General features: G+C 45.6%; 55 protein-coding genes and 1 pseudogene (1 of these 56 cut by a window edge). 43 read left to right on the top strand and 13 right to left on the bottom strand.

All coding sequences use genetic code 11. The features are described from left to right. The first annotated feature begins 357 nt into the window (after positions 1-357). The 4 genes from J2Z18_RS24795 (at position 358) to J2Z18_RS24780 (ending at position 4,500) form a co-directional block, all read left to right on the top strand. On the top strand, positions 358-1,284 hold the full coding sequence (locus J2Z18_RS24795; RefSeq protein WP_007131447.1) for a phosphotransferase family protein: 927 nt from the start codon (positions 358-360) through the stop codon (positions 1,282-1,284). A gap of 447 nt (positions 1,285-1,731) precedes the next feature. After that, a complete protein-coding gene (locus J2Z18_RS24790) occupies positions 1,732-2,601 on the top strand; it encodes a hypothetical protein (protein WP_007131446.1) in 870 nt (289 codons plus the stop codon). Positions 2,602-3,079: 478 nt separating this feature from the next. Beyond that, complete coding sequence (locus J2Z18_RS24785) at positions 3,080-4,009, top strand: hypothetical protein (RefSeq protein WP_007131445.1); 930 nt, start codon at positions 3,080-3,082, stop codon at positions 4,007-4,009. 170 nt (positions 4,010-4,179) lie between these two features. Beyond that, positions 4,180-4,500: a hypothetical protein gene (locus J2Z18_RS24780; protein ID WP_007131444.1), complete on the top strand. Its 321-nt coding sequence runs from the start codon at positions 4,180-4,182 to the stop codon at positions 4,498-4,500. On the opposite strand, the gene J2Z18_RS24775 is transcribed toward J2Z18_RS24780, so the two are convergent. Beyond that, positions 4,490-4,864, bottom strand: coding sequence for a winged helix-turn-helix transcriptional regulator (locus J2Z18_RS24775; protein WP_007131443.1), 375 nt, complete (start codon positions 4,862-4,864; stop codon positions 4,490-4,492). The genes J2Z18_RS24780 and J2Z18_RS24775 overlap by 11 nt on opposite strands. A gap of 141 nt (positions 4,865-5,005) precedes the next feature. On the opposite strand from J2Z18_RS24775, the gene J2Z18_RS30650 reads away from it, so the two are divergent. Then, the gene (locus J2Z18_RS30650; protein ID WP_244152755.1) at positions 5,006-5,332 is read left to right on the top strand and encodes a GNAT family N-acetyltransferase; all 327 of its coding nucleotides are present in this window, start codon (positions 5,006-5,008) and stop codon (positions 5,330-5,332) included. A gap of 474 nt (positions 5,333-5,806) precedes the next feature. Here J2Z18_RS30650 and J2Z18_RS24765 read toward each other — a convergent pair whose 3' ends face one another. Then, the gene (locus tag J2Z18_RS24765; protein WP_007131441.1) at positions 5,807-6,349 is read right to left on the bottom strand and encodes a GNAT family N-acetyltransferase; all 543 of its coding nucleotides are present in this window, start codon (positions 6,347-6,349) and stop codon (positions 5,807-5,809) included. A 269-nt stretch (positions 6,350-6,618) separates the two neighbouring features. On the opposite strand from J2Z18_RS24765, the gene J2Z18_RS24760 reads away from it, so the two are divergent. From J2Z18_RS24760 to J2Z18_RS24685, 16 genes are all read left to right on the top strand, one after another. Beyond that, on the top strand, positions 6,619-7,497 hold the full coding sequence (locus J2Z18_RS24760) for a LysR family transcriptional regulator (RefSeq protein ID WP_210095524.1): 879 nt from the start codon (positions 6,619-6,621) through the stop codon (positions 7,495-7,497). 139 nt (positions 7,498-7,636) lie between these two features. Then, entirely contained in the window at positions 7,637-8,473 is an 837-nt protein-coding gene (locus J2Z18_RS24755; protein WP_090911061.1) for a transporter substrate-binding domain-containing protein, read from the top strand. Between the two features lie 33 nt (positions 8,474-8,506). Continuing rightward, positions 8,507-9,292 (top strand): amino acid ABC transporter permease, encoded by a 786-nt coding sequence (locus J2Z18_RS24750; RefSeq protein WP_210095523.1) that lies wholly within the window; start codon positions 8,507-8,509, stop codon positions 9,290-9,292. Then, positions 9,289-9,999 (top strand): amino acid ABC transporter permease, encoded by a 711-nt coding sequence (locus J2Z18_RS24745; RefSeq protein WP_210095522.1) that lies wholly within the window; start codon positions 9,289-9,291, stop codon positions 9,997-9,999. The genes J2Z18_RS24750 and J2Z18_RS24745 overlap by 4 nt, the downstream gene beginning before the upstream one ends. Next, on the top strand, positions 9,996-10,748 hold the full coding sequence (locus J2Z18_RS24740) for an amino acid ABC transporter ATP-binding protein (RefSeq protein WP_210095521.1): 753 nt from the start codon (positions 9,996-9,998) through the stop codon (positions 10,746-10,748). Before J2Z18_RS24745 ends, J2Z18_RS24740 begins: the two co-directional genes overlap by 4 nt. A gap of 13 nt (positions 10,749-10,761) precedes the next feature. After that, positions 10,762-11,778 carry an LLM class flavin-dependent oxidoreductase gene (locus tag J2Z18_RS24735; RefSeq protein ID WP_210095520.1) on the top strand — a complete coding sequence of 339 codons (1,017 nt, stop codon included), beginning with the start codon at positions 10,762-10,764 and terminating at the stop codon, positions 11,776-11,778. A 43-nt stretch (positions 11,779-11,821) separates the two neighbouring features. Then, positions 11,822-12,997, top strand: coding sequence for a M20 peptidase aminoacylase family protein (locus J2Z18_RS24730; protein WP_210095519.1), 1,176 nt, complete (start codon positions 11,822-11,824; stop codon positions 12,995-12,997). Between the two features lie 155 nt (positions 12,998-13,152). Beyond that, complete coding sequence (locus J2Z18_RS24725; RefSeq protein WP_210095518.1) at positions 13,153-13,620, top strand: DinB family protein; 468 nt, start codon at positions 13,153-13,155, stop codon at positions 13,618-13,620. 36 nt (positions 13,621-13,656) lie between these two features. Continuing rightward, positions 13,657-14,994: an LLM class flavin-dependent oxidoreductase gene (locus J2Z18_RS24720; protein ID WP_210095517.1), complete on the top strand. Its 1,338-nt coding sequence runs from the start codon at positions 13,657-13,659 to the stop codon at positions 14,992-14,994. A 12-nt stretch (positions 14,995-15,006) separates the two neighbouring features. Continuing rightward, positions 15,007-15,489 carry a M20/M25/M40 family metallo-hydrolase gene (locus tag J2Z18_RS24715; RefSeq protein ID WP_210095516.1) on the top strand — a complete coding sequence of 161 codons (483 nt, stop codon included), beginning with the start codon at positions 15,007-15,009 and terminating at the stop codon, positions 15,487-15,489. A gap of 11 nt (positions 15,490-15,500) precedes the next feature. Then, entirely contained in the window at positions 15,501-16,070 is a 570-nt protein-coding gene (ssuE, locus tag J2Z18_RS24710; RefSeq protein ID WP_210095515.1) for an NADPH-dependent FMN reductase, read from the top strand. Between the two features lie 347 nt (positions 16,071-16,417). Beyond that, entirely contained in the window at positions 16,418-17,299 is an 882-nt protein-coding gene (locus tag J2Z18_RS24705; RefSeq protein ID WP_210095514.1) for a nucleoside hydrolase, read from the top strand. Between the two features lie 824 nt (positions 17,300-18,123). Next, positions 18,124-18,555 (top strand): VOC family protein, encoded by a 432-nt coding sequence (locus tag J2Z18_RS24700; protein WP_210095513.1) that lies wholly within the window; start codon positions 18,124-18,126, stop codon positions 18,553-18,555. 381 nt (positions 18,556-18,936) lie between these two features. Next, on the top strand, positions 18,937-19,422 hold the full coding sequence (locus tag J2Z18_RS24695; RefSeq protein WP_210095512.1) for an anthrone oxygenase family protein: 486 nt from the start codon (positions 18,937-18,939) through the stop codon (positions 19,420-19,422). Positions 19,423-19,925: 503 nt separating this feature from the next. Continuing rightward, complete coding sequence (locus tag J2Z18_RS24690; RefSeq protein WP_210095511.1) at positions 19,926-20,420, top strand: hypothetical protein; 495 nt, start codon at positions 19,926-19,928, stop codon at positions 20,418-20,420. A gap of 171 nt (positions 20,421-20,591) precedes the next feature. Then, entirely contained in the window at positions 20,592-21,362 is a 771-nt protein-coding gene (locus J2Z18_RS24685) for a nucleotidyltransferase domain-containing protein (protein WP_210095510.1), read from the top strand. Between the two features lie 278 nt (positions 21,363-21,640). On the opposite strand, the gene J2Z18_RS30645 is transcribed toward J2Z18_RS24685, so the two are convergent. Further along, positions 21,641-22,060 carry a hypothetical protein gene (locus J2Z18_RS30645; protein ID WP_245256189.1) on the bottom strand — a complete coding sequence of 140 codons (420 nt, stop codon included), beginning with the start codon at positions 22,058-22,060 and terminating at the stop codon, positions 21,641-21,643. 827 nt (positions 22,061-22,887) lie between these two features. On the opposite strand from J2Z18_RS30645, the gene J2Z18_RS24675 reads away from it, so the two are divergent. From J2Z18_RS24675 to J2Z18_RS24665, 3 genes are all read left to right on the top strand, one after another. Continuing rightward, complete coding sequence (locus tag J2Z18_RS24675; RefSeq protein WP_210095508.1) at positions 22,888-23,595, top strand: response regulator transcription factor; 708 nt, start codon at positions 22,888-22,890, stop codon at positions 23,593-23,595. 71 nt (positions 23,596-23,666) lie between these two features. After that, entirely contained in the window at positions 23,667-25,019 is a 1,353-nt protein-coding gene (locus J2Z18_RS24670) for a sensor histidine kinase (protein ID WP_244869115.1), read from the top strand. A gap of 113 nt (positions 25,020-25,132) precedes the next feature. Further along, positions 25,133-25,852 carry a hypothetical protein gene (locus J2Z18_RS24665; RefSeq protein WP_245256188.1) on the top strand — a complete coding sequence of 240 codons (720 nt, stop codon included), beginning with the start codon at positions 25,133-25,135 and terminating at the stop codon, positions 25,850-25,852. 525 nt (positions 25,853-26,377) lie between these two features. Here the strand turns inward: J2Z18_RS24665 and J2Z18_RS24660 are convergent. Together J2Z18_RS24660 and J2Z18_RS24655 are read right to left on the bottom strand one after the other, a co-directional pair. Next, complete coding sequence (locus J2Z18_RS24660) at positions 26,378-26,524, bottom strand: helix-turn-helix domain-containing protein (protein WP_210095507.1); 147 nt, start codon at positions 26,522-26,524, stop codon at positions 26,378-26,380. Positions 26,525-26,770: 246 nt separating this feature from the next. Next, positions 26,771-27,364, bottom strand: coding sequence for a TetR/AcrR family transcriptional regulator (locus tag J2Z18_RS24655; protein WP_007131423.1), 594 nt, complete (start codon positions 27,362-27,364; stop codon positions 26,771-26,773). A gap of 90 nt (positions 27,365-27,454) precedes the next feature. Here J2Z18_RS24655 and J2Z18_RS24650 point away from each other — a divergent pair, with 90 nt between their 5' ends. From J2Z18_RS24650 to J2Z18_RS24635, 4 genes are all read left to right on the top strand, one after another. After that, on the top strand, positions 27,455-28,165 hold the full coding sequence (locus tag J2Z18_RS24650; RefSeq protein WP_007131422.1) for a GAP family protein: 711 nt from the start codon (positions 27,455-27,457) through the stop codon (positions 28,163-28,165). 31 nt (positions 28,166-28,196) lie between these two features. Beyond that, a complete protein-coding gene (locus J2Z18_RS24645) occupies positions 28,197-28,409 on the top strand; it encodes a hypothetical protein (protein WP_028407015.1) in 213 nt (70 codons plus the stop codon). A gap of 193 nt (positions 28,410-28,602) precedes the next feature. Continuing rightward, positions 28,603-28,947 (top strand): ArsR/SmtB family transcription factor, encoded by a 345-nt coding sequence (locus tag J2Z18_RS24640; RefSeq protein WP_007131421.1) that lies wholly within the window; start codon positions 28,603-28,605, stop codon positions 28,945-28,947. Between the two features lie 25 nt (positions 28,948-28,972). After that, positions 28,973-29,491, top strand: a complete 519-nt coding sequence (locus J2Z18_RS24635) for an SRPBCC domain-containing protein (protein ID WP_007131420.1) — start codon at positions 28,973-28,975, stop codon at positions 29,489-29,491. A 262-nt stretch (positions 29,492-29,753) separates the two neighbouring features. On the opposite strand, the pseudogene J2Z18_RS24630 reads toward J2Z18_RS24635, so the two are convergent. Continuing rightward, positions 29,754-30,174 (bottom strand): annotated as a pseudogene (locus J2Z18_RS24630) (AlkZ-related protein). Positions 30,175-30,796: 622 nt separating this feature from the next. Continuing rightward, entirely contained in the window at positions 30,797-32,332 is a 1,536-nt protein-coding gene (locus tag J2Z18_RS24625; RefSeq protein WP_210095506.1) for a carboxylesterase/lipase family protein, read from the bottom strand. Between the two features lie 200 nt (positions 32,333-32,532). Here J2Z18_RS24625 and J2Z18_RS24620 point away from each other — a divergent pair, with 200 nt between their 5' ends. The 4 genes from J2Z18_RS24620 to J2Z18_RS31075 all read left to right on the top strand — a co-directional run bounded on the left by J2Z18_RS24620 (position 32,533) and on the right by J2Z18_RS31075 (position 34,872). Then, positions 32,533-33,078, top strand: coding sequence for an AraC family ligand binding domain-containing protein (locus J2Z18_RS24620; protein WP_007131418.1), 546 nt, complete (start codon positions 32,533-32,535; stop codon positions 33,076-33,078). Between the two features lie 228 nt (positions 33,079-33,306). Next, on the top strand, positions 33,307-33,894 hold the full coding sequence (locus tag J2Z18_RS24615) for a sigma-70 family RNA polymerase sigma factor (protein WP_007131417.1): 588 nt from the start codon (positions 33,307-33,309) through the stop codon (positions 33,892-33,894). Next, positions 33,881-34,630 carry a DUF3600 domain-containing protein gene (locus tag J2Z18_RS24610; protein ID WP_007131416.1) on the top strand — a complete coding sequence of 250 codons (750 nt, stop codon included), beginning with the start codon at positions 33,881-33,883 and terminating at the stop codon, positions 34,628-34,630. The genes J2Z18_RS24615 and J2Z18_RS24610 overlap by 14 nt, the downstream gene beginning before the upstream one ends. Positions 34,631-34,692: 62 nt before the next feature. Continuing rightward, entirely contained in the window at positions 34,693-34,872 is a 180-nt protein-coding gene (locus tag J2Z18_RS31075; protein ID WP_083832649.1) for a helix-turn-helix domain-containing protein, read from the top strand. Between the two features lie 492 nt (positions 34,873-35,364). Here J2Z18_RS31075 and J2Z18_RS24600 read toward each other — a convergent pair whose 3' ends face one another. Then, positions 35,365-35,853 (bottom strand): DUF3995 domain-containing protein, encoded by a 489-nt coding sequence (locus J2Z18_RS24600; RefSeq protein ID WP_007131415.1) that lies wholly within the window; start codon positions 35,851-35,853, stop codon positions 35,365-35,367. Positions 35,854-36,336: 483 nt separating this feature from the next. On the opposite strand from J2Z18_RS24600, the gene J2Z18_RS24595 reads away from it, so the two are divergent. The 3 genes from J2Z18_RS24595 to J2Z18_RS24585 all read left to right on the top strand — a co-directional run bounded on the left by J2Z18_RS24595 (position 36,337) and on the right by J2Z18_RS24585 (position 38,184). Further along, positions 36,337-36,723, top strand: coding sequence for a hypothetical protein (locus J2Z18_RS24595; protein WP_210095505.1), 387 nt, complete (start codon positions 36,337-36,339; stop codon positions 36,721-36,723). Positions 36,724-36,892: 169 nt separating this feature from the next. Next, positions 36,893-37,252: a DUF6463 family protein gene (locus tag J2Z18_RS24590; protein WP_210095504.1), complete on the top strand. Its 360-nt coding sequence runs from the start codon at positions 36,893-36,895 to the stop codon at positions 37,250-37,252. 473 nt (positions 37,253-37,725) lie between these two features. Continuing rightward, positions 37,726-38,184: a hypothetical protein gene (locus tag J2Z18_RS24585; protein ID WP_244869112.1), complete on the top strand. Its 459-nt coding sequence runs from the start codon at positions 37,726-37,728 to the stop codon at positions 38,182-38,184. Positions 38,185-38,899: 715 nt separating this feature from the next. Here the strand turns inward: J2Z18_RS24585 and J2Z18_RS24580 are convergent. Further along, positions 38,900-39,454: a cupin domain-containing protein gene (locus tag J2Z18_RS24580; RefSeq protein WP_100537080.1), complete on the bottom strand. Its 555-nt coding sequence runs from the start codon at positions 39,452-39,454 to the stop codon at positions 38,900-38,902. A 238-nt stretch (positions 39,455-39,692) separates the two neighbouring features. Between J2Z18_RS24580 and J2Z18_RS24575 the strand changes: the two genes are divergently transcribed. Beyond that, positions 39,693-40,307 carry a DUF421 domain-containing protein gene (locus J2Z18_RS24575; RefSeq protein ID WP_100537079.1) on the top strand — a complete coding sequence of 205 codons (615 nt, stop codon included), beginning with the start codon at positions 39,693-39,695 and terminating at the stop codon, positions 40,305-40,307. 67 nt (positions 40,308-40,374) lie between these two features. Here J2Z18_RS24575 and J2Z18_RS24570 read toward each other — a convergent pair whose 3' ends face one another. Then, complete coding sequence (locus J2Z18_RS24570) at positions 40,375-41,772, bottom strand: TrkH family potassium uptake protein (RefSeq protein ID WP_100537078.1); 1,398 nt, start codon at positions 41,770-41,772, stop codon at positions 40,375-40,377. A gap of 521 nt (positions 41,773-42,293) precedes the next feature. Between J2Z18_RS24570 and J2Z18_RS24565 the strand changes: the two genes are divergently transcribed. From J2Z18_RS24565 to J2Z18_RS24535, 7 genes are all read left to right on the top strand, one after another. Beyond that, entirely contained in the window at positions 42,294-43,148 is an 855-nt protein-coding gene (locus J2Z18_RS24565; RefSeq protein ID WP_245256186.1) for a GerAB/ArcD/ProY family transporter, read from the top strand. 1 nt (position 43,149) lies between these two features. Continuing rightward, complete coding sequence (locus tag J2Z18_RS24560) at positions 43,150-44,241, top strand: Ger(x)C family spore germination protein (RefSeq protein ID WP_210095503.1); 1,092 nt, start codon at positions 43,150-43,152, stop codon at positions 44,239-44,241. Between the two features lie 178 nt (positions 44,242-44,419). Then, positions 44,420-44,641, top strand: a complete 222-nt coding sequence (locus J2Z18_RS24555; RefSeq protein ID WP_210095502.1) for a hypothetical protein — start codon at positions 44,420-44,422, stop codon at positions 44,639-44,641. Positions 44,642-45,015: 374 nt separating this feature from the next. Continuing rightward, positions 45,016-46,902, top strand: coding sequence for a flagellar assembly protein A (locus J2Z18_RS24550; protein WP_210095501.1), 1,887 nt, complete (start codon positions 45,016-45,018; stop codon positions 46,900-46,902). Beyond that, complete coding sequence (locus tag J2Z18_RS24545) at positions 46,850-47,887, top strand: HD-GYP domain-containing protein (RefSeq protein WP_245256185.1); 1,038 nt, start codon at positions 46,850-46,852, stop codon at positions 47,885-47,887. The genes J2Z18_RS24550 and J2Z18_RS24545 overlap by 53 nt, the downstream gene beginning before the upstream one ends. Positions 47,888-47,917: 30 nt before the next feature. Beyond that, positions 47,918-48,280, top strand: a complete 363-nt coding sequence (locus J2Z18_RS24540) for a helix-turn-helix domain-containing protein (protein WP_100537093.1) — start codon at positions 47,918-47,920, stop codon at positions 48,278-48,280. A 32-nt stretch (positions 48,281-48,312) separates the two neighbouring features. Further along, on the top strand, positions 48,313-48,912 hold the full coding sequence (locus J2Z18_RS24535) for a GAF domain-containing protein (RefSeq protein ID WP_210095500.1): 600 nt from the start codon (positions 48,313-48,315) through the stop codon (positions 48,910-48,912). 140 nt (positions 48,913-49,052) lie between these two features. On the opposite strand, the gene J2Z18_RS24530 is transcribed toward J2Z18_RS24535, so the two are convergent. The 3 genes from J2Z18_RS24530 to J2Z18_RS24520 form a co-directional block, all read right to left on the bottom strand. After that, positions 49,053-49,763 carry a lipase family protein gene (locus tag J2Z18_RS24530; RefSeq protein WP_028404304.1) on the bottom strand — a complete coding sequence of 237 codons (711 nt, stop codon included), beginning with the start codon at positions 49,761-49,763 and terminating at the stop codon, positions 49,053-49,055. A 135-nt stretch (positions 49,764-49,898) separates the two neighbouring features. Further along, complete coding sequence (locus J2Z18_RS24525; RefSeq protein ID WP_051425038.1) at positions 49,899-51,041, bottom strand: nitric oxide synthase oxygenase; 1,143 nt, start codon at positions 51,039-51,041, stop codon at positions 49,899-49,901. Between the two features lie 222 nt (positions 51,042-51,263). After that, a protein-coding gene (locus tag J2Z18_RS24520; protein ID WP_210095499.1) for a malate:quinone oxidoreductase crosses the window boundary here: on the bottom strand, positions 51,264-51,489 show its final stretch. Its footprint extends 1,274 nt past the window's final position; 226 of the gene's 1,500 nt are visible here — the last part of the coding sequence; its start codon lies beyond the right edge, outside the window — the gene reads right to left on this strand; the stop codon is at positions 51,264-51,266.

Genomic DNA, 51,489 nt, shown 5'->3' with positions numbered 1-51,489 from the left:
GGGGGTAGCCCCCTCATATTTTTCTTAACTTAGTTACTTTGGAAATACAGAGAAACCCTGATCCTTTAAAAGGACAGGGTTTCTCGACAATCTGACCGTCATGTTTTTATGACGGTGTTTTTTTCATTTTGACGTAAAGAATTATGATTGTAATCGCTGTAATAGTCGGGGTATTTGTAGTCTAAAAATTATAGAAGATGTTACGCTAACGGAGACGACAGTTCAATAATGAACAAGAAGCCCGCTGGCTTTATTCAACTAACGGGCAGGTTAGTTTAGTGATAAACGTACTTCCCCCCCCAAAAAAAGTGTGTGGTAAACTATTCGAAACACGACACTTCTGGGGGTGAAAAAACTGTGGGAGACATACAAGCAGAACGAATTGCAAGCGATTTTCTTCTTGAAAAAGTAAAAACATCATACCAGATCATAGGGAAAGGCTTCGTAAATCAGGTTTTCGTAGTCGAAACAGAGAGTCGTAAAGTCGTTGTTCGCATGAACGACTCAGGTACATATCCAAGCTATGTGAAAGAAAAATGGTGTATTGAACAAGCTGCCGCAATTGGCATTCCCGGACCTGAGGTGTTGTCCATTGGCATAATTGATAGAACCGCATATATGATTCAAGCTTTCGTTGATGGAGACAATGGAGTAGATAGTAAGGTTAATAAGTCCGATGTTTGGAGGCAGCTTGGCAAATATGCGAAACTTATTCATTCGATCCCAGTGAAGGGATATGGGGAAAATCTGATTGATCCAGTCCATGGTGAGTTTCATTCACCCTCTCACGCAGGATCGGACGGCAGTTGGCTAGGATATGTGCAGTATAATATCAATAGTTTGACGGAGAATGATCAGTTGATTGAGCTTGGAGTAATCAATCAAATAAAATCGCAGAGAGTGCGAAAACTGTTTGAAAATTTGAAAAAAGAAACGTTCCGCTTCGGTTTAACCCATGGAGATATTTCATTGAAGAATACGATAGTCAATCAGACGGGACAAGTAATATTATTGGATTGGGGCAATGCAGAAGTAAGAACGGTACCGCATGGAGAAATTATTTGGTTGATGCGGTGCCATATCCTAGACGGAAATCCGAGTATAGAAGAATTCAAAGCATTTTTAGACGGGTATGGAATAAGTGTAGAAAACCTAACTGAAATGAAACATTTGCTGCTATTAAGCGCGTTTGATAACCTCAGATGGGCCATTGATCGAAATCCGGACCAAATCGAATCCTATGCTGCGTTCGCTAAAAAAGTTGTTGATATGATTATGGACTAGCAGAGATTGAGCAATGTTTTTGATAATTGAGCGAAATACGGGATATTTACCAGTGCAATTGAAATATCATTCCTTGGAAGATTAAAACGTGAGAAGAAAAATGTAATCATTTATAAAACACCCGAAAATACCCTGATGCTTAATGGCAATCAGGGTCACTTTTACAAGGTTAATAATTATCGGTGAACCCAATGTCCGTTCAGGGAAGCTGATCTGGTTGAACGCAAACAATTATGTTTCCGAGAGGAAAGACAAGCATTTGTACCGATTGCCATAAAACGATTTTGTAGGACTTTCTGTCTGGTGGAGTGCTTTTTTGATAGCATAGACGAAAAGAATCATTTTTCCGGGAAGTTTGATGAAATGGGTATACGACCTCTGTTGAATATAATACGATCAGTCTTATTACGTAACGAGTTCGAATTTACGACAACGGAGGGAAACGCTTTGAAGTACATTAGGACGATTATGATGATAGTAGGCGGCATCTGCTTGTTGGGCATTGGCTGTACCGTTCAGAACCAAGAATCGGAGATAAACTTAAGCGAACTTAAACAATCCGATAACAATATTCGCGTACCACATAATGACCGACTACATATGTCTACTGATCAGAGGTGGGTTAAGGAAGAAGGGCATCAGTCTGATCTGATTCGGCTTCAATGGACGGCGGAAAGGGCTAAGCCTGCAATCGTTTGGCTCGACGAGAAGGGAATGAACAAAACGGCGATCATTTCGCATGACAAGGCTAACAATCCGGAGCAACAAGACCATAAGCATATCTCATTCGAGACGACGATGTCGCCAACGGGTGAATATCCGAACCAACTGTTTACCCGGTTTGAAATTCCCTACGATACTGACGTTAGCGAGATTCGTACACATTCTTCCAACTTCAATGTAATGAGCGGCATACTGCGAGTCGCAGGGGAAAGAGGGACTAACCGGGATATCCAGTTCAGTGTAGCCGGCAAGGAAAATGAGACGATAACGAGATGGGCCCTTCGGGCAGATAGTTCCGAAGAACCGGGGGACAATTCCGGAGCCGACATGCAATTCGTTCGTTTTGACGATGACGGCAAAGTCGTTGATTCCCCGCTAACCATAAAGCGCAGCAGCGGTAATGTCGGTTTAGGAACGAATGACCCCGATACCAAGCTAGATATAAACGGGGGTATGCTTCGAATCCGAGACAAATATACGCCAGCTTCATCCACAGATGCCTGTAGTCAGGGTCAGATAGCATGGGACGACGATTATGTATATGTTTGCGTTACCGAAAACAAGTGGAAAAGAACAGGGCTCTCCTCGTGGTAACCATGAATAGGGAAGAGTTAGACTTAATGACTGGGAAGAAAGGTAATGTAATCAAGGAGTTCAAGCGCGAGGTTTCGATGGTGGATTTCCTCAGCGAGGTTATTTCAAGAAGGGCAAGAACATGTTCCTTAATGAAACTTTGGAGGTTCAGACTTCATCGTATCGTTAAGGTGGGTCACAAAAACACCTTCGTATATAGCAGTTGCCGCTAACGGTACAAAACCAAGGACCGAAGTCGTGTTGATGACAATAGCTTCTTCAAAATGAAAGACATGGGATAAGGGGGTTAGCGTCGGGAGACAAGAACATGATACATTGAAAGTCGCTATTTTAGCGGCTTTTTTGTTTTATCGGCAACTAAGGTTTCCTTCATGAAACTAAGTCACTTAATTGAAATTGACATACCCCAAAGTGCGTACTTTTCAAGTATGTCAATTGAATTTATACTGAGTCAGAAATAACGAAAGGGGGAAATAAATTGGAATATCGGATCAAAATAGAGGATAGCAGCCTGCGACTTGGGACGCGAATGGATATCGAGACTACGACGTTTCGTGCTGTAGACTTTCAAAAGAAACAGCAATGGGAACTCCCTGTTGGTGTGTACCGCGCGAAAGATATCGTCCGCGAAACAAGTGCCTTACTCGAGGCGGTTTGCTCACAGCTTGGGGACTCTGCAGCCGCTGAGTCACTGCTAAGGAATCTCCAATCCAGCTTAGGAGTTTCCGGAAGAGAAGCCGTTCTGCCGTTGGCCTTGATCGCCTCGGAAGATGAAACGAAACTCCCGTTCCTCGATCAGGCGCAAAAAATCGGAAACACATTGTCAAACTGGGCTCGAGAATATTATTTAGAGAAGTCGGCTTGGTTGATGTACGGAGAAAAAGCCTTACTCCAGCTTGTTCATAGAAGCCAGTGTGACAATCATCGGTGGACGCCAGAGGTGGTGAGCATTTTAATGGGGCCTAAGGGCAGCCCCGAAATCATGCAGTTGTTTAATGAGTATCTGCACCAACTTATCCTCCTGAGAGATGCGTTGATGCCTTTTGAAAACTGGGAGGAAGTTCCTATTATGATCGTGGAGGGGGATCAAGCGAAGGGACTTCGATTTATCGAGCCGGCGCGGAATCGCTTCCTCACAGAACTGTTGGTCAAACAAATGCCACACAAAGAGGTTGTACGCTTCGCGCAAAGTTTCCTAAGCCCTGAACTCTCCATGATTGGATACGGATTTCAATACCGTCTCGGGATGGTGCTGCCTGCCGCAATTGGAAAACCAATTACCGCACAAAAAGCTTACTTTGCTGGCATCCCGCTCATCTATTGCCGTATGAGAAGGCCGGGGGGGCTGACTCCGTTGTCTTCGATTATGCTGAGGGGGATTACTACTCAGTTACCCGCAGTTGGATAAGTTCCCGTACATCAGAGCAACAGAATAACAATGAAGCAAGTTTCCAAAACGAAATAGATATCGTACCCGAAGCCAATGAACAAGGTCGGGTTGTATTAAATCTGAGATTGTCGGATGGGAATTACGATTATTGTGTGGATGTTGGGCAGGCGATGCGAGGACACCGATATATGTATCGTCCTGAGCAAATCCACGTATCCGCGGAAAGTACAGCCTGGCCGGCCCGTTCCGCATGGATCGAACACTCTGCTTCGGATATCTTGGGGGTGACAGGACTCGCGGCGTTTGATGAAGACGGCGTTCACTACATTTCGGTTGGAGGCAATCCGCTTGTTGTGTGGGCGCTGCTTGGCAAACTGTTTCCGCTCAATGTGGTTGTAATCATTGACGAACAAGCCGATGAGGTGGAGGCGCCGCATCTGGCAAGTAGTAAATTAAGAGGGGTAATTCTGTTGAATGGAAGCTATTCTCGTCAAGTTGTTAACCGTTAACCTCATGCTCTTGTGTTCCGGATGGCAGTTCGTCGTCCGGAAATAACCGCATATATTCTGTCCCAAAGTCGCGAAGCTGGACTAATATAACCATGAGCGCCTCTCCCAATTGGGTTAGCGAATATTCGACCTTTGGCGGAACTACCGCATACACTTTCCGGGCGATTAATCCGTCGTTTTCCAAGTCTCTTAACTGCACCGTCAGCATTTTTTGCGTAGCTCCGGGCATCAGCTTCTGAAGTTCGTTGAACCGGTAGGTTTGTTTCGATAAATGACTTAAAATCAAAGGCTTCCATTTTCCGCTTATTAATCCGAGAGTGATTTCGGAGGTACAAAGAAAAACGCTATTGCGGTATTCGATCATATTCAATACCCCTTTTTTTGTAATTAAAATAGACTAATCTCCCCCGTTTAATAGGGATATTGTCAAACCGAGCCCATCGTTTCAAGTATGAAACCCATGCTCAAAAGGAGTAACCAGAGCCGCTCCTGTCGAAATATTATCATGAAAGAATGGAAGGGGGCATATTCGATTAGCGATACCATACGGTTGGCAACTGCGGAAGATGCTGCGACGGTAAGGGATATCCTTTTCCGTGCCTACGAACCGATTCGGAAGTTGGAACTGAAATGGCCAGCCGCCAACGCCACGGCAGAACTCGCCGCGTCCAATATCCAGCGCAATGAATGCTATGTCTTGGAGCAGGACGGTGAAATCGCGGCGACGCTCACCTATTCGCTGGAAGGAGAGGTTCGGGACGTGACGGCCCTGCCTTTTATAAAATGGTTTGCGGTGGATCCCTTGCTCCAAGCGAGGGAACTTGGGTCGTAGTTAATGGATTGGGTCGAACGGTCCGTCCTTCTTGACGACATCGAGCACCTGCGGTTACTTTAGCGACAGCCGCGCGGCATCCCTGGCTGGCTGACATGTATCGGCGGAACGGTTATGCTTCAATACTGGACTTCGACCCCAAGAACGGCGACGGCGTAATGCATCTTATGCGAAAAATACTGGATCCTGCACCGTATGAGGTATACATCATGGAACATCCCGAGGATCTTGCTTCCATTCATGATATCGACCCTGCCCGGTTCTTGAGGGCGGGTCTTCTTATAAGCAAGGGATTAAAGAGTTTCAGGGCTTTTAAGTAGACATAATGAAGTCGTTACGAATTGGCCAAACTTTCGAGAAAAATATCAGGATGGCTTCATAATTGGATAAAGGCGTTGCTGCAGAAAGATATTTATAATACAGATGAGAATCTCAATTGAACATAAGGAACCTGATTACTAGGGCCTTTATTTTTCATAAGGCGCTTTGTAGCAGCAAGGATCCGGGCAGTTCGATCCGGTATCCTTTTACAAGACTTTCTCCGTTGTAGATATCCGTGTCATACGCCCGCTCAAAGCCGAGCCGCTCATATAGCTTCACCGCAGAGGCCATCATGTCGGAAGTATGGAGATTCAGCGTGGTTGCGCCAAGCTGGATCGATCTGCGGGCAGCCTCTTGAATCAACAGCGTGGCGATCCCGCGCCCCCGGAAACCCGGAGATACGGCAAGTAGGCGGATAATAGGCGAGTGAATCCCCATCTCCGGTTTTCCGTAAGCGGCCTCCGAAGAGAGGAAGAGCTGCACACTGCCAACGATTTCCCCGCCAAGCTCGGCGACGATCCGGGCATGCGGCGCATGGCTGTAAGCCGAATTCCTAATGGAATCCCGATAATCCTTCCATCGCTCCGCAGACAGATCGAAGGCATACTGCTGATAGGATTCCAGCATCACAGCCGCAACAGCCTCGCGTTCCCACTCATGTGCATCCCGTACGATCACTTCTTGGATTGAATTCAACGCTACCACTCCTTTTTTTGGTCATTTAAACTTCAGAGGATACGGCCATATCCTGAAAAGGTGAGATTAGTATAGCAGTTTATTCCAATTAAACAAATGGGAAAACAAGAATATTAATACTATCATTAAAAAAATCTATAAGCATATTTGGATTGACAATAATTTTCCAACTGCCTAAGATAAGGATAATTTATAAGGTAAATTGCAGTCTTAAAACCATCTATATTCATAGGTATAATGCGTATAATTATGGTCCCGGAGGTGTTAGCTTGAACATCGAAAATATCGAGGCTTTTGTCTACATCAACCACTACGGCAGCTTCAACAAGGCGGCAGACGTTCTGTTTCTATCCCAGCCGACGGTAACTGCGCGCATCCAGTCGCTGGAGAGGGAACTCGACTGCAGGCTGTTCGACCGTTTGGGCAAACAGATTCATCTGACCGACAAAGGCAAACAATTCCTTCCCTATGCCCAGCAGATCCTCCAAACCTTCCAAAAAGGGAAACACCATCTTCAATCCAAAGCGTCCATGCCCAATGAGCTCAGAATCGGAAGCACGGTTTCGGTATCCAATTACTTAATGCCCTATCTGCTCATAGTGCTCAACCGTCGGTTTCCCGAGATGAACTTCAAGCTGACGACCGGCCCCACGGAAGAGCTGGCCGGCAAGATAACGTCCAAGGACATCGATCTGGCCTTCGTCCGCAAGCTGATGAATCCGGCGTTTCAATCCTATCCGTTCTTTGAAGATCCCATCCGCCTCTATGTATATAAGGATCATCCACTTGCTGCTGCCGGGAGAGCCTCCATTCGGGATATCCGGCACGAGACGCTGGTCTTCTTCGAATGCGGTTCGCTGGATTGGCTGAGGATTCACCGGGTATTCGAGAGTCTGGAACAGCCGCCGAATATCGTGTTTCAGGTCGATAATTCCGAGACGGCGAAGAAGCTTGTGCTGGGGCGGGCAGGCATCTGCTTTCTTCCGGGTCTATGCGCTCAGCAGGAGGTAGCCGAGGGAAGCCTGATTCCCGTTGATATTGCCGAGACGGCAGGCATTTCCCTGCAGACCCATCTCATCTCCTTGAACGGGCACAACAATGGGTTTCTGGATTCTTTGCTGGAGCTCGGCCGCGAATTGTCCTATTGATGAAATGCATGGATGAATAGAAAAACTCTATTAGACGCGTTTCCAAAATCGCGGTAAAGTTAGTGACAACATAATTCTTACTAAATCTATAGGAATTATTAATTTATGAATCGGGACAAGATTGAAGGGGGATGAGGTCGTGAAGAAATCAATCGTGGCAGCCGTTGTAATCGCATTGGCAGGGGTGATCGCCGGATGCGGAACAGGCACGAAGAGTGGAGAGGCGCAAAAAGATAGCACGGCGAACGCTGCGGAAGGAAAAGTAACGAAGATTGTTGTCGGCACGGGCACGGCCTTTCCAAGGATCTGCTTTATTGACGAGAACGGAAAGCTGACCGGCTTTGACGTTGAACTGGTACGGGAGATTGATCAACGTTTGCCGGAGTATGAGTTCGAGCTGCAGACCCAGGAGTTTTCCAATCTGCTGCTGAGCCTGGAAACGAAGAAAATTGATTTTGTAGCTCACCAGATGGAGAAGAATCCGGAGCGAACAGAAAAGTACCTGTTCAATAAAGAGCCTTACGCCTACTGGCGGAATAAGATCATCGTCGCCAAGGAGAACGACTCCATTCAATCGCTGAATGATTTGAAGGGCAAAAAGGTACTGACCGGTGCAACCAGTGCGGCTGCTCAGATTCTGGAGAACTACAACAAGGACAATAACGATGCGATCAACATTGTCTATCAGAACGGCGCGGCGAATGATACCGTGAGCCAGATTACGACGGGCCGGGTGGATGCAACCGTCGGGGCGGACTTTACGCTGCCACTGATCGACCCGCAAGGAAAGCTGAAAACAACGGGCGACCACCTGTCGGAGGCCGACATCCTGTTCGTATTCCGCAAGGATGACCCGGACAGCCAGAAGCTGTCGGATGCGGTTGACGATGCGATCAAGGAGCTGAAATCGGATGGAACGCTGACCAAGCTGAGCAAGGAATGGCTGGGCGACGACTTCACCTCGTCGAATCCATGATGAGATTAACCTAGTAGAAGGGAGAAGGGGTCCATGGGTGCACCGTTCGATTACTCGTATGTATTTAGCTTTCTGCCCAAGCTCTTGTCGACGTTAGGCGTCACGATGCTGATCGTGGCAGGCTCTCTGCTGGTGGGAATCGTCGCCGGATTTCTGGTTGCCCTTCCCCGTCTCTACCGGATCCCGGTGCTGAACGCATTCTCCATGGTGTACATTTCGTTCTTCAGGGGAACGCCGATTCTGATCCAGCTCTTCTTGTTCTATTATGGTCTGCCGGAGATCCTTAAGCTGGTTCATATCGACCTGTCCCGGGCGCCTGTCATGGTATTCGTGATCCTGACTTACGGGCTTCATACCGGAGCCTTCATGTCGGAGATGATCCGGGCTTCGGTAACCGCGGTGGACAGAGGCCAGGTAGAGGCGGCGTACGCCATGGGGATGAAGGGACATCAAGCCTTCCTTCGGATCGTCCTCCCTCAAGCGCTCGCGATCGCGGTTCCGGTATTTTCGAATATGGTGATTGCCCTGCTGAAGGATACTTCCTTGGCGTTTACCCTCGGGCTCATGGAGATGACGGGAAAAGCGCAAACCCTGGGCAATATCACCCAGCATTTTATCGAAGCTTATCTGGCGCTGGCTTTCATCTATCTTGTCATCAGCTTCACGCTTGAGAAACTGCTGCTGCGTGCGGAGCGGCGCCTGATGCGCCACGAGGTTCCGGAGTCGGCGGCGCGCAAGAGATTCCGTGTGCAAGAGAAATTATCCTACCGCCGTATCATCGCCGGAATAAGACCTGAAAAAGGAGGCGCGGAGCTGTGAAAATCGATCCATCCTTCATATGGGCGGCATTTGTAAACTTGATGTCCGCGATCCCGACAACGCTGTTGATCACCGCCGTATCGGTCACGGCCGGATTTATGATCGGGCTTATCGCCGCATTTGCCCGGATCTATAAGGTGCCTGTGCTCAGCCAGATCGCTACTGCCTACGTGACTTTTATCCGGGGCACTCCCATGCTGACGCATCTGCTGCTGATCTATTTCGGCCTGCCGGTGCTGGTGGATGCGCTGTCCGCCCAGATGGGCTGGGGCTTTAAGTCATCCTCCATCCCGATGATCTGGTTTGCGTTCATATCATTCTCGATTACGGCAGGCGCGTATATGTCCGAAGTGATCCGTTCCGGCCTGCTCGCGGTCAACCGGGGACAGCTGGAGGCAGCCTATTCGATCGGCATGACGACGTGGCAAGCGCTGCGGAGGATCGTATTCCCCCAAGCCTTGGCGGTCAGCCTGCCAAACCTCTCCAATTCGGTGATCGGCATGCTTCATGGCTCGACCTTGGCATTTACCGTGTCGGTTGTGGACATTAACGCGCAGGCGCAGATCGTGGCTTCGACCAACTGGAAGTTCTTCGAATCGTACTTGGCGGCGGCAGCTATTTTCTGGGGGCTTACGCTTCTCATCGAAAGACTGACCGCGATCATCGAGAGACGAATCAATCTCTACAATCGGGGGGGCGTCGCATGATTCAACTGACCGATATTTCAAAGTCATACGGCAAGAACGTTGTGCTGAAATCCATTGATCTGACGGTAAACAAAGGGGAAGTGGTGGTCATTCTGGGGCCGAGCGGTTCCGGCAAAACCACGCTGCTGCGCTGCGTGAATTATCTCGAAAAGCCGAATGGCGGCGAGATTGCTATCGGCGATTACCGTGTCCAGTGCAAGCGCGCCACCAAGAAGGAGATTCATGAACTACGCCAGAGATCGGCCATGGTGTTTCAGCAGTACAATCTGTTCAAGCATAAGACGGCGATCGAGAACGTGATGGAAGGCCTGGTCGTCGTCAAAAAAATGCCAAAGGCAGAGGCAAGGCTGAAGAGCATTGCCTTGCTCGAAAAGGTGGGTCTGGCCGATAAGCTGGATGCCTACCCGAGTCAGCTCTCGGGCGGACAGCAGCAGCGGGTGGGCATTGCCAGGGCGCTCGCCCTGGAGCCGGAGGTGATCCTGTTCGATGAGCCGACGTCGGCGCTCGACCCGGAGCTTGTGGGCGAGGTGCTAGCGGTCATTCGCAAAATCGCGAAGGAGGGGATCACCATGATCGTGGTAACGCATGAGATGGGCTTCGCGAGGGATGTGGCGAACCACGTCGTGTTCATGGACGAAGGCGTGATCGTGGAGCAGGGCCCCCCGTCCGAGCTGTTCCACAATCCGCGGGAAGAACGGACCAAGCAGTTCCTGAAGCGGATCACGCCCGAGCTTAACTATAGCATTTAGGAGGCCAACCAATATGGGGATTACCATAAGCGTGCTTGACCAAAGTCCAATATATCCCGGGGAAACGGCAGCGGAGGCGTTCGCGCACACCGTGCTGCTTGCCCAAAAGTCGGAGGAGCTCGGCTTCCGGCGCTTCTGGGTATCCGAGCATCACGATTCGGACCATGTGGCGGGCTCTTCGCCGGAGGTGCTCATCTCTTACCTGTTAGCCAAAACCCAAACCATCCGCGTGGGGTCCGGCGGCGTCATGCTGCAGCATTACAGTCCCTACAAGGTAGCGGAGAATTTCAACGTGCTGGCCGCGCTCGCGCCGGGACGCGTGGATCTGGGCATCGGGCGCGCCCCGGGCGGTTTGCCGCGCAGCACGCAGGCGCTGCAGCGGGGCGTGCAGGAGAACGCGTCGTTAACGGATAAAATCGTCGAGCTTCGCCAATTTGTTCATAACACGCTGGAGGAAGATCATCCGCTCGCCGGGCTTCGCGCCGCTCCGCTGCCGGAGACCGCGCCTGAGCTGTACGTCCTGGGTGCCAGCGCCGGCAGCGCGGAAATTGCGGCCGGACTCGGTCTGCCCTATGTGTTCTCCCTCTTCATCAACGGGGATGAATCCGCAGCGCTGGAGGCCATTCGCGTTTACAGGAGCACGTTTGACTACTCCCATGGCAGGGAACCGGAGATTCTTGTCGCCCTGTCCGTGATCGTGGCCGATTCGGCGGAGGAGGCGGCGGAGCTGGCAGGATCGCTGAAGCTGGTGAAGATTCATCTGGCCAGCGGCCGGACGCTGACGCTGGGGACGAGGGAACAGGCCGAAGAATTCGGTCGCCAGGCAGGCGAGCCGTACACGATTGAGGAACAGGAGCCGTTCATCACCAAAGGGACGAAGGAAACCGTGCGCGAGCAGCTGCTCCGACTTCAGCAGGCTTCGGGCGTCGACGAGATTATCGTCACCAGCAATATCCAGCCCTTTGCCAAGCGAATCCGCTCATTCGAGCTGCTGAGCGAGGCGTTGGCTGAGGTTCCTGCCGAGGCGTAATGGAGCTGGCCATAGATCCGTGACTGTTTAGGAGGTTTTACGAATGCCTAGCCAAGTTCTATCCACGAATATAGACATCCATCGATTTATTGAAATTCGGCGCCATCTGCACCGGTACCCGGAGCTGTCGAACGAGGAGTTTGGGACGACGCAGCTGATCCGGGGCTGGCTTGAGGAAGCCGGGATACGGGTCGCGGAGTATCCGCTGGCCACAGGCGTAATCGCCGAAGTCGGCGGATTTCAAGAGGGTCCGATCATAGCGCTGCGAGCGGACATCGACGCCCTGCCGGTCCAGGAAGAAACGGGACTCCCGTACGCCTCGACGATTCCCGGCAAAATGCATGCCTGCGGGCACGATTTTCATACGGCTGCCTTGATCGGGACGGCGTATGCGCTGAAGCAGCGGGAGCAGGAGCTGAGAGGAACCGTCCGGCTGATCTTTCAGCCGGCGGAAGAGAAGGCCAAGGGCGCAAAGCAGGTGATCGACAGCGGGGCGCTCGAAGGCGTGCAGGCGATCTTCGGCATGCATAACAAGCCGGACCTGCCTGTTGGGACTATTGGCATTAAGGAAGGTCCGCTGATGGCCGCCGCCGACGGCTTCGTGGTTGAAGTGGCGGGGAAGAGGTCCCATGCGGCCGTACCCGAAGCGGGCCTTGACCCGATCGTGACCGCGTCGCATATCATTACGGCCCTCCAGTCCATTGTAAGCCGCAATGTGAGCCCCTTGAAGAGTGCCGTCATCAGCGTGACGAAGCTGCATAGCGGAACCGCGTGGAACGTGATTCCGGATAAAGCGCTGCTGGAAGGGACCATCCGCACCTTTGATGACGACGTCAGGCAGCAGGTGCTTGAACGATTCAGCCAGGTGGTTCAAGGCGTGGCGGCAGCTTTCGGAACGAAGGCTGCCGTGCGCTGGATCGAGGGACCGCCGCCGGTCCATAACGACCGCAAGCTGGCGGAGCTCGGTTATGCCGCTGCTGACGAAGCAGGATATGAAGCGGTGTTACCGGTTCCTTCGCCGGCCGGGGAGGATTTTGCGGTGTACCAGCGCGAGGTTCCCGGGTTGTTTGTCTTCATGGGAACGGCGGGCACGCAGGAGTGGCACCATCCGGCTTTTGATCTGGATGAGCGGGCGATTCCGGTCAGCATCGATTTCTTCACGAGGCTGGCGGAGCGGGCGCTCCGGCATTACCATGCCGGCGGGGAGACTTCGCGATAAAGAGTTCTTTTGTTACTGCCGTTCGAAAGCTTTGTTCCTATTTCATGCATTGCCATGAAGAGGCCTTGAACACGGACTGTAGCGTTATGCGAAGGGCAGTTCCTTGTTATTTCTAACGGACAGGTCATTATCGAGTTTGTATTGGAGGAGATCGAATGAACAAATTCCCTATTGAAGCCTTTGTCAATACGCATGATCAACTGCTGGCCGCCGTCGCCGGCCTTAGCGAGGATCAGCTCCAATGGAAGCAGGCACCGCACATATGGAGCGTACAGGAGGTGCTCTCTCATCTGGTGGATCACAGCATCGTGATCTCGTTCCGAATCCGGGACATTCTGGCCGGAACGACGGCACAGCTGCCCGCGTTTAATCAGGATGCCTGGGTCAGCGGCCAATATTCGAACGAAGGCAGAGCCGCGGATATTTTGGAAGCATTCCGGGCGCTGCTGCACTATAACAGCTTGTTGCTTCGTCGTTTGAGCGCGGCCGATGCGGCCAAAACCGGCATCAATTTCAAAGGGGAGACCGTCAGCGTCTCGGATATCGTCAACGGTTTTACCCGTCACATACAGAATCATCTCGGGCAGATCGAACGCATTAAACTGGCTGCCGCCCCCGTGTGAGGCGATGGCGCTAAGATCGATAAGGAGGAATGGAACATGGCAAAGCAAAGACAATTGAAATTGGGGGCGCTCCTGCACGGTGTGGGCGGAGGAACCTCCATGTGGCGGCATCCGGATGCGCAGCCCGACGCAAGCGTTAATTTTGGTTTGTATAAGCAGTGGGTTCAGAAAGCCGAAGAGGGCAAGTTCGACCTGATCTTCATCGCGGACGGCTTGTATATCAACGAAAAATCGATACCGCATTTTCTGAACCGCTTTGAGCCGATCACCATTCTGAGCGCCCTGGCCGCCGTCAGCAAAAACATCGGTCTTGTCGGTACGCTGTCCACCTCGTACAGCGAGCCGTTCACCGTGGCCCGGCAGTTCGCGTCGCTTGACAAGATCAGCGACGGACGCGCAGGCTGGAATATCGTTACCTCTCCGCTGGAGGGCTCTGCGCTGAATTACGGCAAGAAGGAGCATCCGGAGCATGATAAGCGATACCGGATCGCAACGGAGTATTTGGAGGTTGTCCGGGGACTGTGGGATTCTTGGGAGGACGATGCCTTTGTGCGGAACAAGGAGACGGGCGTATTCTTCGATCCGGAGAAAATGCACGTGCTGAATCACGAAGGCGAGTTCTTCTCCGTGAAGGGGCCGCTGAACATCGCCCGTTCCAAGCAGGGGCAGCCGGTCATCTTTCAAGCTGGAGCGTCCGAGGTCGGCAAGAACTATGCCTCCAAGGAAGCCGATGCGGTATTCACCGGACATGAGGCTGTGGAGGATGCGGCAGCCTTTTATCAGGACGTGAAGGCGCGGGCGGCGGGATTCGGCCGGAATCCGGATGAAGTGCTGATCTTTCCCGGCATTAGCCCGATCATCGGCGGCACGCCGGAGGAGGCCGAGCGCAAATATGAGGAGGTGGCCAGCCTGGTGACCATCGAGAATGCCCTGGATTATCTCGGCCGATTCTTCGAGCATCACGATTTCTCCCAGTATCCGCTGGATGAGCCGTTCCCTGAGCTGGGCGACCTGGGCAAGAACAGCTTCCAGAGCGGTACCGACAAAATCAAAAGGGATGCCAAGGAGAAGGGGCTTACTCTTCGGCAAGTGGCGCTGCAGTCGGCCACGCCGCGCGGCGGGTTTATCGGCACGCCGGAGCAGGTGGCAGACAAGATCCAGGCTTGGTTCGAAGCCGGGGCAGCCGACGGCTTCATGATTACCGCAGCGGTGCCGAACGGACTGGAGGATTTTGTGGATCATGTCGTGCCGATTCTTCAGGATAGAGGCATCTACAGAACCGAATACGAGAGCGACACGCTGCGCGGCAATTTGGGTCTGCCCGTGCCCGAGAACCGGTACAGCAAGGCTCAGACAGTCGCTGTCCGTTCCTAAGAGACGACGCGAATGAAGGCTGCTGTAGAGCATGAAGAAATGATGGTTTTTGCGGGGGAGCTTCGTGAAGAGCTCTCCAGGATACGGAGGGACCTTCATCAGTATCCCGAGTTAGTGTACGATGTCTTCCGCACCTCGAAGCTGGTTGCAGATCTCTTAGAGTGTGGGGGAGCAGGCGGCAGCTATAAGCTGGAGCTTCGAGAAGGGATGGCCGTGCTCAATGACGGAGCCGCGCTCCGTCGTATGACGCAAGCCGCAGGGAAGGTGCTGGGTGAGGAGCAAGTGCAGGGGCTCCATCCACCAAGCTCGGCGGGCGAGGATTTCGATTGGTACCAGGATCAGGTCCCTGGTGCCTTTGGATTCATCGGCTGCGGGAATCCGGATCGGGGAATCGTGCATGCGATACACCAGCCCCGATTCGATCCAGATGAGGATGTCCTGGTGCATGGGACGCGAATATGGGTACGCTTAGCCGTACATGACGTTTACGAATAAGGAGGAAGACCATGACAAAAATTGCATTTATAGCAGGGAGCCCGACTCAAGGGTCCCGTTTGTTCGGACTGACGCAATACTTAGAGGACCGCCTGGTCATTGCCGGCTACGAGATCGAATTCGTCTCGGCAGCGGATCTACCGGCTGAGGATTTGCTGCGGGCCGATTTTAACAGTCCGGCCATCAAGCAGGCTATCGCAGCCGTTGAAGGCGCAGCTGCCGTAATCATTGCAAGCCCGGTGTATAAAGCTTCCTATTCGGGAGCGTTGAAGACGATTCTGGATCTCCTTCCCCAAAAAGGCCTGCAGGGCAAGGTTGTGCTCCCCCTTTTTATCGGAGGCACGATCGCGCATTTGCTTGCCGTGGATTATGCCTTGAAGCCGGTGGTCTCCGCACTCGGAGGGACCAACATTCTCAGCGGGGTGTTTGCCGTAGATCAGTGGGTCACCCGCCTGGAACTCGGCGGTTACGACATAACGGAGCAGCTCAGAGGGCGCTTGGATGACGCGCTGAACGAGCTGCAGGCAGAGCTGGCCCGATATTCGGCTGCACCGGCAGAGCGGCCGGGGCAGGTTGTCTGACGCATTGGCCCCCAAGAAACGTGTTCTTGAAATTTTATGATTCGAGAAAAACATGATTTACTGGGCATTTTTATTTTTATATAGAATAATTTGTGTCACCAAAAAATGCATTAAAGCGGCCACATTGTAGGATATTGACTGAAATGTGACTACATTATAGGGTAGCCTAACCCGGGGAAAAATTACCGGACGTCGAGACTTGGTAATCATAAGAGCAGCATACCCACCAGTTGCCGCACTAGATTTTGGTCATGTGATATAATATAAGCCACTAAAATAAGGAGGTGCAGTATGGGGATTTGCAACAACCTCTTGTATCAATAAAAAAATACAGGAGGATTTTATGAATGGAAAAAATTTTACTTGATACAGATATTGGCGGAGATATTGATGATGCGATTTGCCTTGCATATTTATTAAAGGAACCACAATGTGAACTTCTTGGAATAACAACGGTTTGTGGAGAGCCTGAAAAACGGGCGGCAGTTGCAGACGCAATTTGTCGGACCGTAGGCAAAATGATTCCGATCGTGGCGGGCTTGGACACGACATTACAGCCTATTCCCGTATATCCCACGCCGGATGGTGTAAGCGCATTAGAGCATTGGCCGCACAATACTTATGAGAAAGCGGACGCACCAGGTTTTCTGTATCAAAAAATAAAGGAAAACCCACATGAAATTGTGTTAATTGGTATAGGAAATATGACAAATATCGCTACCCTGTTTTGCTCTTATCCAGACGCACAGGGATTGTTAAAAGGGCTTTATGTAATGAACGGCTATTTTGGCGTTGATCCGTTGCCAGAACCTTGCTACAACTGGAACTCATGGGCTGACCCATTGGCTTCAAAGATTGTATTTGCTTCCCATGTAGCCAACCATCAGGCATTTCCGCTGGAAGTTACCGATATGCTTACCATTGATGCCAGACGGGCGAGAACCCTTTTAAGAGCAGATACGGATTTGATGAAAGCTGTTCTTGATTTTGGAAGCGCATGGCTGGAAAGTGCCGGAAAGCTGACCTTACATGACCCTTTAGTAGCTGTTTCTATTTTTCACCCTGATATTTGCAGTTTTGAAAAGGGCACTGTCCGGGTGGAAACGGAAAAGGAAAACAATATGGGAAGTACGATATTTACTCCCGCTCCAAACGGAAATGTGGAGATCGCCAGAACTGTAGATAGGGAGCAGTTTTATCACATTTTAAGCACTACTTTAGACAGCTGAAATTATAACGCTCAGCGTTGAAGTGTCCCACCGCTTGTAGTCTGTCGTGCAAAATCTGCTGGAGCCAAATTGGCTATAAAGAAACCGGACGCATAATGCTGAACACAGCAGTAAGATAGTCTGAAAGTCTGCTGTAATAGAGAGGTGAGCGTCCATGTAACAAGATTATATAACAAAGCTCACTCATCACCTGAACATGTGTAGGAATTGTCGGTGCGAAAAATCCTGACGGCAAAACGAGGTTTTTTTCGGTGAAACATGGAAGCTCTTCGCACAACGATACTCCGCAACTTGAAACAAAACGGAGTCGAGCTGCAGGCTGTTGGGAAAGTTATAAGGATAGCTTACTATCTGATTCCTGCACTACCCCTTAGAAAAGTCGCTATTTTAGCGGCTTTTCGTATTATCAGGTTAGCCAGAATCTTCTGGTTGGCCTTTTTTTGTGGTCGTTTTACGATGGGGGGAACCGGGAGAACATGGCGCTTTAGGGGCAATGACCCCGTCGTGCATTGGTTTCATATTTGGATCGAAGAGTGTTACCGACATATTCAGTAAGGAAGAGTTTTTACTATCATTAAAGGTGGTAACGATTTTCGGCTCGGATGGTTCAACAGATCTAACCAGATCGCAAAATTGGCAAGGTCCTTGGTTTTGAAGGATCTCTTTCTGTTGATGAGTATCATAATCCCGATCAGTCTTTTCGACTTTGCCATTATAAACTCCATTTCTTATATTTATGACAAGTATTGTCACTATTGTCAGATAAGATGCTAATGAAGTCCAAATAATAAATTGGACAATTTCAATTAAAGGGAGATGTTTATATGTCAATGCGCTCAACACCATTTATTATGCTGGATGGACAAGCTGCGGAAGCGATTGAGTTTTACCAGGAAGCGTTGAACTCGAAATTACTGTTCAAAACTACGTACGGAGAAGGCAAGGATGTCGATGGTTTGCCTGATGAAGTGAAAACTCGTATTTCCCATGCTGTGTTGCAAACCGGTGAAAATGATTTGATGGTCGCTGACATCTTTCCGGGGCAATCTATTGTAATCGGAGATCAGGTGAATATTTGCATTACAGCGACGCAACAAAGCGAGATTGAAGAAATGTATAAAAAATTCAGCGAAAAAGGACAAGTTATATTCCCGTTGCAAGAAACTGAATTCAGTCCCTGCTTCGGAATAGTGAAAGATCATTTTAACATTACATTTCAGTTCTTCATGAATGATACAACAAGCAGTTGGAGTTGAATATAAAAGGCCTTTACCGGGGAGGGGAACCGCCCCCATAATGTAGAGACAAATTAAAACACCTTCAACTTTTCCCGGCCGCTCGTTTGGGCGGCCTTAGAGTAGATAAACCAATTTATATACCAAAAAGTAAATTTTAAAGGTGAAGACAATAAATACATTTAAGACTCGCCTGGATTGGGGCTATTGTCTCTGCATCAACTTTTTCATTAAGGAAATTATTTAGCTAACGAACAGGGTAGTTCAATAATTTCTCGAATTCTCTACATATGGAGTTATTTACGAAGTTCGTAGATAAGATGTTATGCGAAACCTCTGTAAGAACAATCACTTGCAGTAACTTGTTCGTAAATTCAACCTATGGATAGCGGGAGGGGAAAGATGATGATAAATCTGCTCTATTATTTAACCTATGCATCCGCGGTGGGAGCCGGCCTCCTGGCTGGCGTATTCTTCGCCTTCTCTGCCTTCGTCATGCAATCACTTGCCAAGCTCCCGGTCGAAAAAGGTATATCCGTCATGCAGAGCATCAATTCGACGATTCTACAATCGTCCTTTATGTTGGTCTTCATGGGCACAACGGTATTGAGTGTCGTATTGGGGATAGCTTCATTTATCAAAATGGGTAGAACTAGCGCAATATACGTAATTGTTGGAAGCCTGCTCATCATCTTCGGAGTATTTATGGTCACGGCTATCTTCAATGTTCCGCTCAACGACACTTTAGCCGCCGCGACTTCTGGTAGCTCGGAGGGGGCTCAGACATGGGGGGAATATTGGGACAGTTGGGTACCGTGGAATCATGTGCGGACAATCGCATCGATTGGGGCACTTATTTCATTTATATGCGCTATTCGCAGGTGGTAAGCTTATCTGTACAAGCTAGTTCAATAATGTTAAGTCATCTCCCTAAGGTAGCTCTAAAGCTTGCCGTTACAGACAGCGGGTGACTGTTGACGGGGGACAAGAACTTGTACCGATAGCCGTAAAAGACAGGAACATAAGCCGATTACCGATTAGATAAGTATCTAACCATGTTCCCATTCATAATGCTAACGGGCAGGATTTTCAATAACTTCGCGAATACTTTAAAATGGATAATTTTCATGAGGGACAAGACCATGGTCCCATTGAAAGTCGCTAAAATAGCGGCTTTTTTGATTTATAGGTACAAGTTCTTGTCCAGAGCCAAGGACAAGAACTTGTACCGATTACCGATTAGATAAGCATTGAACTATTAATTAAATTTATTAAGCTAACAGGCAGGGGAGTTTATTGATTTCGCGAATACTCTACATAGTGAAGTTATTTACAAAGTTCGTAAATAAGACGTTATATGACAGTACGAAGAAATAAGGAGGCAACAAAAATTGATTACTAATAAAGAGTATAAAGAGCAAATCGAGAAGAGATATGGAAAACCCTTGAAAGAAGTGATGTATGAACTAGTAGTAGATCAAAATTTAGACCAGTGGGATGGTTCAAAAGAATTGGGGATTTCGAAAGAATTATTTGTCAAATGGAGAACAGAATTCCGTCTTGGACCTTACCAACGAAGTGCTGATTTAGATGAAAAAAGACAGACTGAAAAAATTGCGCAGTATAAGGAAGAATTAAAGAGTATAGACCTCAACAGGGAGTTTATTTATCAAGATGAAGAATCCCTAAGAGGATTTAAAGAGATTATAGAACGAATGTTGGAATTAGAAAAGCAAAGAGGAATAAAGGACGCCTCTTCAAATCTTTCGATGATTATTCAAACAGGAGTTCTAGAAACAATAATTGATTATATTGCACAATACGAAGAGAAGAAACTAATTAAAAAGTATAATTTTGATTTAGAATGGCTCTTAAAAGACATGTAGGTTGGTTCAGCGCGCCGTCATATAACACCATATTCACGCATCGGGCATACGCCCTCGGTCCGGCAGAGGATTTCGGGGAAGCAGAGGCTGCCGGACACACCTGGCATTCGCCAGGCGTCGTGAATACAAAAACGTTAGCCGAAAGAAATTCTTAGTTTAGGAGGAGTCTATATGAAATTAGAAAAAGTTATAAATAGAATTGTAATACAAAGTGAATATAAGAATTTTGTTGATAAGTATATAGATCATATACTTGCCGAATTTAAAGATAAGATTCATAGCATTTATATGTGTGGCTCGATTCCAAAAGGAACTGCCAAACCTTTCAAGTCAGATGCAGATTTTACTATTGTATGTGTAAATCCCAAAGATATTGATTACGAAAGATTGTCAAATATTAATGACAGTCTTTTGAAAGAATATCCAGTATTAACTAAAATTGATACGACAATTTGCTCGATTGACGATGTATTAAGTAAACCAAATGATTGGGGTTTTTGGGTAAAGATCATTTGTGTTTGCATATATGGTGATGACGTTGGTGAAAAAGTACCACCGATAATTATTTCTCCAGAGTTCATTTTAGACTTAAATGCAGAGACCAAGAAGGAAGTAGATCGTAGACATCGTTTACTTTCTAATGCTAGTGATAACACAATGAAAGCCAGATATATTAAAGGTTACTCTAAGAGATTAATTCGTGCTTTATACTCTCTGGTTTTAGAAGATACAGGTGTATGGCAAGATGACATTATTAAGATGAAGAATGCCATATTAAATTATTGTGAGATTGACTCCGCTTTAGTTGAATATCTGTATGATTGTTACTTGGATGGTAATAATGTACTTGTTGAAGAGTTTCTGGGAATTGCGGATGAAGTATATAGCTGTTTTGAGAAGGCCTTAAATGCCATGGCTGCTTCCAGAACTTCCTTCGACTAACACCATTTTTGACGCTTCGGGTCACACTGAGAAGCGAGTGACCTCATCCAGCCCCTAAGTCCGTCGTGGCGTTACTGCATTAGGTGTTCGGCAAGCCTCACAACTATAAGCAGCGACTCTAAGAGGCCAGAAAGTCGTAAATACAAAACGTTATCAGAAATTGCTGCAAGTGATGCTATAAGATGTATAGGAGTTGATTGTTATGAACTCAATCATTGAACAAGCAAAACAAACAATGAGATGTCTGTGTGGATTGGGATAGTCGATATCCTTTCATTTTATAGTGGTAGTGAAATGTTGCGCTCGGTCATAAAAGGGATTAATTTACGAAATGCTATTGTGCTTGCAGGCTGTCCGTCCCGTTGATATGCATTATAATCGTTCTCGAAGGTTTCCTGCATTTCCTCCGATAAGTGGCGGATGTATCGATGCGCGCATTCACGTATTTGTTCAGGTGAGCCGAAATCAACCACCAGGTCTAGAACGTCAAGCACATAGAATTCCATTGGATACGCATTCGGCAAAAACCATCCATTCTGGATGACCTCCTCAAGGATCTCCTCAAGATTCGTCTCGTACCTGTCCATCAATGGAACGACCTTATTTTGAATCAACGTGATTATTTCTGCCAGTTCCCGCTCTCGAGTGGCTTCCTTGGCCCAATTCCATACCTTGCCTTTGTCCCGGAAGCTGCTCAAGCTGATCTCCCAGTATACTTTTCCGCTGTGCGTATTTATGATCCGGGAATTGGTATTAAACTCCAAATTACTGCCGGCTAAATTGGAAGAGTGACTTAAAAAACTTATCTCAGCTGTAAAGGGACCGATTGGTTTAATCATCTTTCTTCTGGATTTATTGTATTTGAAACCGCATGGCGCGCAGGCCGCGGCAATCCTGGAACAACATTCCCGAAAAATATCCTTACTAGTTGGATAATCTGTCATACCGCTTCATCTCCATATTTCTTATTTTGTTTAATATAAAAAGGATAACCACACAGTATTTTCCATTTGTCTCCAAGCCCTCTAGTACCAGTATTATATCCTATTATAATCTTACAGGTATAACAAAAAAACGCTGAAGCCTTTCGTTATAAATATAGTGAGGCATCAAGGATTGACCGGGGAGGGGAACTGCCCCCATAATGTAAGACAAATTAAAAACACCTTCAAGAAAATGCAACAAAGTCGTAGGACATGGAGATCATCTTGGAGGTGTTTTTTTGTCGGCAACTAGAGTTAGCTATTCTGTTGAAGTGAAAATGAAAGCTATTGGTATGAGGGTAGCCAGCATTTCAGGAAAAGAAAAGCGTTTCGAAAGGCCGTGAGGAGACGTGTATGTCCATTGACAAGGAATTGCGTGAAGATCCTTGGATTGTACTCCTTTCTTCGGGTTTATTTCTAGTTATGTTGGGCTCAGTGGAATATACCTCATCATCCAGTTGGTGGAGGAATCTAAAGTGTCTGTGCTAAGATGAGGGTAAATGATGATTCAAGCTGGGGAACAAGGCTAGAAGGGGTGCACATTGAAGAAAATACTCGTCATTGATGATGAAGTCGCAATCAGAGATTTAATTGAGCTCGTACTGAGAAGAGAAAACTACGTCGTTCAAACGGCTGAAAACGGAAAAATAGCCCTGCAGCTGCTGGATGCTTTTGGGCCGGACCTGGTGGTGCTTGACTTGATGCTGCCTGACTGCTCCGGATATGACCTGTGCAAGGAAATCACCGGGAAACGTGCCGTTTCTGTGATCATGCTCTCTGCCAAAAATGAGGTAATCGACAAGGTGTTGGGACTAGAGCTAGGGGCGGAAGATTACATGACCAAACCCTTTGACAATCGTGAATTGCTCGCTCGGATCAAGGTGATCTTGAGAAGAAACGAGAGTAAGGAGGAATCAAGCGAAGGAACAGAAGTGAAATCTACACGCATCATTCATGAAGAGCTGACATTTGATCTGGAAAGCCGAAGGGTGCTGAAAAACGGTGTACCCGTGTCTTTAACGGCCAAAGAGTTTAAAATTCTGGAAACGTTACTCAAAAGGCCAGACAAAATCTTTACCCGGGATGAGCTGCTCCAGATCGGATGGGGATACGACTTTATGGGAGACAGTCGCAGTGTGGATATGACCATCATGCGATTACGGAAGAAGCTGGAGGATAACGCTGACGAACCGAAGTATGTCAGGACGATCTATGGATTTGGCTATCAACTTGGAGGTGGCGAGGCCTGAAGTATGCAACCCGGTTACTGCTGAATTATTTATTTTTCTCCGTGCTGTCCTTTGGCATCATCATTTTTGCGGTGAATAAAACCATCGATTACTACAGCTTCGTTACCATTGAAAAACAGATGATGGAGAAGGCGGATCTGTCCGAGTTGTCCTTCCGTGAGGTGTTGGCACAGCATAGATCATCGACAGAAGAACCGCAGACAGAAGAAATCGTCAGACTTGCTCTGGAGAAGCTGAAAGCTTCAGGCAAGGAAGTCCGTATCTATGATAGCTCCAAGCAGTTGCTGGGCTTGGCTGTGGATGGCATCATCATTAATGATGGCAAACCTCTTATTTTTAATAAGAATATTGAGAAAGCCCTGAGCGGCAGTTACGCCTACACCGTAACGGAAGATCATCTGCTATATTTTGCGACTCCCATTCAGAATCAATATTACGAGAACGCATATGTGTATGAGTTCGTGGAGGATATTTCCTACTTTTATGCGATTATGGATCAAATCCGTTATATCCTGTTTGCGGGTGCAGGCGGATTTATTGTACTGATTACGTTATCCAGTCTGTGGATTGCCCAGAGCACAACCAAGCCGATTAAGCTGTTGCTTGGCGCTGCGCAAAGTTTCTCTAGACAGGAGTTTCGGAGAGTTCATCTAAACCGGAAGGATGAGCTGGGCATGCTGGCAGATGGGCTGGATTCCATGGGGCGGCAGCTTCATGATTACATTCAGTACCAGAAGCAATTTGTCTCCAACGTATCTCACGAGTTAAAAACCCCATTGGCAGCCATTCGTGGTTTCTCTCAATACTTGGTTGAAGGGGAGAACGAGAACAAGGAGCTGCAAAAAATCTATGCTCATCTGCTGCAGGAATCGGATCGGCTGACGCGCTTGATTAATGAACTGTTGTTGCTATCCCGATTCGACAAGGCTGGTTCAAACGAACTGGAAGCCCGGAAGACGGAAATGAACGAACTGATTCAGCAAGTCGCAATGAGTATGGGTGCCAAGGCCAAAGATAAAGGAATCGAGATTATGTTCAGGGAGGCGGGAGCGGAACCGGAGGATAAGCTTCTGACGAGAGTCCACGCCAACGTGAATCCCATGCTGATGTCCCATGCGATCGCCAACCTTGTGGACAATGCCATCAAGTATTCAGGCAGTCCATCGCGAATCGAATTGAAGCTTACACATACGCCAAGCGAGGTAGTTATACGGATACGTGATCAAGGTATCGGTATCGCGGGCGATGAGCTGGAGCGAGTACAGGAACGATTTTACCGGGCGAAAAATGCAAGCACAGCGAACGGTTCAGGTCTTGGACTTTCGATTTGCAAAGAGATTGTAGAGCGGTTTAATGGATATATCGATTTGGAAAGTCAAATCGGGGAAGGAACGACCGTTACGATTGTGTTACCCCGTGCGTAAAAAACGCGCGTAAGCAGTTACGTTACAAGATTGGTACAATTCTGTTATGAGACTAATAAATGCTTTTTTTATAATCACTTCATAAGAAGAAATCACACATTTATGGAGGGATCATGATGAAACGGATAAACAAAGCTCCAGCTGTTTTCCTGCTGAGTATTTTACTAACGATGGCACTGACGGGCTGTTTGTCCAATGGTGCCAAGTCGCCAGAAGCGGCGCAGAACTCGGCTGAAAAAAACACGCCCGACGAACAGGCCAAAGGCGAAGGAGCATCAACTTCTACTGCGCCTGCTTCAGAAAATTCGGAAGGACAAAGTGCTGAAGCTATTAAGGAAGGTTCGATGGAGAAGGAAGGCAATGTGGTGCTGAAGGAGCTTGCTTTTGTCTATAATGAGCACACCATTGCGATTTCGGATACAGCAAATGAAGATCAGATGGAACAGATGCTGGGCAAACCGGATAACCTGAAATCTCATACGTACCGTGCCGGCGATGGAACAAACATGGATACGTTAATCGGTTTTACAGAGAAGGTTTATACGTATCCTGGTCTGGAGATTAAAACAATCAGCATACCGGAGGGGAAACAAGACTCCATCTTTCATATTGAAATTACAGATCCTAAGTACGCAACAGTGCGAAACATTAAAGCAGGAGATAGCCTGGATACACTCAAAAACGCCTACCCTGAGGGGAAACTGCTTGGTGATGGATCCCCTAATGAGGAGGATGAATTCCGTTACGAGCCATCCAATTATGTGGATGTGATGTCGTTTCGTATCAAGAATGCCAAGGTGGAGAGCATTCAGATCTACAGCCTTCTGGACTAATATTTTAGTGATCAATGTTGGTAAGCCATTCATACGATTCACCTTTAATACCTGCCCGGGAGAGGGGTAGGTATTTTCTCGTGTATATTGTCCGCGATGACAGGCGAATGCATCAGTTAGTGGCGGCGATGGGAGAGGGCTTCCGTGTACTTGAATCATTGGGGTACCCTTTATCCCCTGCGAAGCAGACGTCTTGGATTACCGGCTATCCAAACTTAATCCGCTGGGCGTTGAAGATTTTCTTCGTGCTTCCGGTTAGCGGGTTAGTTTATGGGACAGCAGTTGAACTCACAGCCTTGAATGAGGACTTTGCCGAATGGAGGGCAAGGTCGGATGTGCCTGCGCCAAACTGGAATGCGTTAGAGACAGATTGGCTTATTCAATCATAGTCACTGCTGCAAGCCGTGTGATATATCGTGAAGAATGATTTCGGGAAGTGTTAAAGCACTCACAGGGTCGTACTTACGGCCTGTCCGAGTCAAGGACAAAAACATGAGCGGATTACCGATTAGATAAGTATCAAACTTAACGAAGACCATGTTCGCGCATAATGAGACCCACCGTACGTTCCGATACCGTCCATCCTTCCACCACCAGCCCGTTTCGTACTCTGGGACTGCCGTAGGTTTCATCGGAGTCGTAGAAGTGCCATTTCACACGTTCAGTTAGCATAACCTTACGCTTTTCCCGTTCAGAAGCTTCAGAGGTACGCCATTTGTAATAACCGCTCCTTGACACGTGAAAGAGAACGCACATCTTCTCCAAACGAAACTTGGAGCGATGCTCTTCGATAAATTGAAACCTTAGTTCTTTTTGACAGACTCGTTACCCGATACTTTTTGGGCCAGTTACGTAATGTGCCTGGATTAATGTTCAACTCATTATCACTAAGGGGTGTCTATTTTTATTCTAGCTGCATTATTGATTGCAAAGTTCATTTAAGTGGTGAGTAATAATTTGTTCCGTTTTTTCAATTGTAAATATATCTGGTCTTAATAGAGCATGTATGGATAAACCTTCAATAACTACCGAAAGCCTTAATTTCTCAATTTCAATATTGATGTCTTTCTTTACACAGCCTGCTTTTATCAATATTTTAAGCAGCGCTTCCATTAAAATATATTCTCCTTCAGTTAATTCATCTTTTTTCGTGCTTAGAGCTACACTTGTAAGCGAGCGAATCGCGAAAACCAGCCAAACGCTAGTTTCAGTTTGTTTATCCCGATCCACTGGAACTAATTCTAACAATGTTTCTTGTACCGCAATGAAAGGGTCTTGAGACCATGATTTGTTATCTGATCTTTCTTTCCCCCGGGCAAGAAAATATTCCATGATAAATAATAGTAATTCATCTTGGTTTGAGAAATAATGTCTTAGTGCCCCGGTAGACATACCAGCCTCAGATGCAATTCTTCGGATAGATGCTTTTTCAATGCCCTCCTTTTCAATAATTTCCCAAGCCGTTTCGGCGATAATTTTCCTTTTGTGATCATGATCAACAATTTTCGGCACTCAAATCACCTCTTGATTTTTTCACACACTGTGTTATTATCATTTTATCACAGTGTGTTAAATAAATAAAATTAGGGGGGGGATGGTTAGGTGCTTGAAATCATGGAATCATTAATTCCTGCCAACATAAATTCCACAACAGCACTCCTCATTATTGTACTCTGTGCTTTCATTGATATCTTAAGCCCCGGGGTACTGGCGATCACAGCTTATATCCTTCTAATACAAAAAGAAAAATTGACATCGCGTTTGATCATTTTTTTATTATCCACACAATTTTGTTATTTCATGATGGGGATCCTGGTTTACCTGGGAGTCGGGAAGATACTTGGTTTTATAGATAACATGTCTAACAATCAAATTTCAAGTTGGTTTTATACGGTACTTGGAGTCGTCTTTGTACTAATTAGTTATTATAAGCCTAAAAAAGGAATGGAATCCCGATTTTTGGAATGGTTACCTAAGCAAGTATCAATACGTGCGATGATTATACTCGGCATTATTGTTTTTGCGATCGAGTTTACCACAGCTTTACCGTATTTTTATTCGATATTATTAATGGATCGTTTAGCGTTAAATACGGGTTGGTCCATAAGTATTTTACTCGGCTATAACGTGCTTATGGTACTTCCTTCAATCTTATTATTGTTCATTTATAAATTATTTCGAGGCTGGATACAGACTAAGCTTGAAAAACTAAGAACAAAATTAGTAAAAGCTCCATTATCTTCCGTATTAGTGGGAGTGGCAGTTATTGGAGCGGTTTTATTCAATATTGGCATCAGAGGAATTCTATCGTGAAATTAATTATTTGGAAAGGGGATGTAACATTATGAAAGAGATTGCAAGCGGTGTAAGTCTACTTCTATTAATTCAAGGAGTTGGAGGTATCATAAACCGATTGACAAGTGGGGGACCAAGTTGGTTTCTCGTAAATTACATCGAGGCTTTGCAAGGTTATGAAATTATAGCCAGTATAGTTTTAGTTATACTGGGAGCAATTATTGGTGTAGGTTCTCTCAAAATAAAAGGTAAAGATGACTAACCTACTATCCCTTTAAGTCCTCATTGTTATTGAACCAGCGAAAGAAAATGAAAGCGATAGGTGTTAATTTCGAATATTACTTGAAAGTTATATACCGTTTTTGTTATATTCAATATAGTAGTTATTATTTGATGAGAAGGAGCTGAGACACTGCATTATATGATCGAGGACTTATAAGAACGAGGTGAGTCGCATGCCAGTAGAAACCCCAAACATGGATGTAACAACACTCAAGGCATTAGCGGAACCTAACCGATTAGCTATCATTGAACTATTGCGGGAATCCCCTCTAACAGTTGGTGAAATTAGCCATCAGATTAAACTAAGTCAACCTCACACATCTAAACATTTAAAAGTGTTGAGTGATTGTGGGATTGTGAAGGTACTTGCTAAAGCTAACCGTCGATATTACAAGCTTAGGCCCGAGCCCTTTCAATCCTTGGAGTCATGGATCAAGTCATTCCAAGGAATTATGGAAGAAAGATTCGATAATTTGGATCGTCTACTGAAGGAGCTAAAGAATGAGGGAGAGTTCTAACGACTGAAAAAAAGGAGGAATTACAATGTCCAAACATGTAATGATTTCTAGAGTGGAAAATGATAAGGTGCTTGTGTTAGAGCGTGTGTTTGATGCCCCGCGTGAGTTTGTATTCAAACTGTTCAAAGAGCCAGAATACTTGAAGCGTTGGTGGGGTACCCATGGATGGGAACTGCCTGTTTGCAACATCGATTTTCGACCAGGCGGTGTTTGGCATTACTGCATGAAATGTGTGGATCAAAATCAGGATGAGTACGGTATGGAATCTTGGAACAAGACAATTTATAAGGAAATTGTGGAGCCAGAAAAAATTGTCTACACTGATTATTTCTCAGATGAGGATGGCAATATCAATGAAGCTATGCCTGCTCCTGAAGTGACGATGGAATTCCTTGATTTGGGAGGAGAAACAAAATTGGTCAGCCGTTCAGTATTCGATTCAGAGGAATCCCTTCAAGCGGTTCTCGACATGGGATTGCTGGAAGGCATTACTCAAACCTGGGATCGCTTGAACGAGCTTGTAGAAACACTGAAGAAAAATTAATGTTCGCATTATGATAGATTGGTAGAGAAGGAGCACCGCAGAAAGGTGCTCCTTTCGAACTAGTTATCCGTTCTAACTGTTCCGCTTTTGCCGTGGGACAAGAACATGGCCTCATAGAAAGTCGCTAATTTAGTTACTAGGGATTTTTTCTTTCCCTAGCTTTTTTCAGGAGAATCTACATTATGGGGCACGAAGAGGGCTATCCATGCATCATAGGATATTTTCTTTGAAAGTCGCTAAATTTAGCGGCTTTGTTGTTTGTTCAGAGAGCTAGTTTCTTTGCGAAGAATCTAAAAGACTTCTCAGAGCAAATTTCGGATAATTCCGATTTCAACCGAATCCTCGCATCATCGACGAGTACATCGTCACTTCTTGCCTGAATCGAGCTCAACCATAATTCCGAAGGTTGGTAGCACATACTGTTCCAGCCTGAATCATCTTCATTTTGTTTTGCTGCTCCAGTGATAACGACATCACCATAATTCTGTAGTTCAACCAGTGATCTTTCATATTCTTTTTTGTTTTCCTTTTTATCCAAACCGGTCGGTTTGAATGAAGCAGGCTTTATCACTAAAAAACTTTCCATATGCAGCAACACCTTCTTGGACAATCCGAATACGCCATAACCACGGATCCGTGCCGGATCCTGAATGCCAGTCGTTATGATCCGCCGCAGCTGTCAACGATGGATAATCTGGGATAAACGCTGCGAACGGAATCTTTAATGAATAGGATCTTGAATTCAATACTGAAATAATGAGATCGAGTGAGTGTACCAATGAGATATTACATTATATAAGATCTAATAAAGAATACATTGCTTTTAAGAAGCTGACTAAGGAAAGAAGCGTAAGTGAGTAGTTCGAAGCAGCCGTATCCATCAGCTAACATCATATTCACGTTTTGTTTCATTCGGCTCTCGATTCTCATCAACACTTAATAGCCGCGTTCCTGCGGCTTTTTTTATGTTATAAAGACAAGAATCACATACGGTTATATCTCAATACAAATTAGTTTAAGCAATTTATAATACGTCGCTGAATCAAATCGAAAGAAGGACCGAGTGCGATAAGCTGATGCTTGCATAAAGGTCGGGCCCGATTGCCGATTAGATACACAATTCTAATTAAAATTCTGCACCTTATACACAGGTGCGTTTAAACGTGAGTAAAGTATACTTACCAAGCATCAACTGATGCAAAACTGCATTGATAAAAAGGAGTAAGTAATAAAACAGGCAAGGCAATAAAGAACCGTGCACATTTGCACGGCTCTTTATTGTAATATTAAAGTAGCATCAAACCCTTACACAACAGGCTCATTCTGCTTTTTGAAATACTGCTCAATTACCAATTCAAGCACGGGCCCAGGCTCTGCACGCTGTAACCCGGCCTGTTCACCAAATTCCATGCGATAGGGCTGGTGAGTGCTGGCCGGAATCCAATAGGGCAGAGGTTTGCCGTTGGAATCCGGACCATTCGGGTCACCTGTCGCGATGAAATGAGACAGATAGTGACACATCTGGCGCGCCAGATCATAATGCTTACCTGTAAATGGCCGCCAGCATTTGGCGAGTGTTTCGAAGAAAAACCATAGATCGACAGAATGGAAGGTGCCTGGCTGATCCCAGCCTGGAATCTCCGCGTCAAAGTTATAATAATAGAGCGGTGTCTCGGACGGGTGCCCGCTGTTCGATCGAATCGCCAGCTGGATGGCATGTTCGATCATGCGGACTGAAGCCATCTGCAGGGCATGTTCCAAGTCACCGGTGTCGGCTTCGCAATGCTGCAAAAAGGCAGGGGCATTCTCACCGAAAAGTTCGGTAGCCATCTGTTTCAGTTCATCCAGGCTGCTTACCGCAGGCCGGGTCCAGAATTCGGAAGACGTGTGCCCGAGCATTACGGGAACGGGTTCGCGTTGATGCTGAATGAAGCGGGTGAATGGATCGCCTGCACAGAACTGTTCATCGATAACGGTTCCCCAGAAACCCTTATATTCCAATGCTTTGTCACGCAGATATTCGGCATCCAGCTGCCTTGCTTCAGCCAGCGAGGATACTCCCAGGAAGCGGAAAAATGCAACACCGTCTTGCTCGGCATCACGAAGTGTACCGCGAACCGCTGGTACACGTACCTTCGGGTACAGCTCGGTGGCCATGCCGCTCATAATGACAGCTCGGTGAAACAACCCTTTATTTTGCGGGGAGGTCATCTGACTGAGTACACTGCCGCCTCCTGCAGACTGTCCGCCAATCGTGATCTGATCTGGATCCCCGCCAAAGGCGGCAATGTTGCGTTTCACCCACTGCGTGCCTGCCTGTTGATCCAGATGTCCGAAGTTGGCCGGAGCTTCCGGGGATTCGGCACTGATATCGGGATGACACAGGAAGCCAAACACATTAAGCCTGTAGTTGACGGTAACCACAACAATACCTCTGCGGGCAATACGTTCACCGTCAAACTCCATTTCGGCGGTGTGACCCACTTGAAGTCCTCCGCCAAAATACCAGACAAACACAGGCAGCTTCTCATCGGTCCTTTTAGCGGGTGTCCAGACGTTCAGATACAGACAATCCTCATTCATCGGCAGGTCCGGATCAACAGCCCATTCCCGGGTGTAAATGTTATTATCGTCGATGACCGTTGGCGCTTGCATGGAGATCGGCGCAAAATCAAAAGCTTGCAGCACCCCATCCCAGTCAGGCGCAGGCTGCGGAGCACGCCACCGATTCTCACCTACCGGAGGGGCTGCGAACGGGATACCTTTAAAGCTGGTTATACGCGGATCTGCGGCAGGCAGTCCTTGAATTTGACCATTTTCTACTGTAACCGTTCTAAGCAACACAACATTCTCCTCTCTAGATTGAATATCCATTACGTATGTCGATTCAAGAAGAGTGGATGCGCTTACATTCATGCTGGACAAAAAACGCTCTACTTCCATCATAAGCAACTTGAAGCTGTGTTTCCAGTAGGGAAAAGAAATAAAATATGATAGTAATATTTAATAATGACTGCATATGAACAAAGGAGAGGATCAGGTTGGGCTCATTATGGAAGGACAGGAGAAATGCCAGTCAAGTTTACTTTATCAGCGGCGGACATAAGCCGTGTAACACCCATCAATGGGGACCGGGGGTACGTGACGTTTATGCACTGCATTATATTATTCGGGGGCAAGGAACACTGGAGACAGGAGGCCGACGTTTTCGACTGAGCGCTGGGGAGAGTTTTATGATTTTTCCGCAAAAGGAAATCTATTACTACCCAAACCCTAACGATCCGTGGGAGTACGTGTGGGTTGAGTTCAGCGGGCAGGATGCCACGCAGATATTGGAATTGACACAACTTTCGATATCACAACCTGTTCTATCAGCTGCGCCAGAGACGCTGGAGCCGTGGTTTCATCTGGCCTGGAATGCGGGTGCATCGGCAAGTGAAGTGCTGCGGGCAGATGCACGTTTGCACCTGTTGCTATCCTATTACATGGAGTATTTTCCAAGCGAACGACAAGAGAAACCCAAAGATTACGTATGGCTGGCGAAAAGATATATTGAGCAAAATTACTGCGGGCCTTTTGATTTATGAATATAAGCTTTTGTCCCAAGCCTGTGATAAGAAATTTTATCCTTAACTTCGGGCAGATTTTCTTATAAGGCATCTTGGTTTAACAATAACGCCAGCGGATATGCCGATATGCAGAAATTAATCATTTTCCGGTCACAGCTGAATATTTGTCCTATATTTTGAAATAATTCGAACGATATCAATAAAAATCACCAATAGATACTGTAAGACCGAAGGGGGAGGTGGAAGATGAATCATCTATCTGAATATGCAAGGCTTATCTCGCTTACGCTGGCCGGGAGCCGTGATGCGTTTGGTGAGTTATATGAAGCAACCATTAAGGACGTGTACAATACTGTTTATTTCCTTATTCGGGAACCGTCAGATGCAGAGGATGTCGTTCAGGAGATTTATATTCAAGTATACCGGTCTCTTAAAAAGTTTGACGTAAGCAGGCCGTTTCGGCCTTGGTTAATGGGAGTGGTCATGCGGCAAGTTCAGGCTTACCGCAGAAAGAGTTGGACACATGTGCGGATCATCAAAAAAGCTGAACGGACTGACCAAGCCGTGGTCTACGATTTCTCAAGTGAGGTGGTCAACAAAGTATCGAATCAATCGCTACTTGCATGCGTAAATCGACTTCCTTATAAGCTGAAGCTAGTAGTTATTCTGCATTATATGAATGATTACACGCAAGAAGAGATTGCAGCCATATTAGAAATCCCTCTTGGTACGGTAAAATCGCGGATTAATGCTGCTCTACAAAAGATGCGCAAAAAAAAGAAAAATAGCATTCTCGCTATGGGAAAGGTGGAGGAGCTTAATGAGTCTCGATGAAAGATTGAAAACTGCTTTTAAGGAAGAGATCAAAGAATGGAACGCACCAACGGAGCTCAAGGAAAAAATATTAAACAAAGTCGAACACATTCAGGGAGGAAGGCAAATGAAAAAATGGGTCGTTGTATGTATTTTGGCCGCTACATTGTTAATCCCAACAGGTGCTTTTGCCGGTTATAGCTACATAGCTGATTCCATCTATGGTTCGCGGGAAAATATCGGAGTAACTCAAAAACAATATGATGAGCTGGAGGCAAAGCTGCAGACCGCTAAGCAAAACCTAAGTGAAGAGGAGTTTACAAAATGGAAGTCCTTACTAAAAGAATTGGGCACCCTTAATTTGAAAGTTGCCGATGCAAATGGGGATTTTAATTTTGAGAAATTAAGCGTAGGAGAGCAAAAAAACTATAGAAGGTTAACAACAGAGCTAGAGCCACTCTTTCGTAAATTAAATGAAGTTCAATCAACGAAGAGAGAAGTTAAACTTTTAGATAGCACTACTTTCTGGAATGAAGTGCTAGATCAAGCAGGGCAAATATTAAGCAAAGAAGAGTTTGATGAGTTTCAAAAATTAGTAAATGAATTAAAGGCTTATGAGGCCAAAACACTTGATCCGGATGGTAGTGTTCATATTGAACGGCTATCAAAGGAAGATCAAACGAATATAGAGCAAGTGGAACAGCAGTTGCAACCATTTTTTAAGAAGTTGGGCATTACAATTAAGCCGAAAGCTTGACCTCCACTTGTCGAGGAACAAGAACATGTACGCTTAAAAGTCCGCATAAATAGCGGGCTTTTTTGATTAGCGGCTTTAGCCAGTTGAACGTACTCAATCATTTGGCTCAATCAGACGCTTTTCTCATGGATACCGCTGCTTTGTTTAGGCTTCCGGACTTCTCCATGTTGTATTCCTGGCAGAGAAAGATGGAGACAGGCGGTTTAGAAGCCCTTGAGCAAAAAAAGAAAGGGCGTCAGTAGGAACTGTTAGCCAAGGGCCGGGAGACGGAATCTGAAGGAAGCCAGAGGCAAACCCCCGGTCTGACGAACAGAAATCACATAAAAGGCATGACGGGACGGACGAGCTTGCAATCCAAAGCAAAGTCCATTACTGCCCGAATCCCATCATGTAGTTGTGGCAGATGGATGATGGGAAGGTTATCGCTCTTACCCGGGGAGGTCTCACAGACGTGGAGATGGGAAAAAAATCCGAAAGACGGAGTAAAGCTTGCTGTGAGAAGTCAGCAGAGGCCATATTACCGGAAGTTTTTATTCGGGAAGGGCTGAACAATCGTAAGTCTTGAGAATACCCAAGCGCGCAGATTGGATCATTACAGCAATTCAATAACTATTAACTAGGATAGACTTTGCTCGCGATATCCATATTTCGGTTAGCCGATTTCGGGAGTACCACAGCATAGCAGGAGCAATTAGCGTAACTTAGGAAATCGTTAATTTGCCCGAAATAGAGAATTACAGTTCCGGCTGGCGGCGTTCCCCCGCTCTCGCCGACCGGCCGGCAACGAAATAAAGCAACCCGCCGATCATCCAGAACGGCTCCCAGAAGAAGAGGCGCCACCACGCCGAGTATGAGTCGATTGCTGGTAAATTCAGAACTCGAACCATCATGAGCAGGACTGCTACAAGGTTAAAAAGCCCATAGAGAAAAAGAAGCACACCGCCGGACATGGCAGCGATTCGAAACGCTCCTCCAATAAGCGCCTTGTTCCAGTTGATCTTCAATGCGAGTAAGACAAGTGCCCCTGCAACCTTAGCCACCGCCGTTAGCCACACGATAAAAATGAAGCCACCGTCGCGCAAAACGGCTTGCCGCGATATCTCCGGTCCGAGCGTGTTGACCCCCAGCATGCCGCCACTTGCCCAATAAAAACTCATCAAGGCAAACAGTAAAGACCAGACAATCCCCCAAGTAATCGGCCTTTGCTTCTGTTGAGTGGACATATCGACACCGCCTTATAATTACCAAAGTCTATTTCCCACACAAGATTTTATCCAATTGTGAAATAATATTCAATCTAGAAATTAAAATGTGCATTTCATGAAACATGTGAAAAATACATTCGCAAAACAATCACGGCTTTTGTGTCTTGACATTGCTACGAAAACGTATTAAATTGTGAAGAGAACTTACTACGATTTCGTATTAAAAAAAGGGGGGGTGTCGGTCGGGGTGGCGCTCCGATAAGCTCAATGCCCGTTATCGCAACAACCGTCCGGTAAAAAGTTTGAAGGGGGAAGTCTTTCAACTTGATTCTTTCTTATTCATAAATACTACGAATTCATACTAATAAGACTGAGCCCGCGCGATTGCTCCACAGTCCAAACTCGTTTGAACCGACCTCAAGTTCATCAACAACGTTGAACTTCCTGTAGAACAAGGTATATCGGATACATTATTATTGTTTCCTAGGGAGGAGAATTGAAATGAATTGGCAGGACATAGCATTAGTAATAGCGGGGATCATCGGAATTGGAGTGGCTTTGGTTCATGGAATTCTGATCCAACGTGGCATCGTTAGGCCGTTGGTGAAGCCGGATTCCCAATTCGCCAACGATAAAATTATCAAACGTATCATACCGGGGCTCATACAGTTCAGCACGTTCAACTGGATCCTCGGTGGCATCGCTTTGATCGCTTCCATCTGGTTCGAGCGGGATATCAGGCTCGTGACCGGTTTGCTCGTAGGCAGCTCCTATCTGTATGGCACTTTATTGAACTTTTGGGGAACACGCGGTCGACATCCGGCATGGTTGCTGTATGCAGTTGCACTAGTCTTGATCGCATTTGGTGTCACCAGCTCAAGTAGTTGATCCGAGTTAACAAATCCCATCCCGAAAGCTGCGAATACTAGCGCAAGCAGTCTTCAGTGAAATGTGTTACCGATCTCCTCGTCAATGTGCAATTTGATCACTTAGAAATGTCACGATCGATCTTGATCTGTGCTGCCGAAAGTGAAGGAGCAGGGGAAGGGAGGACACCATGATAAGTGGGGTAAAGCGCCTTGTCGGAATGATGCTGATGTTGACCGGATTACTTCATGTTATTTACGGTTTATTTGCTTACGCGAGTCAATTACAGCCCATCGTTACCGAAGGCTTGTGGAGTACAGTGGCTAATGATCAATGGGATCGCGGAACCGCGTTCTGGTACATGATGTTCGGCTTCCTGCTAATGTTGCTTGGCTATATGATAGATTGGCTGATTAAAAAGAAGGGAATCGCTCCTCCCGCAATTTTCGGTTGGATCCTGCTGGTTATCTGTTTGTTCGGCGCCATCGTAATGCCGGCTTCGGGTTTTTGGCTTGGCTTGCCTCAGGCATGGCTGCTGTTGCAAATGTGAAATGGCAAATCAAGCATTGACATTGTGCTTCAAAACGACGAGAAGGTTTTACGATTTTTTCCGAAGAAGGGGCTGGCTCGCAACTACTTTCACCCGCTGATAAGTTCGAATATGTAATATGTCATGGAGAAATCGATTCGCCGGGATCAAACCTTGGAAGTGGCTATACGCGCGAACCATTTGTGCAATCTTACCAGCAACGAATTCTCTTGCGCGAATCAATTACAGCCAATGAGAGGTGCTAAGTAATGGAACGTAATGGTGATTCATCGTTCGCTAACGGCTGGAACATGTACGCCAACTTTACAAAAAAGTCACAATGGGTGGCTTATGTTGGTTGCATCTGAGCTCTCCTGTATGCGGTTTTCGTCTGATTCTATCAAGCCGCGGGAGGCACCATCGGCCTTTCGGCTCCGATTGTTGATCCCACCGGAGGCATTTATAAAGCAAGCTACGTCGTGGGCGTAATAATCATGTTGTGCGGATTTATCCTGTTGGGACTGGTTAAACCATGGGTGAGGGATGTTCCTTCATGGGTTCCATGGATCGGCGGTGCCAGCATTTACCGAGGATTTCTGTTATTTCCGACGCTCATCTGCTCTGTCTTTCTAATCGCCCATGGGGCTGCTGGAATCATAACAAGAGTCCTCTTTTTGGCAGGCCACATCACCTTGAAAATGCCGCAAGCCTTTAGCGGAGATGTGGATATGCGTGTCGATGCTTTTTGGGATTTGTTTGTATATCAACCATGGTTTTTCATCATGGGGATCTTGTCAGAATTATCAGCAGCTCATTATGTTCAAACGAGAGGCGTTGCGCTTTCTGCTCTGCGACGGGGCACACTGATATTCTCGTTGACCACCATTCTCGTTACTGCGATTTTTGTAGCAGCCATCGTTTTTGACTTTGTTGATAAACTAAGCTTTTTTTAAGAATTCGTCATACTGTTGGTCGATTTCCAGCGTGAAGTGAACCGCATTCACACGAAGAGTACAGACCGAAAAGCTTGCACTAACGAAAAACTTAGCTTGCGATAAAGATGAAGCTGTTGCTTTATGATCTTATTTGTCGAGGAACAAGAGCATATTTCTTGGAAAGTCGCTGATTTAGCGGCTTTTTTTGTTTTATCGGTACAAGTTCTTGTCCCGAGCTGTCTAATGACACAAAAGAGTCTATTTATTAGATAAGAAAGCTTGATTTATCAGGCTTTTTATTATTTTTGTAGCCATAATTGTGTCATTATAAAATGCACTAAAGTGGCCACATTGTAGGATTATGACATAAACTCGGCTACATTATAGGTGGCTTTGAAAAATATACATGTTCTTGTCCTATAATTTTCTGAATTCATATATTAAACAGATTATAATTCCATCAGCATTCCAGCATTGGATTCGATCCGTCTGCTGTCGTCTGAGGTTCAAAGCACAAGAAGGAAGTAGTTACCGCCCTTCGCGAAAGGCGCCTTTGACCTATCAGTATCATAATTTATTATTGTAAGTGTGCTTAGACAGCTCTATCAAAATTAAAGCATCGGGGAACTAAGACTTATTTATAATAATGTCTTAGTTCCCCGTTGTTTTTGCCGACTAACATCTCATGAGTTAAAACACAGTTTCAATCTATTAATAATTTCCACTACTTTCATTAGAAATGGTGATTTTCTTCCGCTGACATAGCAATTGATTTAGTTTCATGAACTGTACCATATGGATGTTCAGGCGGCGCATAAATAACGTAAATTTTTAGTGGTGTATTGCCAGTATTGATTACATTGTGCCATTTTCCTGCGGGTATCATAATGGCATAGTCATCAAATGCCATTTCTTGAAAATCTAATTTGTTTTTGCTATCACCCATTTGAACAAGCCCCTGACCCTCTTCAATACGTATGAATTGATCCGTTGTCGGATGAACTTCTAAACCGATATCATCTCCAACATTAATACTCATAAGAGTCACTTGTAATTTTTCTCCTGTCCATAAAGCTGTGCGATAAGTATTGTTTTGCTTAGCGGCTTGGTCGATGTTCACAACAAATGGTCTTCCTCCATAATCTCCTAATTTAACGGTTCTAAAATGAGGATTCCAGTGGTGATTGTTACAATGGTAATAATGAGGTCTTTGAATATATTTCCAATTGTTAAAATGCATAGGATTGTAATATTGATAATTGAAATACGAATTGCGGTACACCTTCATACCCCTCTCACTTGATTGTTTTTTTTATCCTATGCAGATGCCCATGTAGAAGTTCGCAATTGTAAGAGCTAAAGTCTAAGACAACGGAATCTTCGTTTCAACATAGGGGGGTAGATGAAAGTTCCAATTTTGTTATTTGAACTTGTTCCTTCAGCAGTTACAGTATATTTCAACAGAATAAACACTGCACAAAATGTAAAAAGTAAATGGTACATGAAGAGAAAGGACATATCTTCTTATGAATGAATTTTGGGATGAGCTTTGGAAATCGCTTGTATTAATTATATTCGGGATGCTCATGCTTCGTATATCCGGGAGAAAGTCCATTTCACAGATGACGATCCCTACGACGATTACGATGATTTCAATAGGTACCATCATTGTTCAACCAATTGCCAATGAAAGCATACTCCTAACCATCGTTGCTGCAATCGTGTTTATATCAGTGTTGATATTAGTTGAAATCTTACAAGTTCGCTGGAATCGTTTTGAAAAGTGGATTAAAGGACCGGCAATTGTTGTTATTGAAGGCGGCCAATTAGTGATCCATAATATGAAGAAACTGAGATTAACCGTGGATGCTCTGGAGATGAAATTACGGCAGCAAGGAATATCGAAGTTAAGTGATGTGAAGACGGCTACTATCGAACCAAACGGGCAACTTGGTTACGAATTGCATGATTCGGCAAAACCGGTAACCCTTTCGCAACTGGAAAACCTGTTATCAAAATATTTAAACGGTATAGTGAGTGGAAGTGATGCTTTAACCCCCAACCTTCAAAATCAAGAGACAGATTTATTTAATGAAATAAAAAAAGGAGATACCCACGTAACAAATAAAAGGCTTCAATAGCCCAAGCATTCATTGTAGTGATATAAGGAGGCCCCTCCAACTGGAGGGGCCTCCTTATATCACTTGTTTATCCAATCAAAATATGATCTTCCGCATAACCTATTTTAGATAAACGCTTTTTCTGAGCCAGCGCAAAAGCGAGCGTTAACGGACCCAAGCGTCCGGCAAACATCGTAACAATCACAATGACCTTACCGGGGGGAGATAGTTCACTCGTCAGCCCCATCGACAACCCGGTTGTACTGAATGCTGATGTGGCTTCAAACAGCACCTCCAGAAAATGTTCCTCCAGCATTCCCTCCGTGATCGTGAGCAGAAGGGAGACGCAAAGTACAACAACCAATGAACTCATGACAACAGCTAGGGCACGCATAACCGTTTCTTCGCCTATTTTGCGCTTGAATGCGTGAATTTGCCCACCGCCGCGAAACGTTTGGATCGTTGCCAAGATGAGTACAATCAGTGTATTGATTTTGATTCCACCTCCTGTACCTCCAGAGGCAGCTCCGATAAACATCAGAATAATCATAAGGAACTGGGAAGCGGCTAGCATACTGCTGATGTCAATTGTGTTGAATCCAGAACTTCGAGGTGTCGTACCTTGGAAGAAAGCGGCCAACACACGCTCGCCTCCGCTAAGCTGACCAAAGGTGGACGGATTCCAACTTTCCAACAATAGTATAGTTAGAAAACCGATTCCTGAGAGAATGCCTGTGCCCAGAAGAACAACCTTGGAGTGGAGAGACAGTCTCTTCCATGAACGTTTGCGGAATAGATCCACGACAACAATATAGCCGAGTCCGCCGATGATAAAGAGCATAACAATGGTAATATTAACGATTGGATCGCCGACAAAAGGTGAAAGACTGTCAGACCACAAAGCAAATCCCGCATTATTGAAGGCGGAAACGGAATGAAAAAGCGCATAATAGGCTGCCTGACCCCAACCCCATTCGTAATGCCATCGAATCGTAAGAATGACCGTAGCCAACGCCTCAAATGCGAACGCTATAAGCACCATATACAGCGATAGCTTGACTAAACCTTGAGCTGATGTCGAGTGGGTTGTTTGCTGAATGACAAGACGTTGCTTGAGACCTATTCTTTTCCCCAGTACTATGGCTACCATAACACCGAAAGTCATAAATCCGAGTCCGCCAATCTGGATCAAGATCATAATGATGACTTGCCCAAAGGTCGAATAAACACTCCCGGTATCTACAACCACAAGGCCATTCACACATATAGCCGAGGTGGCGGTAAACAAAGCATTCAATAAACCTACAGATTTTCCGTTTGTAGAAGATAGAGGGAGTGTAAGCAACAAGGTACCCGTCCAGATCAGCACAAAAAACACTACCATGATGAGCTGGGGAGGACTCATATTATTCTTCAACTTGTTTACGAATGAATCGATTTTGTAAAGGGCGGAGCGACGTCTGGTATGGTCATCGTTTTCGATCATGGTCATTCTCCGTAATAGGGATATTTATTTCGATGAGTATAAACTGTTTTCTCACATGTGTCACTCCCGTGTAATATTGATCATGCGCTATTTGGACTGGAAAGAAGAAGGGTCTAACACTTTTCCATTGCTTATCTTCAAATACCTGAATTCACTATTTGTCATTATTTTAAGTAAACCCGTATCGAAATCGGTATTCAATTCCTTGAAAAAAAGACCCTCAGCTACAGTTTCGCCTTCAGACTCCCCATTGCTGAGCCTATAATGTTCACCATTTCTGATAACCGTGACTCGTCTTCCCCGTTCATGGGTCTCGGTCATGTGATGTGCCATCCTCTGGACCGCCACAATGTGAAGATCCGTTTCACCTATCCGATTCAGTAGTTCATTAACGAAGGAACCCTGCGTAATTTCCTGCCATCGCGTTTGCCCGGATTGTCCGATGATTAATTGCGTAATATGATGATTTCTGGCTGTCTCCGCAATAATTCGTCGAGCTTTTCGGCGAAAGGAAGGTTCGTTTGTTCTCCTTCATCGGAATGCTGTTCATCTTTGTCAAGATTACGGTGACTACGCTTGGCTATACCGAAATCATACATCAATTCGTGCTGCCGTCCTTCCAGAGGGAATGGCTGCTTGCTTGCCTATTTGCTGTTGGCTGCTATCTGGCCGTGAAAGGCATGGAGAAGACGATTCGTTTCATCTTCATTGTCTATTTATGCTCGTTCTGGTTGATAGTGCTGTACATTCCTTTCTTCTTGCCTCCTATCGCCTCGATACCTGATCTGTACCCGATCATTCCGATAGAACGAGACGAAGGGATTTGGAAGGGCATGCTGCTGATCTGGGCATCGCTGTCTGGACCTGAATACCTCATATGCATCGGTGCCTGGTTCAGCCCCCGGGACAAGCTGCTTAAGCCGATGGCGATCGGGAACGCATTGACGATTGTGGAATATCTGGCACTGTTTATCGCGTCGACGTTGTATTTTGGGCAGGAATATTTGAGAAAAAGCAGCTACCCGGTCATCAACATGGTTCGCTATTTGCAATCGCCGATCTTCGAACGTCTGGATATCATGATGATTTGTATCCATTTTTTCCACTATGTGTTTGCCATTGCTATGCTCATTCTGCTGTTCTACGGCTCTCTCCGGATCATTGCGGGGAAAGCCAAGAAACCAGCCAGCAGATCCGGCTTCATTGCGAGTTTCATGGTACTGTTTCTATGCATGCTCATCGTCTACCACTGGTTCTGGAAATCCGGTACACAGGGACATTTCTGGCCGGTGCTTCAGGCCTGTTTCGCTGCGGTATCCTTCTTGGCGGTACCCGTCTTTATGGTAGCCGCTGTAAGAATAAAGGGGCGTGCCTAACATGAGTTGGAGAACGAAAGCCACATTATGGGCTATGGCGGGTATTCTATTTGCAACTCCAGGATGCTCAAGCCGGGATTACAATATTATTGAAGAAATCGCACCTATCATTCTCTGGACCATCGATCAGGGTCAGGACGGCATGCTGGAAATAAGCCTTCTGGTGCCTCCTCTAGGCAAAGAAGAGAAAAAGATGATAACACTTCATACCGATCTTCTAAAGGAGGGTAAAAAAGAATTTAACCGAAGCTATCATCGGGAGCTGAAGACCGGCCAGAAACGGGTCCTGTTCATCAGCGAGGAGTTTGCAAGGCAAGGGATGCAGCCCATTATCGACACCATACTAGCGGATCCCAAATTGTCCATGCGCCTTTATTTGGCCGTATATCGGGGAGATTTACAGGGGTACTTGCAAAAGAAGATTAAGAAGGATCCGCTTATCGATTATTATATATATCGCAACTTCAAGCATTATGAAAGCAGAAGCCCTGGGGAAATGACCGTCGTCAATCTGCATCAATTTATGAAAAATTTCTATTCACCGCTTGCGGATCCGGTTCTGCCCGTATTTCAGGCGGATCAGAATAACTTAACCTATGAGGGAACCGGTCTATTCCGTACAGATAAACTGGTTTCCGTATTGAGCCGAACCGAAGAACAAATGTTCCAGCTTCAGTACAAAAATCATCGCCTTCAGGATCTTTCTCTGCCAGAATTGTCGGTCAACGTCAGCGATGTCCACGCCAAGTCCGACTGGAAGGTGGACCGCAAACAGACGAGAGTAACAATTAACACGGAAATCCGATGCCGAATCGAGGAGTACCACGGAAAAAAAGATTTACTGGACCCTGCCCAGTTAGACGAGCTTAACCGGAACATCGGAGCCTATATGGATAAACAAACCGTATCGCTTTTCAAAAAAATGCAGGAGCTGAAAGTGGATCCTTTAAACATTGGATCATACGCTTCAGGGGCTTTTCAGAGTCGGATCGAAAGAAAGGATTGGCAAAAAGAATGGCCGCAAATGAAGGTCGAGGTACATTACAAGACATTTATGGAGCCGCTGACAAATTCGCTCAGCGGAAGCCGGTAATGGATAAAAAATGATCTGGTGTTCTTAATATTCTCGCGGCTATGCTCAAAGCATAAACATGAACGAACAAGACGTCATAACCGCGATATTCCCCATTACAATATTTCCATGGACAACACCCAGATCCGACACGGTGATAAAAAGGCTAATCAATATGTTTTGAGTGGCGCCTGACACGATGAAGGTCAAGAAAGTAACTAGAATCGGACAGATTAACGCCATCCCTAAAGCGTTCTGCCGCGAAGCTTCATACATCAAGGCTTCCCGGCCGATCACTGCCAGCGATAACAATACCAGCAGCCATGTAAACCAGAAGGCCGCTTGTCAACAGAGGTTCCATTTGCCCTCGGAAGGGATTCTGATCCGAAACGCAAAGCAGGCTCCGCAAATGGACGGGTAGGAGATGCAGTATATCTGAACGTTATTGTTGCGGCTGCAATCATCAACTTAATGATGACGAAAGTTAGTTGCATTCTAGGAACTGTGCGAAGTCGGGATTGTCCGTCAGGTTCGCTTTGCGATGATTTAAGTGAAGGATAACGTCAAGGGTATGTAGTCGAAACAATCAGAACAAACTCAAAGCTCATACTCGCCTTTTATTCCAAAAAGATTTTTATGTCAAATTGTGTAGAATTATTGAAATGTTTGCGATTCGCAAATATAATAAAGCTAAAAATTTAATACATAATGCACAAACTTCTAACACTTCTAATAGCTCATCGCTCAATTACACTCATTAAACATATGTCAATCTTGCAAGGGAGGTGTTACCCTATGTCAGATTCTTTCAATGAACAGGAGATATTAAAGCTATTAAAAAAACTAGACCAAGTTTCTCGTTCTCAGGAAATGGAAGGGACAGGAGCATCCCCATCAGTTTCCCATAGTATGAACACTGATTATGAGGTCTCAGATGGGTATATTAAGGTGGAACATGGGAAAATCATCGTAGGAAACCCAACCAATGGTGGCCAATTCCCGACTATTAAAGCAAACTCGCCTGTTAAACTGTTGGTGGATGGCCAAGAGATCAGAAAGGAAACGAAGGTTTCTTCTGAGAGTGTGGTAGAGTGGAAGATTGAAGAGAATTCTCTATTTGAGGTATCGGTCTCAGAAGATAAATTAGAAGCCTATTTGACCATAAATCGCATACAGAGGTGTGCGTGGTTGTTAGAACAGAAGACTCCCTCATTGAATGTAACACTCACTGCAGAGGAAGATTTAAATATTATTTTAGAAATTGTAAACCTACAGGATATTCTTACGATAGTTGAAAATATGAACATTAAAATGAATCTTGATGTAGCAGCGATTCAGGCCGAAATCCTGCAACCTTCTTTTAAACCAATAATAATCGGAAGAGGTAAGGCACCCGTTCAAGGTGAGGATGCACTACTGGAACTGTTCTTCTCTGAAAATATTGAAAACATCTTTAACGAGGTACGAGGAGTAATGGATTATAAAAATCATATGAACATTCCCTCTGTTAAGAGCGGTGATGTCATTGCTAAGAAGACACCGGTAGTTGAAGGACTGACAGGGTATGATGTATTTGGCAATGTGCTGCTTCCCGATCCAGTCAAGGAGATTCGCATTACTGGTAAGGATAATGTAGAAATCACATCAGATTTCATCGTCATCGCTCGGAAAGAGGGGAGACCTCGAGTCACAGGTAATCATATTAAATATTTTGATATCAACACCGCTTATATAGTACCCGGTAATGTTGATTTACAAACAGGTAATATCGTGTTTGCTGGTGATGTGATCGTTCATGGCGATGTTATGGATAACATGATTATTGAATCCCTCGGTAACATTTATGTGTCTGGCAGTGTTTTCAACTCGACATTAACAGCTACCGGCAGTATTGCAGTGAAGGGGAGCTTCATTGGAAGTCATTTATATTCCGGGTATTTTGGTATGTTCTACAACAGGCTCTATAATAGCTCTAAACAGTTGATAGAAATTCTAGAAATAATGATGGAAAACGTAAGGATATTGATATATGAAATCAGTAAAAAAAACAAGCAGGTGCGGTACGGACAAGTGTTGTTGTTAATTACAGAGAGTAAATTCCAGCAAGTCCGGGATCTCGTAAAGGAACTGCTTGAAGTTGTTTCAAGTTTACAGACTTATAATATAGATAATCTACAGCAATTAAAATATTACTTGGAGTTATTCTTACAGCCCCCCAAAATTGTTGAAGTTATGACAGCACCTCGTATGGAAGATTTTGTTCGGATTTTAAAAGAAGCATTCATGAGAGTTGCCTTAAGTCAGGAATCCCATGTGCAGATTAATGTTAACCAAGGACAGAACTCAACATTAAAGTCCAATGGAGATATCCTGATTCGAAAAGAAGGAGTTATTCAATGTGATCTCTATTCAGCAGGGAATATCATTTTCCTGTTGGACAACGCTGTATGTCGAGGCTCAAAACTTGAAGCAGGTGATACCATATCTGCCATGTATGTAGGTGGGATTACTGGCGTTGCAACCAGTCTTAAGGCAGGGAATAAGATTATAATTAGGAAAATGTTTGAAGGACGGGTCACCGTTGATCGATATAGTATGGACATCTTTGACCCAATTGAGGGTAAAACGTTTGACCGCAACAGCTTTAAACGACATAATTGGAAGGCGGGTGATTCATATTGATCAGTTCATCGGGAGAAGGTTAAAAAGAAACATCTATTCGAGGCAAGGCAGCTTGCTTCTTTCACAGAACTGTATTTTGGACCATCACCATATTAATCTCTTGCATCAGCACGGTATCGATTTATGGAAAGAAGATCCCCAATATGTTACGGAAATCCTAACAAAAGAAGCGGTTTTAGAAGTTCAAGCGATCTTCGAGAAGATTCGTTACCAATCCGAACAGCTTTCCAATCAAGATATACAAGAAGCAATAATTCCGAAGATCCAACAATTATGTATCAACAACCTATCGAATGTTATATTGGAGCTAAGTAAGAAGGATAATTATACCTATCGTCATTGTATAGGTGTTTCCCTCATCTCATATTTAATCGGTAAATGGTTAGGTTTAAAGGATGAAGAACTACAAAATCTCGCAATTGCTGGTTTATTGCATGATCTTGGAAAGATCAAAATCTCTGACTCGATCTTAAATAAAACAAGTAGCCTTAGTGCCGATGAGTATGCCGAGATGAAACTTCATACTCATTTCGGGTATGAAATGATTCGGAATATTTCAGAAATGACGGAACAACAAGCCCTAGTTGCCCTTCAGCATCATGAAAGAGAAGATGGCAGCGGATATCCGTTTAGGATTGCGGGGGTGAAGATTACACTTTACAGCAAGATTGTAGCGGTAGCTGATGTGTTTCATACCATGATCTCCGAACGAACATACAAGAAACCCATACCTTTGTATCAAGTGTTTGAGGAAATCTATAATCGTGGTTATAAATTATTTGACTCTATGGTTGTCCATTGTTTCATAATGAACATGATGATCAGAATGGTCGGCGATCATGTGATTTTGACAGATGGTCAAGTAGCTCGAATCGTTATGCTTCATTCAGATGACCTTATTAATCCTTTAGTAGAGGCTAATGGGAATTTTTATGATTTACGGAATTCTGAACATAAAATTTTGGATTTTGTATACAACCAATAACTTTACCAGAGGAGGGTCCTTTGAGTCTCTATGTTAAAAACACTACGAAAGAATAGAAAGATGACTATGCAGGAGGTTGCAGACTCAATCGGTGTAGCTAAAAGCACTTATGCCTGTTATGAACTAAATCATCGGCAGCCACCGATCGAGGTGTTGCATAAGCTATCCATACTGTTTGACACATCCGTTGACTATATAATCGGTGCAACAAATATTCCTCATCCCCCCCAAGATAAAGATATGAATGCGAAAGTGATTCTCAAGAATTCCAAGCTTCATTGGGATGGCATACCATTAACGGAGGATGATCTTCAAATCGTTCATGATCTACTTGAAATGGTTGTTCAAGAACGGAGTAGTTCTAAAATCAAGAAAGGGTTACCAAGAACTTGAGATTGCTTGAATTCGAGGTGTAAATAAAAAAGATGGAAGAAATAATCGAATCCATGAAGCATTATAAGCTGAGCAAAGAAATAAAAAAAATACTGGCACAAATTCATCCAATGAATAAAGGACAAACTGATTTATCCAACTTGTTTGAAAAACTCTACCATGCAGATTTAATAGGGATGCAAGAAAAACTTTCTCTTGAAACTAGAATGTATCTAAATCAATATTGTCTGGCTATGGAAGAAAAATCAAACGGTATGTTATGTGTTGTATATTTATATGAAGAAAATGAAAAAAGATTATGGCTTGGTGCTGGACCGAGTATGCCGGGAAGTTATAAAGAATATTCTCATGGACTTGATGTGAAACTAGATATTCTAGGTGGATCGGAAGTACCGGTATACATCAGAAACGTATTAATTGTAGATGATATTTATCGCAGTGAAGACCTCGTTACATTAAATCATAAGAAAGCAATGTTGGAAGACGGATTTAAATCATATTGCTGCACTCCATTAGGATATCAGGATAAGATGATCGGGTTCACCGTGTTGTTTTCTGATCAACAAAGAGACTTTACTGACTATGAAATCGATATGTTTCAGGATAATCGCAATCAAATTGAAGCTTCTTGAAGTGACATATGTACAAAATACGAGTTTTGTGAAACAGATGTCAGTTTAAAAACGCCCTGAGCGTTTTTTAGTCATTTCACAGTCAATCCATCAGCCATGACTCATCCATGTTCATTCTTACTTTCATACCTCTTTCTTACTCAACCATCCGGACATAATTCATAAATCTTGGCAATCAGTTCCTCGGAGTTCGTTCGGAACGTTTCATTAGCGTCGGCCCAAGACGACTTTAAGAAATATGATGCGTGAAACCGCCAGCCTTGATGATCCGGATTAAAGTCCATTTGAATTTCGCGTCCAGGCTTACCGTTATATATTCTGGATCCTGGTTTGCGCCAGCTGCCGATTTGCGTGATTCTGTCTCGATTTTGGCCTGTTATATATGTAAAGTTCTCATTATATGGAATGTTCTTCAAATAAAATTTCGGGCAGCCCACAGCAAACACTCGAATCTGCTGATCTCCGTAGTGTTCTTGCAACTCAAGCCCAGTCCGGTATGCGATCACGCCGCCGGCGCTGTGACCGATCAGAATCAACCGTTCCACATCGGCTGCATGCGCCCGTATGATGTGTGATGCTTCCTTAACTCGGCGCGATTGATCACGAACCAAGTCATAGCCTGCTTGACTCAATTGACGGGTCAACAGACGGATTAAAGCCGAACCTTGCTTGCCGTTGGCCAAACCATAGGGGAAAATCATCACAATTTTAGCATGACGAAATCTTTTCGCAATCTCATTGGCTGCGTCTTCAAAGTTATTCCGATATGTCAGGATACCGGCAAAAAAACACACCAGGGTGCGACACTTCTCCGTGCATGTGCTGCTTGGCGATATGTAAGCCTCTGTCATGATTTCCCCCTACTTAATTTATCGACTCATTATGTGAAATTTATAACAATCCTTACTTATAAACGTTTAAACGCTGCCGATTGCCGGTACGCTATGCAACTGTCCCTTAATCTAGAGTTTATCACGCCATATTTACTAAAGCATTGTTTCATTCGAGCTTGAATCCGAATCTCTATAGAAAAAATTAGGCGTCACGATCCGATTGTCATATGAACGATGAAAGATATGTGTCGTGGCGGGCGACAGCGGCGGAATAAGCCACGTCCAGTCCCCTGTTACCGGACAGCCTCTCTTATCCTCATTTGACTCGAAGCGTTTAAATTGCTTGGCAGCTGTATGATGATCTACAATCGTAACCCCATTCTTCTTATAAGAGTACAAAACAGCCACATTCAATTCAACAAGCGCACGATCGCGCCATAGCGTAGATTCATGCGTTGCAGGCAGCCCCATGATCTCGGATAGTGCCGGCAGCAGGTTATACCTCTGCTCATCCGCCAAGTTGCGAGCGCCAATCTCCGTTCCCATGTACCAACCGTTGAAAGGAGCCGCCGTATAAGAAATACCACCAATTTCAAGCCGCATGTCGGACACAATCGGCACTCCGTACCACCGAATGCCGAGCTCCTGCAACTGCGGGTATTCCGGGTGTTCAATCGGCACCTCGAGCACAAGCTCCTTGGGGATATCAAACCAACGGGGTTCCTTTCCTTGTGCGCTTATCACCAGCGGCAACACATCGAATGGCGTTTTCTTTCCCTCCCAGCCGAGCGAATGACATAACGATGTCAACGCAAGCGAATCCGGGTCCCCAACCATCCCATCATCCGTCTCATAGCCAGCATATCGTATAAGCTGACGATTCCATATTCGCGCATCGGATTTATGCTTCAGAGGATCTGCCGGTCTAAAAACGGTTATTGCAGGACGGATTTGGCCGCCATTCGTAGCGTATGCTATATGCTTGAACAAAGCATCCGCCATCTCCTCATCGGTAGTGACATGACGGGCATCAAACACGGTAAGTCCTTCCCAAAACAAGCGGCCAATGCAGCGATTGCTGTTTCTCCAAGCCATGCGGCAGCCATGGGTTAACTCCTCATAGGTATGCTCGTATGTACCCGACTCCATGATTTGCGTTTGTACTTCAGCCAGGCGTTGATTCAATTCAGCTTCCGGTTTATGTAATTCAGTGTAACATGCTTGTATAAAATGGGCGGCCTCAAGCTTAAGCCGTTCCAGACCCAATCCGTGTTCTTGTACCTGTACCAAAATCATCTTGCTCCTCTCATCGCTCCTCAAGCCTTCAGGAATATACTACCTTGAAGTCCAGCCAACGATCAAACCCATCCGCCTATTGTTCGGATTTTGCTCACATCTAGTCATCTCATCAAGCACAATACAAAAAAAGAACCTCAATCCAAAGACGGATTAAGGTTCTTCTGTGAACCGATCATCAATGAAAATTGAGAGATCGATCTCATCAATATAATTAAAGAATTAACTATGGACGAGTTCTTTTTCGCTTAGACCAAGCGTCTTCGCAGTGGAGTGATGAATTTCTTGCAGCAGCTCAGGCTGATCCACGAGGGATACACCGTAAGAAGGAATCATTTCTTTAATCTTCGGCTCCCACTCCTTCATATGCTGAGGGAAGCACTTCTGCAGCACTTCCAGCATAACGTGAACGGCCGTGGAAGCACCTGGCGAAGCGCCGAGCAATGCA

Source organism: Paenibacillus lactis (assembly GCF_017873605.1).
Lineage (GTDB): Bacteria > Bacillota > Bacilli > Paenibacillales > Paenibacillaceae > Paenibacillus_AQ > Paenibacillus_AQ lactis.
The sequence above is the reverse complement of the archived record's forward strand: the minus strand, read 5'-3'. Positions and strand labels throughout refer to the sequence as shown.

What these genes read in the sequence shown, in the direction of transcription:
- J2Z18_RS24780 (WP_007131444.1), top strand. Translation starts at nt 4,180, where the DNA reads ATGTATCGTCCTGAGCAAATCCACGTATCCGCGGAAAGTACAGCCTGG.
- J2Z18_RS24775 (WP_007131443.1), bottom strand. Translation starts at nt 4,864, where the DNA reads ATGATCGAATACCGCAATAGCGTTTTTCTTTGTACCTCCGAAATCACT.
- J2Z18_RS30650 (WP_244152755.1), top strand. Translation starts at nt 5,006, where the DNA reads ATGAAAGAATGGAAGGGGGCATATTCGATTAGCGATACCATACGGTTG.
- J2Z18_RS24750 (WP_210095523.1), top strand. Translation starts at nt 8,507, where the DNA reads ATGGGTGCACCGTTCGATTACTCGTATGTATTTAGCTTTCTGCCCAAG.
- J2Z18_RS24740 (WP_210095521.1), top strand. Translation starts at nt 9,996, where the DNA reads ATGATTCAACTGACCGATATTTCAAAGTCATACGGCAAGAACGTTGTG.
- J2Z18_RS24735 (WP_210095520.1), top strand. Translation starts at nt 10,762, where the DNA reads ATGGGGATTACCATAAGCGTGCTTGACCAAAGTCCAATATATCCCGGG.
- J2Z18_RS24730 (WP_210095519.1), top strand. Translation starts at nt 11,822, where the DNA reads ATGCCTAGCCAAGTTCTATCCACGAATATAGACATCCATCGATTTATT.
- J2Z18_RS24725 (WP_210095518.1), top strand. Translation starts at nt 13,153, where the DNA reads ATGAACAAATTCCCTATTGAAGCCTTTGTCAATACGCATGATCAACTG.
- J2Z18_RS24720 (WP_210095517.1), top strand. Translation starts at nt 13,657, where the DNA reads ATGGCAAAGCAAAGACAATTGAAATTGGGGGCGCTCCTGCACGGTGTG.
- J2Z18_RS24715 (WP_210095516.1), top strand. Translation starts at nt 15,007, where the DNA reads ATGAAGGCTGCTGTAGAGCATGAAGAAATGATGGTTTTTGCGGGGGAG.
- ssuE (WP_210095515.1), top strand. Translation starts at nt 15,501, where the DNA reads ATGACAAAAATTGCATTTATAGCAGGGAGCCCGACTCAAGGGTCCCGT.
- J2Z18_RS24705 (WP_210095514.1), top strand. Translation starts at nt 16,418, where the DNA reads ATGGAAAAAATTTTACTTGATACAGATATTGGCGGAGATATTGATGAT.
- J2Z18_RS24700 (WP_210095513.1), top strand. Translation starts at nt 18,124, where the DNA reads ATGTCAATGCGCTCAACACCATTTATTATGCTGGATGGACAAGCTGCG.
- J2Z18_RS24695 (WP_210095512.1), top strand. Translation starts at nt 18,937, where the DNA reads ATGATGATAAATCTGCTCTATTATTTAACCTATGCATCCGCGGTGGGA.
- J2Z18_RS24685 (WP_210095510.1), top strand. Translation starts at nt 20,592, where the DNA reads ATGAAATTAGAAAAAGTTATAAATAGAATTGTAATACAAAGTGAATAT.
- J2Z18_RS24665 (WP_245256188.1), top strand. Translation starts at nt 25,133, where the DNA reads ATGATGAAACGGATAAACAAAGCTCCAGCTGTTTTCCTGCTGAGTATT.
- J2Z18_RS24660 (WP_210095507.1), bottom strand. Translation starts at nt 26,524, where the DNA reads ATGCTAACTGAACGTGTGAAATGGCACTTCTACGACTCCGATGAAACC.
- J2Z18_RS24645 (WP_028407015.1), top strand. Translation starts at nt 28,197, where the DNA reads ATGAAAGAGATTGCAAGCGGTGTAAGTCTACTTCTATTAATTCAAGGA.
- J2Z18_RS24640 (WP_007131421.1), top strand. Translation starts at nt 28,603, where the DNA reads ATGCCAGTAGAAACCCCAAACATGGATGTAACAACACTCAAGGCATTA.
- J2Z18_RS24635 (WP_007131420.1), top strand. Translation starts at nt 28,973, where the DNA reads ATGTCCAAACATGTAATGATTTCTAGAGTGGAAAATGATAAGGTGCTT.
- J2Z18_RS24615 (WP_007131417.1), top strand. Translation starts at nt 33,307, where the DNA reads ATGAATCATCTATCTGAATATGCAAGGCTTATCTCGCTTACGCTGGCC.
- J2Z18_RS24610 (WP_007131416.1), top strand. Translation starts at nt 33,881, where the DNA reads ATGAGTCTCGATGAAAGATTGAAAACTGCTTTTAAGGAAGAGATCAAA.
- J2Z18_RS24600 (WP_007131415.1), bottom strand. Translation starts at nt 35,853, where the DNA reads ATGTCCACTCAACAGAAGCAAAGGCCGATTACTTGGGGGATTGTCTGG.
- J2Z18_RS24595 (WP_210095505.1), top strand. Translation starts at nt 36,337, where the DNA reads ATGAATTGGCAGGACATAGCATTAGTAATAGCGGGGATCATCGGAATT.
- J2Z18_RS24590 (WP_210095504.1), top strand. Translation starts at nt 36,893, where the DNA reads ATGATAAGTGGGGTAAAGCGCCTTGTCGGAATGATGCTGATGTTGACC.
- J2Z18_RS24585 (WP_244869112.1), top strand. Translation starts at nt 37,726, where the DNA reads ATGTTGTGCGGATTTATCCTGTTGGGACTGGTTAAACCATGGGTGAGG.
- J2Z18_RS24580 (WP_100537080.1), bottom strand. Translation starts at nt 39,454, where the DNA reads ATGAAGGTGTACCGCAATTCGTATTTCAATTATCAATATTACAATCCT.
- J2Z18_RS24575 (WP_100537079.1), top strand. Translation starts at nt 39,693, where the DNA reads ATGAATGAATTTTGGGATGAGCTTTGGAAATCGCTTGTATTAATTATA.
- J2Z18_RS24570 (WP_100537078.1), bottom strand. Translation starts at nt 41,772, where the DNA reads ATGATCGAAAACGATGACCATACCAGACGTCGCTCCGCCCTTTACAAA.
- J2Z18_RS24560 (WP_210095503.1), top strand. Translation starts at nt 43,150, where the DNA reads ATGAGTTGGAGAACGAAAGCCACATTATGGGCTATGGCGGGTATTCTA.
- J2Z18_RS24555 (WP_210095502.1), top strand. Translation starts at nt 44,420, where the DNA reads ATGAAGGTCAAGAAAGTAACTAGAATCGGACAGATTAACGCCATCCCT.
- J2Z18_RS24550 (WP_210095501.1), top strand. Translation starts at nt 45,016, where the DNA reads ATGTCAGATTCTTTCAATGAACAGGAGATATTAAAGCTATTAAAAAAA.
- J2Z18_RS24540 (WP_100537093.1), top strand. Translation starts at nt 47,918, where the DNA reads ATGTTAAAAACACTACGAAAGAATAGAAAGATGACTATGCAGGAGGTT.
- J2Z18_RS24535 (WP_210095500.1), top strand. Translation starts at nt 48,313, where the DNA reads ATGGAAGAAATAATCGAATCCATGAAGCATTATAAGCTGAGCAAAGAA.
- J2Z18_RS24530 (WP_028404304.1), bottom strand. Translation starts at nt 49,763, where the DNA reads ATGACAGAGGCTTACATATCGCCAAGCAGCACATGCACGGAGAAGTGT.
- J2Z18_RS24525 (WP_051425038.1), bottom strand. Translation starts at nt 51,041, where the DNA reads ATGATTTTGGTACAGGTACAAGAACACGGATTGGGTCTGGAACGGCTT.